We start from the raw sequence: 57,671 nt of genomic DNA on the forward strand, positions 1-57,671 counted from the left end.
TAAATTTACAGGCGAAAAAAACAAAGCAGTTGCCAACAATTTTTTTCAACAATATATAAAATAACTGTTCAATTGTTAAATTGTTAACTTTGTTAATATTTTAACAATTTAACTATTTAGCAATTAAACAATTTAGCTATGTTAAAAGACCGAATCAATAAAGATTTAATTACTGCATTAAAAGCAAAAGATCAGGAAAAATCTTCAATTTTAAGATTAATTAATTCTGAAATCAAAAACGAAGAAATCGCCAAGAAAAAAAGAGAGCAAGGCTTAAATGACGAAGAAACTCAAGCTGTAATTGCTCGCCAAATCAAACAAATCAATGATTCTATTGAATCTTTTAAGGCTGGAAAAAGAGAAGATCTAGTCAAGGAAGAAGAACAAAAATTAGCAATCTTAAAAGTCTATTTGCCAAAACAAATAGAAAAAGCAGAAGTTGAAAAAATCGTTGATGAAGTCATTGCTCAAGTAAAGCCATCGAGTCCATCAGATTTTGGCAAGGTTATGGGGCAAGTTATGGCAAAAGTCAAAGGCAAAACTGATGGAAAAGTTGTGAATGAACTTGTTAGAAAAAAATTGAATGAGAATTAAGAATTATGAATCAAGAATTATGATTTGAATAATGAATAAAACAAAAATAAAATCTTTTACAGATTTAAATGCTTGGAAAGAAGCGCATGTCTTAGTTATAATGATTTATAAAATTACTAAAACATTTCCCAAAGATGAATTGTTTGGATTAATTAATCAGCTTAGAAGATGCGCTGTTTCTATAACCTCAAACATTGCAGAGGGATTTAGCAGACCAACTTACAAAGAAAAAATAAAATTTTATTATACTTCTTTAGGTTCTGTAACTGAACTTCAAAATCAAATTTTAGTTGCGAGAGATATTGAATATTTATCAAACAAAGATTTTCAAAAAATTGCCAATCAAAGCATAACTGTCCATAAACTTATAAATGGATTGATTAAAAAATCAAAAACATTTAAAAAATCATGATTCATAATTCTAAATTCAAATCATAATTCTTAATTCATGATTCATAATTCTCGTAAAAAAAGTGTAGTCAATATCCCAAATGCCTTATCTCTTTTTCGATCTATTGTAATTTTTGTTGTCTTTTTTGCCCTTTTTGCTGATATTAATTTTCTGCTTCTTCAGATTTTAGTTGTTTTAGCAATTGTTAGTGACAAAATTGATGGCAGCTGGGCAAGACATTTCAAAGAAACATCGAGATTTGGCATGCTCTTTGATTCATATGCTGATGCTGGATTTATTGCTATTTGTCTTATTTATGCAATCTTAAAATTAGATTTTCCAATTTACATTTTGTATTTTGGTTTGCCATTTGTTTTTATAATTTTACTTTTCTATTTAATATTTTCAATATTTGGCAAAAAAATTATTTCTTTTTGGGATTTTGGCAAAAGGTTAGAATCAAAATCTACAGCCGTTGTATTATTCACTCTAATTATTTTTTATTTTTTCGATCTTCCGCTTAAAGTATATGTTGCTTGGTTCATGTTCGTTTATATTTATCTTTATTTATTTTATTATTTATATATAGCTATAAAACATGCAAAGAAAAAGTGAAAAACCAAAAATAAAAGACATTATAAAAATTCCTAACATTTTAACAAGCATTAGAATAATAATTGCTTTGACAATTATTGCCTTATTTTTTACTAACAACCATATTTGGTTAGTAAAATGGCTTTTTGTAATCGGAATTTTAACCGACACATTAGATGGCAACATTGCTCGTCTTTTTAATCAAAAATCAAGATTAGGAGTCATGCTAGAACCAATAGCTGACACTTTATTAGTAGCAGGTACAGTTTTGTTTGTTACTTTCAGACTCGATCTTCCAAAGTTAATATTCTTAATTTATGTTGCAGTAGTCTTTGTTGGATTTCTTGGAATAGTTTTTGTCTATTTAATCAGAAGAGAATGGTTCGCTGACAAACTGGTAGTTTCTGAAATTGCAATTGTTTTTGTTTATGGAACAGGTATTTTTTATCTTTTTGGATTGCCATACAAAAATTATCTAGCGCTATTTACAATTGGCTTTGGGATTGCTGCTTTAATAGATCTAATCATAAAATTAAAAAGGTTTAAAGGCCGAGCGAAATTTAAATTAGAAAAACTTCAGAATAGCAAAGATTTCAAAATGCTGAAATAATACGAATATACGAATTTATGCAAATCAACGAATTTACGAATGAGCGAATTCGCGTATATTTGCATATTTGTAGATTTGCATAGATTCGTAGATTTGTATTATATTTTATGAATAAGTCACCAAGTAAAATAATTTTAATCGGCATTATCTTAATTCTTGCCGCAACTGTTGGGATTATTTTTTTTACAAAAGATAATAAAAAATCAGTAACTGGTGAAACAATAATTGATTTAACTTCGTCAAAAAAAGATTCCGCCTCCGCTCCAAAAGATTCAGCAGACAAAGCAGAAAATTCAAATTCGGAAATTAATTTAACTGCAGTTGGCGATATTATTATGTCTCGCCATGTTGGCGTAAAAATCAAAGAATCTGGTGACAATGCTTTGCCGTTTCGAAAAGTTAGCGATATCTTGTCAGCAGGCGATATCACATTTGGTGATCTAGAAGCTCCTTTTTTAAATCAAGGCGATTTAATTACTGAAGGTATGAGCTTTAAAGCTGAGCCAGAATTTATTGAAGGCATAAAATTAGCAGGTTTTGATGTTATGGCTATGGCAAATAATCATACTAAAAATCAAGGCCCAGAAGGTTTGCTTTTCACTTTCGATCTATTAAATCAAAATAATATTAAGTTTTGCGGAGCAGGAAAAAATTTCGCTGAAGCACATCAGCCAGCGATTTTAGAAAGCAAAGGCAAAAAATTTGCTTTTCTAGCTTATACTTATTCTGACGGTATTGACTTCCAAACTCATTTGAGCGAAAATGAACCAGACGTTGCTTTTTGGGATGCTAATCAAGCAAAAATAGATATCGACCAAGCTAAAACTCAGGCAGATAGCGTTATAGTCTATATGCACGCTGGACAAGAATATTCTCCAAAGCCAATTCAAGATCAAATCAATTTTGCACATAGTGCAATTGATAATGGCGCAGATCTAGTCTTAGGCTCTCATCCGCATTGGGTTGAGACAACAGAAAAATATAAAGATAAATACATAATTTATTCAATGGGTAATTTTGTTTTTGATCAAGATTGGTCGCAAGAAACAAAAGAAGGTGTTATAGTTAAATTAAAATATAAAGACAACAGATTTAATCAAGCCGAATTTATTCCAGTTATTATTGAAGATTTTAATCAGCCAAGGGTAGCTAATGATGCGGAAAAGTCGAAAATATTTAATCAAATGGAATTGAAAAGTTCTGTAATTAATTTCTAATGATCAAGATACAAGAAACAAACAAATCAAAATATTCAAATTACAATGACCAAACTCGTCGAGTTTGATTTTTGGTTATTTTAATTTGAAATTTGTTTGTATCTTGTTTCTTGGTTATTTGCAAATAAAAAAGCCATCACTTCGATGACTTATGAAAAGGTTCAAAAAAATCAGGATGTTCAAGTAAAAACCACAAAATTTCAGGATCTCCATAATCAATCATTCGTAAATTACCTTTAGTATCATAACAGAAATTATTTTGTTCCCAATGATGTGCAAGCTGAGCTGATCCAAGATTGAACGATTTACAATCAGGATCAAATGGATGAATTCTATATAAATCTAAATACATTGCTTTTGCCGCTTGAAAATCAAAATCAGCTTGATATCCTCTTTTTTGAATATTGACCAATCCTATTGAAAAATAAGTTGGCATCATATTCTTCCGTTTGTAACGAGCAGAATAAACAAATTCTAGCCAATTATGCTTAATAGCTAATGGCCAACGTTTTCTGATTGCATAGAAGATATCTCTGATACATCTATCCCAAAAACTAATTTTTCTAATGGGTGATCTGCAGTCATTAAGTCCAGCAAAATTAAACCAATTACGCCATATTTCATCAAAAATATAAGTTTTGGCAACCTTTATCGCAAATGGTCCTACTAAAAATACAATTCTGTTATTGCCTAAATGCATTTTTTGTCCTCCTGGTTTGTGAAAGTGCTAACTTCTAATCTTATTAAAAAATTATCTTAAAGTCAATTATCATGCAAAATATTTTTGAAATTAGAATTCATGCTCGAGCCCAACAAGGCGCAAATACAGTTGCGCATTTTTTCGCTGAAAGCGTTATTAATTATGGCAAATATGCTCAAGCCTTTCCATATTTTGGACCAGAAAGATCAGGCTCGCCATTAATGTCTTTTGTCAGGATTTCTGATGAGCCAATTAGAATTTATTCTCAAGTTTATAATCCAAATATTTCAGTTGTCATTGATCAAACTTTGCTAAATACTGAAAATGTTGCTAAAGATTTTACAGAAAAACAAATGGTTTTAGTTAATTCTCCTAAATCAAGCGAACAAATTAATCAAATTCTAAAAAGCAAAGCCAAAATTTATTCAGTTGATGCCAATAAAATTTCAGAAGAAATTTTTGGCAAAACAATTCCAAACACAGTTTTGCTCGGCGCTTTGATTAAAGTTTTAGAAATAGATAATCAAAAATTTATTACTCTTGATCATGTTGTAAAAACAATTAATCAAGAATTTCCAGCGAGATATGGACAATTGTTGACTGATCAAAACGTTAAAGCTGTAAAAACCGGATATGACTCAGTCATATAGTTTTAATTTATAATTTTAAATTTCTAATTTCTATTAAATTTTTAATGCTTTAATTTTTAAATCTATTTTTGATCGTCGATGTTTAGAAATTAATTCATTAGGAATTTAATAAAAATTAGAAATTAGAAATTGAAAATTAAATAAAATTTATGTCAGATTTACATATCGGTGCAAAAATTATTGAGCCAGGTTCATCAATTAGTAATAAAACTGGTTCTTGGAAATTACAGATTCCAATTGTTGATCGAAAAAAATGTCAAAATTGTTTGCAATGCGTCCAATATTGTCCAGAAAATTGCATTAAGGCAAAAGATGACAAACTAGATTATATTGATTTGAATTACTGCAAAGGTTGTGGAATCTGTGCGCATGAATGTCCAAACAAATCGATAATCATGAAGTAGGAGTTAAATTTCCGAATATCATAATATCCGAATATTTTTTTTAATCAAAGCACGATATTCGGATATTGAGATATTAAGATATTAAAAATCTAAACATGAATAATAAATTTAAAGCCATTACTGGTTCTCAATCAGCAGTTGAATCAATGCGCCAGATAAATCCTGACGTTGTTTCAATTTATCCAATTTGCCCGCAGACATTCATTATTGAATTTTTTTCGCAATTAGTTGCTGATGGCAAAGTTGATACTAAAGTTATTACTGCTGAATCAGAACATTCTGTTATGTCAGCTTGTGTTGGAGCATCTGCATCAGGTGCCAGAGTCATCACTTCGACAGCATCATTAGGTTTGGCCTTGATGTGGGAAGTATTAGGTGTTGCTTCAGGATTGCGCTTGCCAATTGTTATGCATCTTGTAATGCGTGCTTTGTCAGCTCCAATTAATATCCATAGCGATCATTCAGATGCTATGGGAGCAAGAGAACAAGGTTGGATTCAATTATTTTGCGGCAATAATCAAGAAGTTTATGATTTTTCAATCATTGCCCAAAGATTAGGAGAAAAATTATTTTTGCCAATAATGGTTTGCCAAGATGGTTTTACAACTTCGCATAGTGTTGAAAAAACATTTGTTTTAGAAGATAATGATGTTAAAAATTTTGTTGGCGAATTCAAACCAGATCGTCCGCTTTTGGATATTAAAAATCCAACAACTTACGGTCCATTGTCATTGCCAAACACTTTTACAGAAATAAAAAAACAGCAATTTGATGTCTACAATAATGTTGGCCAAGAATTTTTAAATATTAGTTCAGAATTATCAAAATTAACAAATCGAAATTATAATTTAATTGAAGAATATAAAACAGAAGATGCTGATACAATTATAATCATTTTAGCTTCAACAGCTTCAACTTCAAAAGTTGTTATTGATGAATTAAGAGCCAAAGGACAAAAAGTTGGTTTAATTAGACCAATATTATTCCGTCCGTTTCCATATCAAGAAATTTCCAAAGCTTTAGCTAATGCAAAAAAAGTCGCAGTTTTAGATCGATCAATTGCATTTGGCGCTATGCCTCCATTATATTCTGATGTTATGCTGTCTCTAAGTTCTTTAGAATCAAAACCACAAGTTGCATCATATATTTACGGTTTAGGCGGTCATGATACGGTTTTGGCTGATATTAGAAAGGTTTTTCAAGACTTAGAAAAAGGAGAATTTATAGGTAAGGCAAAATTTTTGCACTAAACATTGTTTAATTGCTCAATTGTTAAATTGCTAACAATTTAACAAATAAAAATTTTGGAATGCAAAATTTTTATCAATGTAACAATTTTGTAATAATGTTAAATACTAATAATCCGTTAATCATTGCACACAGAGGAGCTTCTTCGTATGCTTTTGAAAATACCTTAGATTCATTCAGGAAAGCATGTACTTTTGGCGCGGATATGATTGAACTAGATATCAGAGTTACAAAAGACAATGAATTAATTGTCTTTCATGATTCAGCAATTGATCGCATGACCGATGGTTCTGGTTTAGTCCAATATTTTACTCTTGCTGATTTAAAAAAAATTAAAATTCATGGAGAAGCAATTCCAACTTTGGAAGAGGTTATAAAAGTAACTTTAGGAAAAACAAATTATAACTTTGAAGTAAAAAATATTCCTTTAGCAAGCATCGATAAATTAATCGCGCTTTTGGATAAATATAATCTTCGCTATAAAGTAATAATTTCTTCATTTAATAGAAAAATTATTTTAAGAATAATAGAAATTGACCGCCAAATAAAAATTGCTTTATTGTGTTGGCAACTCAGAAAAAATAATCTCAAATTTATCCAGAAAAATGATCTGAATTATGTGCATCCATATTATGGATTTTTAACTAGAAAAAAAATCAAGCAAGTCCATAATTTAGGCATTAAAATTAATACCTGGACTGTCAATTGGTCACTAGATTTGAAATGGGTAATGGAATTAGGTGTTGATGGCGTGATTACGAATCGACCTGATTTAGCAAAAGCAGTCTTAGGCAAAATGAACAGACAAAAAACAACGCTCCATAGTTAAAAAGTTCCTAAAGTTATAAAGTTTATAAAGTAAATGAAAATTAAAAAATTTGAAGAAATTATTTCTTGGCAGAAAGCCGGAACTTTAAGTCTAAATATATATAAACTTTTTAAGCATTCAAGAGATTTCAGTTTTAGAGATCAGATTCAAAGAGCCTCGATATCAATGATGAATAATATTGCTGAAGGATTTGAAAGAAAAACTAATAAAGAATTTAAAAATTTTCTTTATATCGCTAAAGGCTCTTGCGCTGAAGTCAGATCAATGTTATATATTGCTTTCAAACTAGAATACATAAATCAAAAACAGTTTAATGAAAATTATAAATTATGTTTAGAAATATCAAAAACAATTTCAGGTCTAATCAAGACTTTATGAACTTTATAACTTTAAAAACTTTATAACTATATGATAACCCTTAAAGAATTAGTAAAAAAACCAAATTATTTAGAATCCGGTCACGGCACTTGTCGCGGTTGTACTGCTATTCCTCAAATCGTTAGAACAATTCTCAAAGCATCAGACAAGCCAGTCATCGTTGCTAATGCTACAGGTTGCATGGAAGTCACAACAACAATCTATCCGACAACTTCTTGGAAAGTTCCTTGGATTCATTCTACTTTTGAGGCAGTTGGCGCATTGGTCTCTGGTGTTGAAACTGCTCACAGAGCTTTAGCCAATAAAACAATTCAAGATGCAAATGGCAAAGAAATAAAAATTGAGGATTGCAATTTTGTCGCTTTTGCTGGAGACGGAGGTTCATATGATATCGGTTTGCAAGCTTTATCTGGTATGTTAGAAAGAGGCCATAATTGTCTTTTTGTTTGTTATGATAATGAAGCTTATATGAACACTGGAATTCAAAGATCTGGAGCTACTCCTTTTGGCGCTGAAACTTCAACAACACCAGACGGAAAAAAACATCATGGCAAAGAAGAAAAAAGAAAAAATTTAACAAAAATTGCTATTGCTCATGATATTCCATATGTTGCCCAATCATCTGTTTCTCATTGGCAAGATTTATACGAAAAAGCGCATAAAGCTTTCGAAATAAAAGGTCCAAAATTTATGAATGTCATTGCTCCTTGCACAGTTGGCTGGAAATTTAATGAAAATTTAGGCATTGAAATTTCTCGTCTTGCAGTTGAAACAAATTTTTGGCCTCTTTACGAAGTTGAAAATGGAAAATACAAAATTAATTACAAACCAGAAAAAAGAAAATCAATTGAAGAATTTTTAAAACCGCAAAAACGTTTCGCACACTTGTTCGAAGCAGGCAATCGTAATCTAATTGTTAAAATACAGAAAGATGTTGATCAGGAGTGGGAAAAGCTGGTAAAAAACACCAAAACACTCTAACACTCCAACACTTTTTTAAAAACACTAAAACATTAAATTTTTGTGTGTTCAAGTGTTCGAGTGTTTAAGTGTTCATCTCAACGTCATGACAAAATTCCAAGAAAAACTGAAATTAAAAATGGATGAGTATGTGCATTTCGTTTATCTTGTAACAAAAAAGTTTCCAAGAGATGAATTATATGGAGTTACATCACAAATTCGTCGAGCTAGCCTTTCTGTAATACTCAACTATCTCGAAGGCTATGCTAGAAGAAGACCGGCTGTTCAGTTGAATTTTTTTGAAACCTCATATGGTTCATTGAAAGAATCAAAATATTTGTTGCATTTTTCGATGAAAGAAAAATATTTATCAATAGAGGATTATAAGCATGCTATCAAATTAGCAGAAGAAATTGGTGCAATGCTTTGGTCTGAAATAAAATCATTAGACAATAAGACGCAAAAACACCCTAAAACTTTAACAAAGAAACACTCGAATACTAAAACACTCAAATAGGTCACTACATATGTATTTTTTTTCGAGTGTTTAAGTGTTCTAGTGTTTCAGTGTTTAATAACACATCCATGCAAAACAAAACAAAAAATTTAGAAAAGCAGAATAAGCAACATAATACTACGCTAATCATCAGCCTCAGTATTTTTGTTGGGCTTTTGATTTTCATTTTAATTATTTCAAGTGCTTCATTCTTATTTATAAAATATTTTAACAATCAAAAATCAAAATCATTTTCTAATGCCAAAAAATGGCAATTGGCTTTAGATGGCTTAGAAGAAGAACCAATAGTTACAGTTCCAACCGAAGATCAAGATGAAAGAAAGCAAAATACTGGAACGATCGGTCAAACTATTTCAAACGAAATTTTAGATTTGCAAATTAATTCAAATAAAAAAATAAATCTAAAATCTAGCCAGCCAGCAAAAGATAATGATTTTTATAAAATAGATTTTTCTCTAAAAAATAATACTGCTGATGATCAAAAAATATCAATTTTATATTTTAGCTCCGAAGATCCAGATGATGGCGAATTTTCTTTAGTCATTCCAAGTCAAAATGATAATCAGTCAGTATTTGAAGAAGAAATCTCGCTTTCTCCTGGCCAAAAGAAGAGTGGCAGTCTAATTTTCGAAGTCAATAAAAATGTCCCCAACATTGATTTTATTTATGATGATAATACAAATACAAAAATCTTAATAAAATTAGAAAAATAGAAAGTGTTTATAACTTATTGCTTTTACCTTGAATCTTGTACTTCAATATAAAAGAAAATTGTGTTATAATAAAATAGTCAAATTTAGATATAACAAAAACAACAATATGAAAAGAATAACTGCCTTTTTGGTAATTGTCGGCTTATTTTTTAGCATTTCAAATTGTTTTGCAACAAAAATAAATTATCAAGATTCTGGTCTAGGAATCTCAATTTTGCTTCCCTCAACTTGGACTCTCACTTCCAGCAAGGGAAGCCGTTTTTTTTATGGTAAGAACATAATTCTATTTAGCATTCAAAAAGCTGGTGTTTCAACTTCTGAGATAAATAGTTGGAAGAAAAATCATCTGGGATTAGCAAACAGTTTTGCAATTGAGTATGCAAAAGGTTTTTCTCAAGGTGTTACATCTATACATCCAACTAGAGTAAAGAACTATACAAAATTACCTTACAAAGCAGCAAAAGTTATCTACAAAGGACATTCAGGCAATACAAAAATTAAAACAGCCCAAATAATTATAATAAAAAATAAAAAACTTTATCTATTAACAGGTTTTGCAAAATTAAAGAAATTCGATGAATCAAATACAAAATATTTTGCACCGGTTTTTCAATCATTCAGATTGTTATAAAAATAAAAAAATAGCATGAACAATATTTCATTTCAATCCCAATATATTTTTAGTAAAAAAAGATTCTTTTATTTTTTGGCAATTATTGGAATGTTGATCTTTTCAGCCTACGCTTTCATTAATCTTTATCTAAAAGATTTTAGCACTGCAATCTTAGAATTCGTCTTTGTTGTGATGCTTTTAGCAGCAATAATCTTAATTAATTTTCCAAAATATTGGAATACTGCATTATTTTTAGGCTCTTTAACTATTACATTCATTTCAATTCATAATTACTCAACAGGCGGATTTGATTCTACAGGCTTGTACTGGGTTTATATGTTTCCACCAATTATCTTTATGGTTCAAGGTTATAAAAAAGGACTATATTGGTCAATCATCTTTTATGCAATTCTTTTAATTATCTTTTTCCTTCATCTTTCAAATGTTAGCTTGCCAAAATATTTTAGTTTCCCTTATTCAACATATACTTTGATAATTTTTTTAATTTCTTTAGCAATTATTCTTATCCTATTCTGCATTTATCAGCGTGAGCAAGAACGTTTCCAAAAATTATTAAATGTTCAAATAGAACAAAACAAAAAAGTAAGTGAAAACCTTAGAAAATCTCTTTTTGCGAGAGACGAAAGTTTTAAAAAAACTGAAGAAAAAACCAATGAACTAGAAACATTAAACAGTCTAATGATTGGCAGAGAGCTAAAAATAATAGAATTGAAAAACAAAATAAAAGAATTAGAAGAAAATAAATAAAATAAGTTTTATATTTTCTAGAAAAAAATATGAGCATAATACATAATGATACAATTTACCATCAAGCTTTTAACGCCAGTACTGATATTCTGGTTATCTTAGATTTAAAAGGAAATATCACTGATATAAATAATAGAATATTAAGTGTTGATGGCTATACAAAAGAAGAATTAATTGGAAAAAATATTGGATCTCTGGCAGGAATTTTTACTGTCAAAAGCGTTTCCATGATGCTTAAAAATTTTGCTTTAAGAATGTCTGGAGCTGAAGTTAAACCTTATCAAGTAGAAGCAATAACAAAAAAAGATAAACATATATTCTATGAAATTTGTGCATCATCTATTATTGATGAAAACAAAAAAAGAGTTGGTGAAATTGTATCCCTTCATGAAATCACTGATCTCATAAAAAAAGAAAAGGAAATTAATATTTCCAAAGAATACTACAAGACATTAATTGATACTGCACCTGATGGAGTGATTATCACTGATTCGAAAGGCAAAATTCAGGAAACTAACAAAAGGATTCTAGAGCAATTTGGTTATTTGAAAGAAGAATTAATTAATAATAATATTTGTTCTTTGATTTGTGAGTCAAACAGAAATACAAATATTTGTAATTATATTTTCGAAGATAAAATTACGAGTCGAATCAAAATCAAATTTAATAGAAAAGACAATACAACTTTTATCGGCCAAGTAAGCTCCTCAAAAATCAGCTATTTGCGCGACGTTATCATAATTACTATTCGCGATGTTACAAAAGAAGAAAATATGGAGGTTTCGCTTTATTCATTGAATCGCGCCTTAAAAGCTATTTCAAGTTGTAATCTGGCTTTATTAAAAGAAAAAGATGAACGGAAATTACTTAAAACCATCTGCAAAATAATTTGCGAACAAGCAGGCTATCGTCTCGCATGGGTAGGATATGCCGAAAATGATAAGGAAAAAACTATACGTCCAGTAGCTTGGGCAGGGTTTGAAAGCGAATATATTGAAAATGCTAAACTCAGCTGGTCGGAAAAAGCAGAACGTGGTCGCGGACCTGCTGGCATTGCTATCCGCAGTGGAGAAACTGTCTATGTCCAAGATTTTGAAATTGACAAGCTTATGACTCCATGGCGAAAAGCTGCATTACAACGCGGATATCGATCTGGTATTGCTATTCCATTAAAGAACGGAAAAGAAAAAGTATTTGGCGCTCTTTTAATATATTCAACGAAAGCATATGCTATTAATCCCGAAGAAATTAAATTAATGGAAGAGCTATCTCGTGATATGTCATTTGGCATAAGTGTCCTTCGTATTCGCGCAGAGCGCGAAAAGAATATCTTGTCCGTTATTGAAAGCCGAAAAAGATATTCAAAACTTTTCGAGAGTATTAAAAACGCTGTTGCAATTTATACTGTAAAAAATAATGGACAAGATGTAATAATCAAAAGTTTAAATCCAGCAGCTGAAAAAATTGAAAAAATTAAAAAAGAAGAAGCTATTGGCAAAGATGTAACAAATGTTTTTCCAGGCGTTGAAAAATTTGGCATACTTGAAGTTTTTAAAAGAGTATGGAAAACAGGTAAGCCCGAACATTTTCCATTAGGTCAGTATAAGGATAAGAGAATTATTGGTTGGCGAGATAATTATATCTACAAAATAAGTAATGATGAAATTGTTGCCGTCTATGAAGACAAAACAAAAGAAAAACAAGATGAAGAAAAATTGAAGAATCAATCCAAATTTCTTCAAGAATTAATAAATCAATCTCCGTTACCAACTTTTATTCTCGATTCTTTGGGAAAATATGTTATGGCAAATAAAGCAATGCTGCAACTTTATCAAATTCCTTCCAAAGCAACAATTTATAGGACAGATTTTTTCAAGAATCCTACTAATATCAAACAAGGCACAATAAAATATGTCAAAGAAGCATTGCAAGGAAAAATTGTCGAGACTCCGCCAATCGAATTTATTTCTGCTGATAAAGTAAAAACTATTACCAAAAGCAAAATTTTTCCAATTTTCAATACGGAAGGCAAGGTTACAAATATTGTAATTATTCAACAAGATGTTAGCAGTTTTGTAAAAAAAGAAGAAAAATTAGGAAAAATTAATGATCTTTTTGCGCAAATTTTAAGAACAGAAAAAATGCAACAGGTTTATGATCTAATTCAAAATTTTGCTGTAAGTTATTTGCAATCAGAATTCGGTTTTATTGGTATTAAGACAGAAGAAGATTGGATGCAAATCGTATCAATTAGTCGTCCAGGTTGGGAAAAATGCAATATGAAAGTCAAAGATATGATTTTCAAAGATTTAAAAAATACTTTTGGTGCAATTATTACGGAAGGCAAACCGATTCTATCAAACAATCCGCTTAAACATCCAAAAAGCAAAGGCAAATTACCACAAGGTCATCCGCCTATATCAAGCTTTTTAGGAGTGCCAATCAATATTGCAGGTAAAACAATTGGAAATATCTGTGTCGCCAACAAAAAAGGTGGTTACAAAGATTATGATTTGCAATTGCTTGAAAATTTAAGCTTCAATATCGGTGGCCTTTTGGAGTTATACAAAACTCGAGACAGTCTCGATACACGAAACAAAGAACTGGAAAGATTCAATAACCTTATGATAGGTAGAGAATTAAAAATGATTGAACTAAAAGAAAAAATAAAAAAAATGGAAAAAGAACAGCAAGGAAGAATAATCTGAGGGCAATAGCAATATTATAATTAATCTAAAAAAATGAATAAAGTGATGCTAGATCGAGAAGTAAAAATGGCGGAATTAAAGGAAGAAATAAAAGAATTAGAACAAGAAAATGAAAAAAAGTAACATTATCATAATTATCATCGTCGCAATTTTAGTAATCGCAATAGCAGTTGCCAGTTATTTTATTTTTCTAAAACCGAAAGAATCAAAAACAGCCAAAATAGCTTTTGATAACTTCGTTGGTCATGCTCAAATCTATGTCGCTTTGGAAAAAGGATACTTCAAAGAAAACGGTGTAAATGTTGAGCCAGTTTTAACAAAAAGTTATCAAGAGGCTCAAAATCTTTTTATTGATAACAAGGTTGATGGAGTTTTTGAAGTTTTTTCTGATACAGTTCTAAACAGCATTAAAAACTATATTCCTTCAGAAGTTGTCTTCGTTAATGACGCTTCGATTTCTGCAGATGTCATTATCGCAAAGCCTGATATAAATTCTCTTTCTGATTTAAAAGGCAAGACAATTGGCGTCGATGGCATAAATACTTTTTCTCACATTTTTGTGTTATCAGCATTAGAAAAAAATGGATTGCTCGAGAAAGATATTTTCCTGAAAAATATTTCTGCTCCAAACGTATTATCAGCTCTCGAAAGCGGAGAGGTTGATGCTGTTCATACCTGGGATCCTATAAAATCTCAAGCTGTAACAAAAGGATATAAAGTAATTGCTCAAGCCGGAGATACGCCAAATTTAATTACTGATGTGCTTTCTTTTAATGATCAATTTGTAAAAAATAATCCTAAGACAGTACAGGCAATTGTTAAAGCAATGCTACAAGCCGAAGAATATACATCACAAAACAAAGAAGAAGCAGCAAAGATCATGGCCAAAGCCGAAGGTACAACAGAACAGGAAATGTTTCAAGGACTTTCTGGTCTCAATCAATTTAATAAACAAGAAAACATACGACTAATGACTGACAATAATCAAGCTGATTCGCTTTTTACAATTGGTAGAGAAATAATCAACTTTTATCAAAATCGCGGAGAAACAGGTCATGTTCCTGATCTCACTCAGATTATTAATCCAAGTTTTTTAAAATAATCAAAAATGAAAATTAGATCAAAAATTATTTTAGCTGTCGGTATTGTAACAGTTTCAATTGTATTAACATACTCAATTTTTTCGATTTTGATAACTAATTCAAGAGTAAGTCGAGAAGTAAAAAGACAGTTGACTGAAATTGCTGTGGAAAAAATTGATACCTTAGATCGTTTTATGTCAGAAAGGCTATCGGATATTAATATTATTGTTAACGATCCAATGATGAGGTCAGAGTTGACTTCTTTAGAAGAAAGAATGTTTTACCTGCGCGATTATGAAAAGTACAGCAAGCGTTACGTGTCTATGTCGATTTATGATAATTCCGGTATTAAAATTGGTGATACCAGAAGTGTTGGAATCGGTGACAATGAATCGCAAAAAGATTTCGTAAAAAAAGCACTCAATGGGGAGGTTTATTTTGATCCATATCCAATTTATTCTGAATACATAAATACCTACACATTCCATTTCTCTGGACCGTTAGTTGATTCATCCGGAAATATTTTTGGTGCTGTTGTCACTCGTTTTCCTACAACTAAAATCAATGATTTGCTTGCTGTAAACAGCCAGAATCCAGAAACAAATTTTTCCGCAGATTTAATTACTAAAGATGGAATTATAATTTATTCTAATTACAAACGTGAATCAATCAATAAGCAATTTAGCGATAATTTAAAAGCATTAGATCAATTAAAAAATGATTCAAGCCTCGAAATAGCTACATCAACTGAAAAAAAGTATGAAGATAAAAATCAAATTTTTGTAGCAGTCAAAGAAAAAGGTTTTTTAGATTATCCTGGTCAAGGTTGGATATTGCTATTGCATTGGGACACTTCTGAATTATTGGGCTCTTTATTGAGGAGCATTATTTTAGAGTATGCTTCAATTTCACTTTTTTTCATAATTATTTTATATCCTATCGTCAGATTTTATGCTAACAGCTTTTCAAAACCTATCCTTGAACTAAATGAAGCAACTAAATATGTTCAAAAAAGAGATTTTGACCATCCAGTAAATATTAAAACAAAAGACGAAATCGGAATTTTTGGTCAAACTTTTAATTCAATGTTAAGGCAATTAAAGCCATTATATTCAGAAATGGAAAACATGATCAAATCAAAAACAAAAGAATTATCTGGAAAAGTAGCGCTAATTGAAGAGAAGAATACAGATTTAGTAAATACTAAAAAAGCTACGCTTAATCTTCTAGAGGATATTCAAAATGAGAAAAACAGCAGCGAGGCAGAAAAAAATAAGATCGAAATTATCTTGAAAAGCATTGGCGATGGAGTATTTGTCATTGATGAGCAAGAAAAAATAATACTTTTTAATAAAACAGCCGAAGAAATTTCTGGCTTTACTGAACAAGAAGCTTTGGGCAAGCCATACAAAGAAATTTTAAAATTTATCAACGAAAAGAATGGTCATATTAATGATGATTTTGTTAAGAACGCATTAAAAAGTGGCTATCTTCAATCTATGTCAAATCACACTATTCTTTATAAAAAGAAAGGCAAAAAAATTCCCGTTGCTGATAGTTCTGCTCCATTAAAATCAAAAGAAGGAAAAATTATTGGTTGCGTTGTTGTATTCAGAGATGTTACAAGAGAAAGAGAAATAGATAGAATGAAATCAGAATTTGTTTCTGTTGCTTCTCATCAGCTTAGGACGCCATTGACTTCAATCAAGTGGCTGTTAGAAATGATGCTTGAAGGCGATGTCGGCAAAATAACTAAAAAGCAAGAAAAACATCTCAAAGATGTTTTCGCTTCTAACGAAAGAATGATCACCTTAGTCAATGATTTATTGAATGTTTCACGTATTGAAGCTGGTAAAATAAAAATTGAACCTAAAGAAGTCCAAATTGAAGATGTTTTGTCTCAAATCGTTGAATCATTAAAACCGATGTCACAAAAAAAGAATATAACAATGCTCTGCCATCATCCAGAACCAAAATTACCGAAACTTTTTATTGATCCTACAAGAATTGGTGAGGCATTCAAAAATTTAATTAGTAATGCCATAAAATATACTAATGATGGCGGGAAAATAGAATTATCATGCAAAAAAATGGATCATATGGTAGAATTTGCTATTAAAGATAATGGAGTTGGAATTCCAAAAGATCAGCAAAAAAGAGTCTTTGAAAAATTCTTTAGAGCTGATAATATAATAAGGATGCAGACTGAAGGTACTGGTTTGGGTTTGTATATCACGAAATCAATTATTGAATCATCAGGTGGAAAAATTAGATTTGAATCGCAAGAAGGAAAGGGAACTACTTTTTATTTTACATTGCCAATCAAAAAAACTTAAAATTTCAAACTAAAAAGTAAAACAACAATTTAAAACCCAAATAACTTTCGTTGATTATTTTTAATTTTAAATACATGGAAAAAAGCAAAATTTTAATTGTGGAGGACGATCAATTTTTAGTAAAAATTTATCAAACAAAATTAGAAAGTGAAGGATTTGATATTGAACTAGCATTAGATGGAGAAGAAGGAATTAAAAAAGCAGCAAAATTTATGCCTGAATTAATTCTTCTTGATTTAATTTTGCCGAAAATGAATGGCTTCGAAGTTTTGAAAAAATTAAAATCAGAAGAAAAAACTAAGAATATTCCAGTTATAATTTTATCCAATCTCGGCCAAGAGAGCGATGTCAAGCAAGGCAAAGAATTAGGAGCAGCTGATTATCTTGTTAAGTCAGATCATTCAATAAATGAGATAATTGATAAAATTAAAAAAGAACTCGAAAAGAAATAATTATTTTTTATGCAACCAGAAAAATTAAAAGAACTGCTTGTAGATAGTAAACTTATTAAGGAGGATGATTTCAATAACGCTTTAAAAGAAGCGCAACAAAGCAACCAATCTCTTGAAAATATGCTTGTTGAAAAAAATTTAATTTCCGATGAAAATCTTGGCCAGCTTATTGCAAATGACCTAGGTTTTAAATTTGTTAATTTAAAACGTGAAGGTATAGACCAAAATATTTTTTCTATAATTCCTCAAATTGTTGCCAAAAATCAGAATGCAATTGCATTTGGAAAAGATAACAATGGTATTAAGATTGCCATGAATGATCCAAAGAATTTAGATTTTATTAGCCTGATGGAGAAAAAAACTGGTGAAAAAGTAATACCTTATTATGCATCCAAAAGAGATATTTCAATGGCTTTAGATCTATACAATAAAGGTTTGGAACAGAAATATGAAGAATTAATAAAAAAAGATATTGCTCAAATAAAAAAACCAGAAGCTGAAGAAGTGCCAATTGTAAAATTAATTGATACCTTGATTGAATATGCTTATCAAAATCGGGCTTCAGATATTCACATTGAGCCTTTGAAAGAAAGTATCATTGTTAGATTTAGAATTGATGGAGTCTTGCATAAAGTTTTAGAATTGCCTAAAAATCTTTTAGAAGCTTTGATTTCTCGTCTAAAAATATTGGCTAAGCTTCGAACTGATGATCATTTTTCTGCACAAGACGGAAAAATCGTTCAAAAGATTAATGGCAATGATATTGATATTAGAATTTCTATTATTCCAATCACTAATGGTGAAAACGCTGTTTTGAGAATTCTATCAGAACGCGCTCGACAATACACATTAGAAAATTTAGGTTTGCAGGGAAATGATTTAGATAAAATCCAAAATGCCATCAAAAAACCTTGGGGCATGATTCTGGCAACTGGTCCAACAGGTTGTGGAAAAACGACAACTCTTTATTCAATCTTAAAAATTTTGAATACCACAAAAGTCAATATCGCCACAATTGAAGATCCAGTTGAATATGATATTGAAGGCGTTAATCAAATTCAAGTAAATCCGCGTACTAATCTGACTTTTGCCAAAGGTCTCAAATCAATAGTCCGCCAAGATCCAGATATTATTATGGTTGGAGAAATTAGAGATGAAGAGACAGCCGGTATTGCTATCAATTCTGCCATGACTGGCCATTTAGTTTTATCAACTTTGCATACTAATGATGCAGCTACAACCTTGCCTAGATTGATTGATATGAAAGTTGAGCCTTTCTTAGTTTCTTCAACAATCAACATCATAATTGCTCAACGTTTAGTTCGCAAAATTTGTGAAAAATGTCGTGCAAGTGAAATAATTCCTCAAGAAAAAATTGATATTCTTAAAAAACAGTTAGATCCAAGAATTCAGCAACTTATTGACAAATACGTTGTTGATCATGAATTAACAGTTTACAAAAGCAAAGGTTGCACTGCTTGTCAAAATACTGGCTATTCTGGTCGTATTGGAATTTTCGAAGTTATGGAAATCAAAGAAAATATCAAAGAGCTAATCATGAAAAAAGCCAATGCTCAAGAAATCGAAGATCAAGCAATCAAAAATGGCATGACTACAATGGTTGAAGATGGTTTAAAAAAAGTTTCCTCTGGAGTTACTACGCTAGATGAAGTCTTGAGAGTTACAAAAGAATAAAAAGTCGCTTTGACTTTTTTACTAAATATAGATATGTTAAAAAAAATTTTAATTGCCGAAGATGAATCAACAATGCAAAATGTTTTAAAAAGCAAAGTTGAAGAATTAGGGTACGAAGTTATCCAAGCATATGACGGAGAAGAAACTTTGGAAAAAGTAAAAACAGAAAAGCCAGATTTAATATTGTTAGATATTATCATGCCAAAAAAATCAGGTTTTGATGTTTTAAAAGAATTAAAAATAAAACAAAGATCAGAAATTCCAGTCATTATTTTAACTAATCTCGGACAAGAAAGCGATATTAAAACTGGCAAAGAATTAGGTGCGCTTGACTACATTTTGAAAGCTAATGTTTCTTTGCAAGATTTAATGTCAAAAATTAGCAATTATTTAGAAAAAAACAAAAATGGCAAGAAAATTTAACATTTCAATCGGCAGAATAACAATAACTGATAAAGCTCTGTTTACAAAGCATATGGCAGTCATGCTTAAAGCTGGGCTTACAATTAACGATGCTTTAGACGTTGCTTTTGAAGAATCAACTGGTCGATTCTCAAATATTTTAAGAGACGTAAAAGAAAAAGTTTTGGCAGGCTCAACTCTGGCTGATGCATTATCAAAGTATGAAAAAGTCTTCTCAAATCTTTACGTTAATATAATTAGAGTTGGCGAAAAAAGCGGTACTTTGGTTGAAAGTTTAGAGCAATTAGCAATTCAGCTAGAAAAAGAAAATGAGCTTCGCAGCAAAATTTCTCAAGCCATGCTCTATCCAATTATTGTTTTAGCTGCTGTAATTTTAGTTGGTGGCGGTATTTCAATTTTTGTTTTGCCAAAATTAACGAGCCTTTTTCAAGTTTTTCAAGGTCAATTGCCATTGTCTACCCAAATCTTACTTTATATTGTGAATATCTTAGTAAAATACGGCATTTATATTTTTCCTGGATTAATAGTTTTAACATTTTTTTTAATCTGGCTTACTCGCACAAAATTAATTAAGCCAATTTGGCATGCTATTTTATTAAAAATGCCTATTGTCAGCCCAATTGTAAAAAATTTAAGCCTCGCTCAATTCAATCGAAATTTTGGCACATTATTAAAAAGCGGTTTGCCAGCAACAGAAAGTTTGGAGATTGTCGCTGACAGTATGCAAAATGAAGTTTATAGAAGAAAAATAAAATACATTTCCAAAGAAATACAAAGCGGCAAAAATATTTCTGATGTCATTTCCAAAATGGACAAAATATTTCCTAAGGTCACTTCAAAAATGATTAATGTCGGCGAAAAATCTGGAACTTTAGATACAGTCTTAATTTTTCTTGCCAAATTTTATGAATCCGAAGTCGACAAAGCCTCAAAAAATTTGTCAGTAACTTTAGAGCCAGTATTGTTAGTCATAATTGGTTTTGTTGTCGGTTTTGTTGTTATGGCAATCATCACTCCAATTTACTCGTTAACAAGTACAATCGGCAGTCAAACTCCGTAACTACGGATAATTCGGATTACATGCGGATATTAACGGATTTATTTTCGTTCCGCGTGCAATCCGTATAATTCGCACGTATTTAAAAAAATATGAGAGGATTTACATTGATTGAATTAATTTTGGTCATTGCTATTTCCGCGACATTAGCAGCCTTGGCAGTTCCAACTATTGGTCAGTTTTCAAATCGTACCCAAATCGATGCTACTGAAACAGAAATTATCAGTGCTTTAAGACTTGCTCAAGCAAAAGCAATGGCAGTTGAACAAGACTCCAAATTTGGAGTTTATTTTGATAATGTTAATCAAAAATTTTATATTTTTAGAGGACTAAATTTTGGCGATAATCCATCAGAAAATATTGAATATAATTATCCAAATGTAATCAATGTTGCTCAAAGTTTTACAGGCAACCAAGCTGATTTTGAAAAACTTTTCGGCACAACCACTGACACAGGAAATATCGTTATTACAAATAATATTGGGCAAACCAGAACCATTAATGTTAGTTCTGTTGGCAAAATTGAATACGCGGAATAAACGGATTACACGCGGACACTTTTATTTTTTATTAAATTTATTTAATGGTTATAATAACAAAATCAGGCCAACCATTATTATATGAAAAAGAATCTTATGTATTAAGAGGAATATGGATGGATATTTATAATTCTTTGGGTCCAGGACATAAAGAAATTGTTTATGGAAATGCATTTGAACATACATTAAGAAATAATAAAATTCCATTTATTAGAGAACCAATTATTTCATTGATTTATGACGGAAAAAAGGTTGGTACTTATCGTCCTGATTTTATAACTTTTAACGAAATTATCGTTGAGTTTAAGTCTTTGAATATAATTCCCCAAGTTTTTTATAAAAAGATCTATCAGTATTTAAAAAGTTCTCAATATAAATTAGCTTTTATCGTTAATTTTGGAACAACCGAATTACAAATTATCAGACGTATTTATGACATCAAACGTCAAAAAAAATCAGTGGCATCCGCGTGCAATCCGTACAAATTCGTATTGTAAAGGCCAAAGTCTAGTTGAAATTGTCATTGCTTTAGGAATTTTCGTTATAATCACAAGTGGCATAATAACGCTGTCTTTAGGTTCTCTAATTTCCGAACGCCAAGGCGGAGAAATTACTCAAGCCACTTTTTTTATGCAACAAGGCGCTGAAGCAACGAGATCAATTCAAGATTTAGCATACAATAAATTAGCATATTATTCAGATGGCTTAACTCATGGCCTTGATAATTCTTCAGGCGTCTGGGAGTGGTCAGGATTAAATAACATTAAAGATCAATTTACCAGAACGATAAAAATAGAAGACGTAACGCGTGATACCTCTGGCAATATTGGAGCAGGAATAAATGACTTAGAAACAAAAAAAATAACCGTTTCATCAGATTGGGCATTTGCTTTAGGCCGTGCCAATCAGGTTCAATCAATTTTTTATCTTACAAATTGGAATCGAGGATTATGGGTTGAAGATACAGTTGCTGATTTTAGCGATGGCATTTTTAATGATACTTATGTATCCAATGATTTTGGCGGAGAAATAAAACTTGCAAAAAATTCAAATACAACTTGGCAATGCGGTACTCAATCAGGAACTTTAAATCTTCCTTCCGTCGTCAATGCTACAGATGTTGTTACAGTTGGCAATATTTCTTACGTTACGACTCTTAATAATACAAGTGGTGCGGAATTTTATATTATAGATGTTTTCAATCCAGCTAGTCTTTCAATACTAGGATCATTGAATATTGGCACTGCTGCAAATGGAGTTTTTGTTAGTGGCAATTACGCCTATGTCGCTACCAACAGCGATTCTCAAGAACTAATGGTTATTGACATTACTAATCCTGGCAGTTTATCAATTAATGGATCATATGATGCTGATTTCGCCAGCAATGCCAATAATGTTTTTGTTGATTCAGGCTATGCTTATCTTGTTACTAACATTAATAATTCTGGCGGACCAAACCCAGAATTCTATGTATTAGATGTTTCTACTCCAACCTCGCCTAGCTTGGAAGGTTCTTTAGATATCGGCGCAAATATTTTTTCTGCTTTTTATGATAATAATAAAGTTTATGTAAGTTCTTCTAATAATAGTGCTGAAATGAACATTGTCGATGTCTCAACAAAAAATAATCCTAACATTATTGGTTCGTACGATGCTCCATCGAGCTTTGATGGAACTGACACTTTTGCTTCTGGCAACACCGCTTATTTAACAACTAACGATAATGGCATTGGAGATGAATTTTATGTTCTAAATGTTACTAATCCTGGAAGCATAACAGTTATTGGCTCTTATAATGTTAACGGCAATGCCCTTTCTGTTTTTGTTGATCCAGGTGCTACAACAGCATTTATTGGAAACTCTCAGAGCCTTCAGCAATTTAAAGTAATAGACATCACAACTCCATCATCACCGACTTTGCTCAAATCTTTTAATGCTAATGGTAATGTTCGCAGTGTTTATTTTGCTAACAATAAAGTCTATTTAACTTCAGACAGCGGTACTCAAGAATTTCAAATTTTTCAACCAAACACTGGTAATTCCTGGGATTGTATCAAGCAAACTGGTATTTATGATAGTACTGGCCTGCAAGATGCAACTGACGTTAATGTGGTTGCAGTTAGCAACCGAGCCTATATTACTACAGTTAATAATGCTGCAGGAAATGAATTCTATATTCTTGATATTTCAACACCGTCAACGCCAACTCTGCTTGGTTCTCTTGACTTGAACGCTGATGCTAACGCTCTGTATATCAATGGCAATTACGCCTATATTGCTACGTCTAGCGATAATCAGGAATTAATGGTTGTAAACATTACGAATCCAGGATCTTTGTCTATCAATGGTTCATATGATGCCGACTCCAATGTTGATGCCACTGATGTTTTTGTCTCTGGAAATTATGCTTACTTAACTACTAAAGTAAACTCAACTGTTGGCATTAATCCAGAATTCTATATTCTTGATATTACAACTCCTACCAACCCCGCGCTAACTGGATATTTGGAGCCTGATACCAATGTAAATTCTGTTTTTTATTCCAACGATAAAGCATATCTTGCCACAATTAAAGACATTCAAGAATTAATTATTGTTGATGTAACAAACAAAGCTATTCCTGCAGTTGCTGGAATCTATGATGCGCCAACTGGGATTGATGCTTCAGCTGTCTGGGTTAATGGCAATACTGCCTATTTTGTTAGAAAAAATATGATCGGTAGCAATCCAGAATTTCAAGTTCTTGATGTTACAAATCCTGCTTCAGTTTTTGAAATTGGCAGCTTAGACCTTCAAGCAGCCGGTCTATGCATATATGTTGACAACAATCATGCCTTTGTAGGCACCTCTGCCACAGATCAAGAAGCGCAAATTATTGATATCTCTAATCCCGCAAGTCCATCTCGCATTAATTCCATTGATGCCAATGGCGATGTTAATGGAATATCCTCTGCCGTCAACGCTATTTATCTTGCGACCGCAAATAATTCTGAAGAATTTCAAATCTGGAGTCAAGTTGCAACATACCAGACATTTGGCACTTATGAATCATCAGAGTTCGGTCCAGTTTCTAATTTTAATTTAATAAAATGGACTGAAAATATTCCTTCAGTTAATGAAGATTTGCTAGTTCAAATCAAGACCGCTCCTGATAATGCTGGCGTTCCAGGAGTTTGGTATTCAAATTGGTGTGGACCGTTAGGCAAGATCGGCAATGATACCAACTTTTTTACTGATTCAAATGGCCAGATAATTAATCCAAATATGATTGGAGATAATTGGATAAAATATAAATTGACTTTAACCGGTAATGGTACTGATACTCCAGCCTTGCGAAGCCATACAGTTAATTATAAACCATAAAAACTAGTAACTAGTAATTTGTAACAGGATCCGATTTACTTATGAAACAAAAAGGCTTTACATTGATAGAGCTGATGCTCTCAATAGCAATCATTTCCATTTTTATAACTGGCTTGGCTTATTTTAGTATTGATATTTTTAAATCAAAAGCTAAGGCTTCATCTGTTGCCGAAGTTCAAGAAAATGTTCGTTTTGCTATGCAAAAAATGTCATTATATATTTTAAATTCACAAGAAGGAATTAATAATGCAGATTCGCAATTTTACCCAACCAATCCAGGAAGATTGCATGTTAATATGGGACCAGGAGCAGGGGACGATGTAATTTTTACAGTTAGCTCTAATCAAATCCAAATAACAATTGGCGCTGCATCTGCCGTACCAATTACAACTAATGAAGTAAAAATAAATACTTTAACTTTCAAGAATAATTCTAGTAATAATACTCCTGGAAATTACACCATCAATATCACAGGCCAATACAATAATTTAGGAACAAAAAAAGAATTTGATTATACTTATGATACGGAAACATCAGTGACTTTAAGGAGACCTTAAATTAATTATAAAGTTAATATTTTATGACAAGAAATATTGAATATTTAATATTAAATATTAACTATAAAAAAATATAATATTCAATATTTAATATTCAATTTATGTCAGAAAAAGGACAAATAGCTCTCATCGCAGTCTTAATTATTTCTGCCGCAGTTTTAATCGTATCGTTGGCGATCAGTTCAATTGGCGTTAATGAAACTTTAATGAGCTTTGATGATCAGCAAGGCGAGCAGTCTTTTTTGATTGCCGATTCTTGTGTTAATGAAGCATTGATGCGTTTGAAAAGAGTTAAAGCAGGAGAAGAAGCAGCTTATGTTGGAGGTACTTTGAATTTTGGTACAGATTCATGTATAATTACAGTAACTCCTCAAGTCAACAATCAAATTATTGATGTTACTTCAACTGTTAATTCAAAAATAAATCGAAAAATCCAAGTCGTTTTGCAATGGAATCCAACTTATGCTTTAACTTCTTGGCAAGAAATACAATAAAAATATGATACAACAAAAAACAACAGCTCAAGATATACAGGACAATATTTTTAAAAAAATGACTGCTGATCAAAAAATTAAATTAGGCAGTCAATTATGGAGGCTAGCAAAAGATTTAGTTGGTAATAAAATTGATTATGGAACAAACAGATCCAAGACAACTTTTAATAAACATCGTTAAAATTCTTGAAAAATTAAAAATTCCTTATTTTGTAACTGGTGGCATGGCTGTTTTAATTTGGGGAAGACCGCGATTTACCGCTGATATTGATCTCATTATTGTTTTAAAGGCAGATGACATCAACAAACTTGAAAAAGCTTTATTAGCATTTAGTAAAGCTGGTTATGTTGATAAAGAAGCCATCAAAGATGCTTTTTTTAGGCACGGAGAATTTAACTTTATTGACGGAGAAACAGGCGTAAAAGTTGATTTTTGGATTTCCAAAAATGATCAATTTGATTCATCTAGATTAAAAAGAAAAATTACTAAAAATATCTTAAACAAAAATATATATTTTTCTTCGCCAGAAGATCTGATTCTAATAAAACTTTTATGGTACAAAGAATCACCACTAAGTCGTCAGCTAGAAGATGTTGAATCTGTATTCAAGATTTCTGGTGATAAACTTGATAAAAAATATTTAAAGCAATGGGCAAGTAAATTAGGAGTCTCAGAAATATTAAAAAAAATTAAATATTAATTACAAATCTTTCATGTCATTTTTTTCCAAAAAATATTTCGGCATTGATATTTATGATAATTCAATAAAAATAATGGAATTATCAGGAAATTCTATCTCAGCAAATTTAGCAACTTACAGTAGTCTTGATTTACAGCCAGACATTGTAAAAAATGGCCAAGTTATAAATCAAAATTTATTAACGCAAGCAATTAAGCAAGCTCTTTCAAATGCAAAACCAAAAAAAATTTCGAATGTTAATTGCATTTTTGCTCTTCCGGAATCAAAATTGATTTTAACTCATATTAGAATACCAAAAAGTACAGACCCTAAAAATTTTTCGAAAACAATTTTAGAAAAAGTTCAAGAAACAATTCCTTTTCAAGCAAAAGATCTTTATTTTGATTATAAAATTGTCCTAACTTATAAAGATTATTATGAAATTCTATTTACTGGTGTTCAGAAAGGAATTCTTGATGAATTTATAACATCTTTGCAGCAAGCTGGACTAAAAGTTTCAATCGTTGATTTTGAATCAGCCTGCCTTATTAGATCATTAATTGCAAATTGCAACATGAATGATGCGTATGCTATAATTGATATAGGTGGCAGAACAACAATTGCCACTATTTATGATTTTTGCAATATTAGATTTTCCGATAATATGCCAATTGCTGGCAATGAATTTACTCAAGCCATAATTTCTAAATGGAATTTATCATTTCAAGAAGCAGAAGAATTCAAAAAAACTTATGGATTAGATCCCATGGTCGAAGAAGGCAAAGTCATGCTTGTTTTGCAAGAACCAATGCAAGAATTAATTAATTCGATTAAAAAGGATATTAATTTTTATCAAGGAAAAACTGGCCGAAAAATATCTAAAATCATTCTTTGCGGTGGATCTTCTGACATGCCAAAAATTGTTGATTATTTCTATAAAAATTTAAATATTAAAACAGAATTAGGAAATCCATTTTTAAAAATAAAAACGAATGAACAAATTAGTAGCAAAATAGATTACACAACAGTTGCTGGTTTAGCTTTACGAGGCTTAGAAAAAAAGCCAATTGAATCAGGCATTAATTTATTAAAAAATATAAAATAAAAAAATGAAAAAACCAACACAAAAAAGCCGTGTCCATCGGCAAGCAGGATTCACTCTTATCGAGTTAATCTTGGTAATTGCAATCATCATTATTATTGCAGCTGCAATTTTTGTTGCTCTTAATCCAGCAAAAAGATTAGGCGATGCTAATGATTCAAGAAGATGGAGTGATGTTAATCAAACTTTAAGCGCTGTACATCAATACGTTGTTGACAATAAAGGCGCATTTCCAAATTCAGGAACATGGACATCAGGTGTGAATTTTGTATTAGGAACAGCTGGTTCAGGTTGCAATACAACTTGCACTGCTGTTGCAACTCAGGCAGCTTGTTTGAATCTTTCTGATCTAGTCACAAATAATTATATCGGTGCTATTCCAGCTGATCCAGTTACTGGCACAGCTGCAAATACGGATTATTATGTTTCTAGAAATCCTGGAGGAATTGTTACGATTGGCGCTTGTGACCCATATAGCGCTTCTCCAATTAAGGTAATGAGATAATTATTTAATTTTAAAAAAAATGGACAAAATATCAAAAAAAGAAAAATTTCCGTTTAGCAAAATAATTATTGTTGCTTTTGTATTTGCAATTCTTGGACAAATTATTCACACAATTGGTGCAATAATTACAATGCCATATTATATTGATCCTAAATACTTCAAAATTTGGTCAATCTTAATGATGCCTCATGAAGGACCGCCACCAATCAGTTTTACGATCATCTCTTTGGCATTTGGCCTTATAAATGGATTAATTTTTGCTTCAATCTATTCCATTTTGAAAAAATGTCTACCAGGTAGTACCTTGGCAAAGAAAGGAATGTTTTTTGGACTATTAGTTTTTCTTTTGGCAGGAATTAGCATGTTTTTTACTTTAGCATTATTAATAAATTTGCCATTCGCGCTTTTAATCTATTGGGTCTTTGAATCTTTAATTTTCTACTTGGTCCTAGGATTAATAACAGCAAATATAATTAAATAGTCTTTAAGAAGTTTCAAATATAAGCTATACTTAAGTTGAAAATAAATTTATTAATAATTAAAAATCAAGTCTGTTATAAATAATTTATTTTAACAGACGAGAGGAGGTGTACTATGGAAGAAAACAAATCAAATGCTCCTATGGGAGATAGCAAAGACATTGAAGAAAACAAAATATTCGCTGTCTTGTCTTATTTAGGAGTTTTAGTAATCGTGCCATTATTGGCAAAAAAAGAAAGCAAATTTGCGATGTTTCATGCAAAGCAAGGTTTAATTTTGTTGATCGGTTGGGTAATCTCATGGCTTTTATCATTCGTTTTTATCGGTTTCATTCTCGATGTCATAATGATTGTCTTCAGTATTTGGGGAATCGTAAATGCTGCAACTGGAAAATATGCAAAATTGCCAGTGATTGGTGATTTGGCTGAAAAATTCAAATTCTAACCGTACTCGAATACTTTTTCGAATAACATCGAATTATTTTTCGAATTACATTTAAATCTGGGCGAGGTGCTAAAGCCTCGCCCTATTTAAAATCAAACAAAACTAGTTTAAATAACTTCTGCGTTTTCTGCGTTCGATTCTGCGTTATTTTGCGAAATAAACAGAATGGAATGCGCAAAACATATAAAATATACTTAACTATAAATTTATGATAAAACGTACTAAAATAGTTTGTACTATTGGTCCAGCAAGCGAGGATCAAAATATATTAGAAAAAATGGTAATTTCAGGTTTGGATGTTGCCAGGCTTAACTTTTCTCATGGAACTCATGGAAATCATTTGCAATTAATTAGTAAAATCAGAACTTTATCAAAAAAACATAATAAGCCAATTGCAATTATTCAAGATTTGCAAGGTCCAAGAGTCCGAATTGGTTTATTGAAAGAAGAAGGCATTAAATTATGTCATAGCAAAGAAATAATTTTATCATGCCAAAAAGATGCGAAATTTGTAGAAGGCGAGATAAATATAATTCCAGTTACGCATCAAAATTTATGCTCTGATGTTAAAGTTGGTCAAACTATTTTACTTGATGATGGTCAAATAATTTTAAAAGTAAAAAAAATCGAAAATCAAAATATCCATTGCTTAATTGAAAGTAATGACTGCAAACTTGTTTCGCACAAAGGCATTAATGTGCCGGAAAGCAAGCTTTCTGTGCCAACTTTGACAGAAAAAGACAAACAAGATTTGCAATTTGGGATAGAAAATAATGTTGATTTTGTTGCCTTATCTTTTGTTAGAGAATCATCTGATGTTTTAGGAGCCAAAAAAATAATTGGCGATCATAATATCAAAATAATTTCTAAAATAGAAAAAAGAGAAGCTATCAAAAATTTTGACGAGATTTTAGAAGCAAGCGATGCCATCATGGTTGCCAGAGGCGATTTAGGTATTGAAATGCCAGCTGAAGAAGTTCCAATTTTACAGAAAAAAATAATTGATAAATGTCTAAAAGCAGCTAAGCCTGTAATTGTCGCAACTCAGATGCTAGATTCAATGATTAGAAATCCAAGACCAACCAGAGCCGAAGTTTCTGATGTTGCTAATGCAGTAATTGATCATGCTGATGCAGTTATGCTTTCTGGAGAGTCAGCTTCTGGAAAATATCCTATTCAGGCAGTTGAAACAATGAACAAAATAATTTTGGAAACAGAAAAATCACATTATGATGATTTGGTTTTCAAAGATTCAATCAAAAAAATTCCGATAGATTCCGCAATTTCCGAAGTCGCCAATATTCTAGCAAAAAGCGTTGATGCCAAATTAATTTTAGCTGCGTCATTATCTGGCGATACTGGCAGAATAATTTCTCGCTATCGTCCAGAATTGCCAATTTTTGTTGCAACAGATTCAGAAAAAGTTCAGCGTCAAGTCAACCTTTCTTGGGGCACTTTTCCATTTATAATTAAGACTTGCAAAACTGTTGAAGAATTAATTGAAGTTTCAATTAATCATATCAAAGAAAATAAGATTGTCATTGTAAAAGACAAAATAATAATCATCGCTGGCGAGCCTGTTGGCAAGTCAGGCGTGAACTTAGTTGAGATTAAAGAGATTGAATAAGTCTAAAGTCTAAAATCTTAAATTAAAAATAAAGTCAAAAATTAGAAATAAAATCTAAAATAAAAAATATGACCGAAGAAAATAAATCTTTTGGCGAGAAAATGAAAGTAAGGATTTATAATCTTATTCTAAAAATTATTAAATTTACGGAATCTTTGCCCAAAAATGATGAAGTCTGTAGAGTAGCAATAAATCAATTGATCAGAAGTGGGACAAGCATTTGCGCTAATTATGTAGAAGCTACAGCCGGAACAAGTAAAAAAGATTTTTCCAATTTTTAAAGCTATTCATTAAAATCAGCAAATGAATCAAATTTTGGCTAGCTTTATTAAGAGATACGAAAAAAGGAAACAAAAAAACAATTGAAGAATTACTAAAAGAATTAATTGAAATTTCTAATATCTTAGGAGCGAGTATTGGCACAATGAAAATGAAAAAGAAATAATTATTTTTAACTTTTAACTTTACTTTTAATTTTTAATTCTATTTTAGACTTTAGACTTTAGACTAAAAACTTATGCAACATATTCTTTGGTTCAACGAAATTAATATCAAAAATGTCAACGAGGTTGGCGGTAAAAACGCATCATTGGGCGAAATGTACCAAAATTTAACTAAGCAAGGAGTCAGAATTCCAAATGGCTTTGCAATCACAGCTGATGCTTATTGGTATTTTTTAGAGTCTGCCAAAATCAAAGACAAAATTAAAGAAATATTAAAAAATTTTTCCAAAAAAGATTTAGTTGCAAAAGGCACTTTAATTCGAGGCACGATTTTGAATGCTGATTTTCCAAAAGATTTAAAACAAGAAATAATTTCTGCTTACAAAAAATTAAGTTCCGAATCAAAAAAAGAAAATGTTGATGTTGCAGTTAGATCAAGCGCAACTGCTGAAGACGCGCCAGATGCTTCTTTTGCTGGACAGCAAGAATCATATCTCAATATTAAAGGTGAAAAAGAATTATTATTAGCCTGCAAAAGATGTATTTCATCTTTATTTACCGACCGCTCAATTTCATATCGCTTAGATAAAAAAATCAGTTTATTTAATGTTGCCTTGTCAGTTGGCGTTCAAAAAATGGTTCGTTCTGACAAAGCAAGTGCTGGCGTTATGTTTACTTTAGATCCAGAATCAGGTTTTAAAAATGTTATTGTAATAAATGGAGCTTTTGGATTAGGTGAAAACGTAGTTAAAGGCCGAGTCATTCCAGATGAATTTTGCGTCCACAAAGAATTATTGAAAAAAGGTTTCAAGCCAATCGTTGGAAAAACTTTAGGCAAAAAAGAAAAAACTTTAATTTATACCGACAATCCAAATTCACCAACAATAAACATTAAACTTAGCGATGAAAAAAGAAACATTTTTGTTTTAAATGACAAAGAAATTTTGGAATTAGCAAAATTCGGTTTGGCAATTGATGAGCATTACAAAAGACCAATGGATATCGAATGGGCAAAAGATGGCAATAATAATAAATTATATATCGTTCAAGCTCGTCCAGAAACAATTCACAAAAAAGAAAATGAAAAAGTTTTTAACGAATATTATTTAGCTAAAAAAGGCAAAGTCTTATTAGAAGGCGCTGCCATTGGTTCAAAGATAGGTCAAGGAAAAGTCCAATTAATTTTAGATGTCAAAAATATTGAAGAATTTAAAGAGGGCGAAATTTTAGTTACAACAAGCACTGATCCTGATTGGGAGCCAGTAATGCGCAAAGCCAAAGCAATTATTACAGATACTGGTGGCAGGACATGTCATGCAGCAATCGTTTCACGCGAATTAGGAATTCCATGTATTGTTGGTACTAACAAAGCCACAGAAATCTTGAAAGATAATCAAGAAATCACAGTCAGTTGTGCTGAAGGGGAGATTGGAAAGATTTATCAAGGATTATTAGAAATAAAAACTCGTAAAATAGATTTAACAAATTTAAAAAAACCAAAGACAAAAATAATGATGAATGTCGGCGTGCCATTAGAGGCATTTGCGCTAACTTCAATTCCAAATGATGGCATTGGTTTGGCTCGAGAAGAATTTATAATCGCTAATTCTATAAAAATTCATCCTAAAGCATTATTAAATTTTTCAACTTTGAAAGATAAAGATGCGAAAGAAAAAATAGCCGAAATTACAAAAAATTATAAAAATAAGTCAAAATTTTTTATTGATCATTTAGCTTGGGATATGGGCAGAATTGCTGCAGCATTTTATCCAAATGATGTTATTGTTCGAACTTCAGATTTTAAGACTAATGAATACGCACAACTTTTAGGCGGAAAAGAATTTGAACCAAAAGAATCAAATCCAATGATTGGCTGGCGTGGAGCATCTCGCTATTATGATGAAAAATATAAAGATGCATTTGTTATGGAATGCGAGGCTTTAAAAAAATTGCGTGAAGAAATGGGATTTAGTAATGTAAAAATAATGATTCCTTTTTGCCGGACAGTAGATGAAGGCAAAAAAGTTTTAGCAATAATGAAAGAACATGGACTAGAACGAGGTAAAAATAAATTAGAAGTTTACGTTATGGTTGAGATTCCATCTAACGTAATTCTAGCAGATCAATTTGCCAAAATTTTTGATGGTTTTTCAATTGGCACCAATGATTTAACTCAATTAACTTTAGGAGTTGATCGCGATTCTTCACTAGTTGCCCATGTTTATGACGAAAGAAATGAGGCTGTCAAAACTTTAGTTAAACAAGTGATCAAAGTTGCTCATGAAAATAAAATAAAAATTGGCATCTGTGGTGATGCGCCATCTACATTTCCAGATTTTGCTCAATTTTTAATTGATAATAAAATTGATTCAATATCATTGTCGCCAGATGCAGTTTTTAAAACTACTTTAGAAATCCAGAAAAAAGAAAAATAATATAAATATAATATATTGTTTTGATTAAGTCAGGTTTAATACTTGACTTAATTTAATTAATATATTAATATATTTTTATTGGTTTGCACCTTTCCCGGAGCCAGCAAGAGGCTCCATCACCAGGAGGAAAAGCAGAATGGCAGCTGAGACCAAGACCCCGTCCTACGACTTCGTTCCCGCAACCTCCGCCAACGGTGGTCGGATCTTCGCAGTGGTCGAGACCACCAAGATCGCTACCCCCCATGAAGGAGGTTCGGACAAGCCGGAGAACGTGAGGCCCTGCAAGAGCAGGACGATTCACGGGCGGGGCAAGAAGCAGTAAGCTTCAGCTCTAGATTAATTGTTTTTTGTAAAATACACGTTCTTTTTTTAACCATATAGTCCGATTCGTCGGGCTCTTTTTTTGGCCTCACTCGAATGCTTTTTCGAATATTTCGAATGCCATAGTATTGTAATTTATCATTTTTCATTTATAATTTAGTTATTCGCAATGGAGAGGTCGCATAGTGGCCTAGTGCGCAGGCTTGGAAAGCTTGTATATCGAAAGATATCGAGGGTTCGACTCCCTCCCTCTCCGTCTTCGCCCGCCGAAGCTTTAGCAAAAGCGAAGGCGGGAAAGATGAGTATTTAAATTAATATCTGTTTTTTTATAATTCTTGGGCGGGCTTCGACGGACAAAGTCCGCTTCTACTGATGCTTTAGCGAAGGTGGATTCAATAATAAAAATTATAGAATTTTAAAAGTTATGTTTAGCAATACAAAAACAAAGATTAAAGAATTATCGTCTTATAATTTTTTTGCTACATTAATTGTTGTTAATGTAGTTTTTATTTTTCTTGGACTAATTTTTTATAATGGCAATTTTAATTTTTGGTCATATCCGTTTAGTTATCTCAGCGATGTCAAAACAGTTGACGGAATACAAAATAATATATCATCAATTATTTACAGTTTTGAGATGTTTACTAGTGGAATGATAATGATCAGCTTATTTTACAAATTCTACAAAAATAATTATAGAAAAAAAGATCTTTTTATTCTAATATTTACATTTCTATGTTCTTCAGGTTTTTTGATTGCATGTTTTAGTCCAGATGATTCTCGGCAATATCTTCATATCTTTGGTTCAGCTCTAGTTGTAGCTTCACTTTGGCTAATTGCTACAAAATATTTATTTAATTTAAAAAAAGATTTAAAACAATTCAAGTATTATTTTTGGCAGACAATTTTGCAATTTTCCGTTTTTTCTTATGGTCTGACATATTTATTCAGAATCGAACCTCTTGCAACAATCTTGCAAAAATTTGCCTTTCTTGGGCTTGGCCTAGCTTTACTTTATGCTACTTATTTTGAAAAAAAGTTAAAAAATAAATAAACTCTTGAAAAATCGATTATACTAAGGTACCATTGACTTAGTCGAGAAGTTAATTTTGTTATTTTTCATTTAGTTATTTAAAATTATTCTGGAGAGGTGCCTGAGCGGCCGAAAGGACTAGTCTTGAAAACTAGCGCAGCCTCACGGTTGCCGTGGGTTCGAATCCCACCCTCTCCGTCTTCGCCCGCCGTAGCTTTAGCAAAAGCGAAGGCGGGATAGCTAAGTAAAAAAGTCAATATCTGTTTTTTTGTATTTCACAGGCGGGCTTCGACGGACAAAGTCCGTTTTTTGGAGGGTGAAATAATGCATTATGTTTATATTTTAGAAACGAAATTTAACAAATTGTATATTGGATGTACTTCAGATATTAAAAAAGATTAATCCGGCATCAAAATGGTCACGTAATAGCAACAAAGAATCTCAGACCAATAAAATTAATAAGTTATATTGTTTTAAAAAATAAATATACAGCCTTTAAGCTTGAAAAATATTTTAAATCTGGATCCGGTAGAGCATTTATAAGAAAACATTTTTTTTATGAAAATCATTAAAAAAGCATGGCCAGATTTATTTAAACAAGTCAAAGCTGGTAATAAAAATTTTGATCTTCGGCTTGCTGATTTTAAAATTAAAAAAGGCGATACCTTAATTTTAAAAGAATATAATCCAAAGACAAAAAAATATACTGGCAAAGAAATTTCCAAAAAAGTAAAATTCATTTTAAAAACAAAAGACATCAAATTTTGGACTCAAAAAGAAATTAAAAAACATGGTTTTCAAATAATTTCATTTTAAAAATAAAAATAATTAACAAAAAAATTATGTTAAAAAACAAAACCGCTATTGTAACTGGCGCTGGCCAAGGAATTGGCAAGGGAATAGCTTTGGCATTAGCAAAAGAAGGCTGTAATGTTGTCGTTTCAGACATTAATCAAGAAACTTGCGAACAAGTTGTTGCAGAAATCGTAAAATTAGGAGTCCAATCTATTGCCATAAAATGTGATGTTTCAAAAAAGGCAGAAGTTGATAATCTTGCAAAAGTTGCTTCTGAAAAATTTAATCAAATCAATATTTTAGTTAACAATGCTGGTATTTTTCCGTCTATACCATTTGCCAAAATGACTGAAGCTGATTGGGACAAAGTGATAGACATTAATTTAAAGAGCATGTTTTTAACTTCCCAAGCAATATCTTCAGAAATGCCAGAAGGTGGAAAAATAGTTGATATTTCGTCGATCGCATCAATTGTTGGTTTTGAAGGATTAGTCCATTATTGTGCTTCGAAAGGTGGAGTGAATGGTATGATTAGAGCCTTAGCTCTTGAACTAGCTCCAAAAAAAATCAATGTTAATGCTGTTGCGCCAGGTATGATTAAAACTCCAGGAGCGACACAAGTAATGGATGAAAAAGCCCTGGCGCAAATGATTGCCATGGTTCCTCAAAAAAGAATTGGAACACCTGAAGATATTGCTAATGCAGTTGTCTTTTTAGCTTCTGATAAATCAGATTATATCACTGGCCAAGTAATTGTTGTCGATGGTGGCTGGACATTAAGATAATTATTGTATTTCATGTCTCACAAAGAAAAAGTTTTAGATATCATAAAACAACTTAAAAATCTTAAATCGCAAAATCAGCCAATCTCTTTTTCAAAAAAAACAGTTTCTCATTTTGTTCCATTGGCTCATACAAAAAAAGAAAAGCTTCCAAAGATAAATTTAAAATCTTTGGATTCTTTAATTAAAATTGATCCTCAAAAAAATATTGGAGTTGCTGAACCAGGCCTAACATTTTCGGAATTACTTAAAGAATCTTTGAAGCATAATTTAATTCCGGCAGTTGTTCCAGAATTAAAAACAATTACATTAGGTGGCGCAATTTCTGGTTGTTCAATAGAATCAATGTCTTACAGATATGGCGGTTTTCATGATAGCTGTTTAGAATATGAAATAATTACAAGCAACGGTGAAATTGTCACTTGTTCAAAAGAAAAAAACCAAGATATTTTTGACATGATTCATGGATCTTATGGAACATTAGGAATAATTTCAAAAATAAAGTTTAAACTTTTACCTGCAAAACCATTCGTCCATTTAACTTATAAAAAATATAATAATTTTAAAAAGTTTTGGTCTGTTTTACAAAAATATTGCCAAGAAAAACAATATGATTTTATTGACGGCATAATTTATAACAAAAATTTATTTATTTTATGTTTAGGTAATATGGTAGATGAGGCGCCATATACTTCAAGGTACGATTGGTTAAAAATATTTTATAAATCAGTTGTCAAAAAAGAGGAAGATTATTTCAAAATTTACGATTATTTTTACCGTTACGATGCTGATTGCCATTGGTTATCAAAAAAAATTCCGTTAATGGAAACACTTTTTGGCAGATTGTTTTTTGGAAAATTTGTTCTAGGTTCAACAAATTTAATAAAATTATCTAAAAAATTTGGTCCAAAAATTAATAAAGGCAAAAATCCAGATGTTGTAGTTGATGTCTTTATTCCTCATAATAATTTTCCAAAATTTTACGATTGGTATAAAACAGATTTTGATTTTTTTCCATTATGGATTGTGCCATACAAAGCTCCAAAAATTTATCCTTGGATTTCAGATGATCTAGCTAGTAAAAATGATGATGCTTTTTTCATTGATGCTGCAATTTATGGCAAGGAAAATAATGAAAAAAATATTAATTATGCTAAAATATTAGAGGACAAAGTTTTTGAACTTAATGGCATCAAGACTTTAATTTCACAAAATTATTATTCCAAAGACAGATTTTGGGAAATCTATAATCAAGAAAATTTTAATAAAGTTAAACAAAAAACGGATCCAAATAATTTGTTTAATGGTCTATATTTAAAGATGGTGAAATAAATTTTATGACAAATCCTGAAATAATAAAAGAACAGCCTGAAGAAACAAAAGAATTTCATTTCGAGGATTTGGCTAAAATTGAAGTAGCTATGACATCTTTATCTTCACAGCTCAAAGAAAAAATTGATAATCAAGAATATGATACATTGATAAGTGATGAAGTTGGCGGCAGAATTCCAACTTTAGTGTTAAGAAAGATAATAAAAACAGTAAATCCTTATCAAGATCTAAAAACTTATTTTTTGGCCAGTGGACAGCTATATTTTCCTAGGCAAGGACAAATGAACTATTATGAACTACAAAAAAAATTACAAATAATTGCTGGTAAAACAAAAAGAACATTATTAGTTACACAGTTTGTTTTTCATGGAACAACAATTAAAAAAATGGTCACAGCTTTAAAAGATTCTGGAATTGAAAATCTAGATGTTGCTGCAGTTGAATCAACCGGTTTTGAATACCAGGATAAAATAAAAGAAGTTCTTGGTCCAAATAATCAATATGTTGTTGGCGAAGTAGGTGGCAGATCAAACCTTCATGAAAAACATGAAAGATTTGCTGGAGTCAGAAAAACAAAGAAATATTCCACATTTCCTAAAAAAGCAAACGATGTATTTCAAGAGGAGGGGAGAGAAATTTCAGAAGAAGAATTTAATGAAATTTTTGGCATAAAAAAAGATGACTCAGGAAAAATAATTATAGAAAAAACATCTAATACAGAGAAAATTAAAACATATGAAAGAAGAAAACATGAGCCACTTTCAGAAGAAGAAAAACAAAAAATTCAGCAAGATATTAATTTTGCCAGAGAAGATGTTGATTTGTTGGCTGGTAATATTGTAAAAAAAGTTTGGAAAAAATAATTAAGAAATAAAAAAATCTGTCAAATAATCGGCAGATTTTTTATTTAAAATAATTTTTTTAACAAACGGACTCGACCGGATTCGAACCGGCGATCTTCGCCGTGACAGGGCGACGTGTTGGGCCTCTACACCACGAGTCCATGTTTTATAATAGCAGGGGACGGATTCGAACCGTCGACCGCCACTTTATGAGTGTGGTGCTCTAACCAACTGAGCTACCCTGCCCAAAAAAATAACAAAATTATAAATTAAAAATAACAAAATTTAGAATCGTAAATTTTTCATTTATAATTTAGTTATTTCTAATTCAATATTGCGGGGGGCGGATTTGAACCGCCGACCTTCAGGTTATGAGCCTGACGAGCTTCCAAGCTGCTCTACCCCGCGCCGTGTCCGCCGATTTATCTGCCGAAGCTTTAGCATAGGCAGAAGCTTTAGCGAAGGCGGAATACATATATTATATATTAAACAAATAAAAAAGCAAGTTAAGTACTTGCTATAGGTGCGATCGCTTGATCATGGCGTATCTCTCCATTGCTTCAACCAAGATAACAGGCAACAACTCCAGATGATCCATCCAAATGTATTCAGAAGTTCCATGAATATTCTGTGCTCCATTCCACATGTTTGGTCCAGGCAAATCTGGCAAATCCATATTCGCTATGCCAACATCTGTACCACCTCGAGCATCAAATTCTTTCATGATCATATCAAACATTGCCATCGCTTCACGCAATGGCTCCAGTACCCAAGGATGAGCCTGAATTGCATACTTGATATTTCGGTAATACTTTTTCTTGTTAGTCAAAACTTCCAAAAGTCCAGAAAAATGATCATTTGTTTTCAGATCATCTGCCAGTTTACAGAGCAGTGCTACTAGCTGTTCAGCTTCCTCTTCATCAAATGTCCTTGGAATAGAATTCACCACAACCTTTTCCGGATTTTCCATCTTCACGCTATCAACCCAGCAAAATGACTGCTTATCCTTGCTCCTCCATGGCGGTACTGTATTATGGTGAACTGCCGACACGTAATAACACGCAGCAAGCAAAGCAGGCCAGACTTGAAATTCTTTCTCGCCAGAATATTCCGAAATAATATATTCAAGACCAACATTCAAAGCATCAGCTTCTCGCGTAAAGCTCTTCAACAAATTAACACTAATGCATGCTTTGTCAAAGAAAATATCAACTTCAGATTTCACAGTTGACAAACTCTTGATCTGAATATAGAAACCAAGCTTTTTTGTGTCCAATACTTTTCTGACAAAATGCGACGCTGCATACTTGGCATCAGCCAGATTACCGCCATCTAGTCCAGGATGAGCGCTTCTTCCAGTAAAGACCAAAGACATCTTTGTATTAACTCTGTCTTTGCTAACTTTAATGCCTTTGCTTTCAAAAGTTGCTGTTACCTTATTGCCGATGAAACAACCAACATCAACGATCGGTGGTTTTCCGCCATCAACTGTCAACAAAACATCGCGGTGGCGATCGGGCAACATGTTCGCATTGAATATGCCTTGCTCTTCATCAGGAAAGAAAAGAAGCTCAATTGGTCCATGCGGATGCTCTTCTTCATCGCTCAACAATCTGGCAACTGCTTCCATAATTCCAGCCAATCCAGCTTTACAGTCAGCACCAAGCAAAGAGTCTCCACTACTTGTGATGATTCGCTGACCAAAACGATGCTCTCGATTCTTGCCATCGTCAAACAATACAACCTTTTTGCCTGTCTCTGGATCTGCGAGTGGGAGCTCAATTGGCTTGCCATCAAATCGATGAATCAACGGCTTGACATCTCCAGAAGCATCTGGAGCAGTATCAAAGTGTGCTGACAAAGTTACAACAACAGCAGCATTAAAACCAGGTGTTGCTGGAATCAAACAATCCAAAATACAAGTATCACTCAAATGCGGCTTCAGACCCATTGCTTCCAATTCAGATTTGACGAGTCTTGCCAATGTCCATTGTCCTTCGCTTGATGGTGAAGTTTCTGATTCGCAAGATTGAGTATTAATTCGAACACAGTCCAAAAAACGATTTACAACCGGTGACCACATTCCAAACATCGGATCTCTTTCGTCAACTTCGATCATCTCTCTTCCTCCTCTCTCGTTGTGACAAAGAACAACGCTCCTACCTTAGGAGCGTTATATCAGAATATAATTAAATTATAATTTCGTCAACTTATTTCGGTCCCAAAAAATATTTCAGCAATGGCAAAAAAGCATAAAAAATAAATGCTATAATTGCGACCATAATTAAATAAACTCTTAAAATTTTTGCTTCTTCTAACATTTGACCCAAAGACTAATTACATAAATCAACGTAAACAACAAAATAATTGTTGAACAGGCAAAAGTTAATAATAATTTTTCAGTAATGTCCATAACTTTAGTGATTAGTAAATAAGTAATCAGTAACTAGTAGATATCTATATTATAAATAATATTTAAAAAGATGGCAACCTTTTAAAGATAGTTAATATTTGTTAAAATAAACGAGTAGCAAGTAGAAAGCAGTATGTAGCTGGCAACTTTCTACTTTCTACATTCTACTCGCTACTAATAACAAAAATCATGTTAACATTTTTAATCATTCTTACTTCCATCCTAACCTTAATTTGCTCAGGCCTTGCTTATTATCTTATTAAGATTAATAAAAAGCTAGCGGAGCCAGAAAGCAATGAAAATGACAAAATCTTGCATGAGCGAATTGATAATTTAAATCAATATGTTTCTCAAAATTTAAATCAAACTAACAAATCAATTTCCGAAAATTTAAATCAAGTCACAAAAACAATGCTTGCTCAAATTAGTTCTCAAACTAGTCAGCTAAATGCCAGGTTAAATGATCAGACAGGTCAGCTTAATGAAAGATTAAAAGAAAATAGCGAGCTAATCCAAAAATCTCAAGGCAATGTTGGCTCGCGTCTTGATAATGCTGCCAAAGTTGTAAGTTCTGTTCAATCAAAATTAGCCCAAATGGAAGAATCCAACAAAAAGATTTTTGAAGTTGGCAAAGATATTAGGGGATTGCAAGAAATTTTGAAAGCTCCAAAATTAAGAGGCTCTTTGGGAGAATTATTTTTGGGCGATTTATTATCTCAGACTTTTTCTAAAAATCATTATCAAGAACAATACATGTTTAAATCTGGTGAAAAAGTTGATGCTGTTATCAAATTAAAAGATAATATGCTTGTTCCAATTGATGCTAAATTTCCTTTAGAAAATTTTCACAAAATGATTAATTTAGCCAAGAATGATCAAGAGAGAAAACAATATAAAAAAATGTTTAAAGATGATGTCAAAAAACATATTACTGCAATTTCCAAAAAATATATTTTACCTGATGAAGGCACAATTGATTATGCTTTGATGTATATTCCAGCAGAAAATGTTTATTATGAAACAATAATCAGAGACGAAGATGAAAATAATTTAGTTAATTTTGCTTATACGAAAAAAGTTTTTCCAGTCTCACCAAATTCATTATATATTTATGTCCAAGCAATTTTGCTTGGCTTAAAAGGCATGCAAATTGAAGAAGGAGCTAAAGAAATTTTGCATAATTTAAAAAGACTGCAAGGCGATTTTTCAAGATTTGGCGAGGAATTCAAAGTCTTAGGCAGTCACTTAAATAATGCAACAAAAAAATATAATGAAAGTGATAAAAGATTAGGCAAGTTTAATGATAAATTAGCTGAGATAAATTATGATGTTACAAACAAACCAGAAAAATTAGTTGAAACAAAAGCTTTGCCAATCAAACCAGAAGTTGCAGTACCTGTCAGTACACAAGAAAGTATAAATTTATATAATTAAAATGATCACTGCAATAATTTTTGACATGAATGGGGTAATAATAAATGATGAAGCCATTCATGAATTAGCTTTTAAAGAAGTTTGTAAAAAATACAATATTATTTTAACGTCTCAAGGCTACAAGGATTTATGCATGGGCAAAACTGATGAGCAAGGTTTTATTGAAATAATTAAAAAATACAAATTAGATAATGTTAAAATAAGTAATTTAGTTGAACAAAAATCAACAAAATATTTAGAATTAATTCCAAAAAATATCAAAAGTTATCCAGGAGTTATTGATCTAATAAAAAAACTTCATAAAAAATTTATTTTAGCTTTAGCATCTAGTTCTAGTCGCCAAGAAATTGAAATGGTTTTGAATTATTTTAAAATTAAAAAATTATTTAAAATAATTATTAGCGCTGATGATATTTCAAAAAGCAAGCCAGACCCAGAACCTTATCTTTTAACTACCAAAAAAATTAACCAAAAACCAGAAAATTGTTTAGTTATTGAAGATTCAAAAAGTGGAATAATGTCAGCAAAAAGAGCTGGTATGAAATGTATTGCCATAACAACAACACATAATGAAAAAGAATTAGTCGGTGCTGATGTTATCATAAATAAATTTTCAGAAATTACCGAAAAAATGATTCAAAATGTTTAAAAAATAGCAATTTCTACCCAGCTTTAGCTGAGGGGTGTTGGAGCTTTAGCTCCAGCGAACGAATAGGGCTAAAGCCCTGCGACCCCTTGGCTAAAGCCAGGTAGAAAATAAATAAAATCTTATGCCCGAAAAACCACAAATAGAATTACAAGATATTCAACAAAATCCTGAACAAAAATCTGAAACAGGTTTAGAAATTGTAAAAACTCCAGAATCAGAACAATTTGTTGAACATGTCAATGAAATTCATGAAGCAGTACAACGTGATAGGAAAGTTACATATGGCCAAGTTGCAGATTTAAGAAAAGATTTAGAAGGATTTAAATTAGATGTTTGTGGCGAGCAAATGACTTTGGCAGAAATCAGAGAAATTCCAGATTTCGGATATAATTATGAAATTTGGAAATCTATAATGGAAGGAAATATTTTTTTACATAACCAAGTTACTGGTCTTATTCCTAACGTAACTCGAAAGTTAGTTGATGAAAATAATAAAAAAAACGAAAAGATCAGTAATCAGGATGATTGGAAAGCTTTATATTTTGATTCTTTAAAAAAAATTTCACCTAAGATAGCAAAGGAATTTAGAAGTCTTAAGTCAGGAATCTATTTGAGTACATTTACAGAACTTTCCGATGAAGTTATATTCGAGTTGTCCCATTCAGCTAGTTTATTTATTTCTTTAAGTCATCTAGTATCATTATCTGATCAGCAAGCAGAATATTTGTCTCAATTTCAAGGTAGGCTCAATTTAAACGGTGTCAATTCTTTATCGGACAATGCTGCGCGATTTATCGGGCAACGTGGTTCTTATACTTGGTTAGATAGTCTAGTCCATATCTCTGATAATGGATTGAAATTTTTAGGTAAAGGGAGAATCGATCTATCTCCAGAGTTGGGAAAAAGATTAAAGAAATTAAAAGCTGAACAAAATGCTTAAAGATTTTAACTTACAATAACGCCAAGCCGTCATAAAAAATAAATTAAAATTATGTCCGAAAAACCACCAATAGAATTAAAAGATATCGCCCAAGAATCAGAACCAAAATCTGAAACAGGTTTAGAAATTGTTGAAACTCCAGCATCAAAACAATTTGTTGAACATGCCAATGAAATTCATGAAGCAATAGAACATGATAAAAAAATTACATATGGCCAAGTTGCAGATTTAAGAAAAGATTTAGAGCAATTTAAATTTGATGTATGTGGTGAGCAAATGACTATTGCAGAAATAAAACAAATACCAGATTTTCAACATAATTATGAAATTTGGAAAAAAATAATGTCTGGAGAATTAATTAGTCGATGGAGCCAAAATGAAGAAGATCTTACTTATCTTTTGCCAAAGGTGGCACAAGTTCTAGTTGAAGAATATAATAAAAAAAATGAAGAAACTTTCAAAATACATGATTATGGCGTTGAAGATCTTATGGACTTAAAGCTAAGCAACATCAAAAGAATCACTCCTGATACAATAAAAAATTTTAAAGATTTTAAAGCTAATATTTTTTTAGATGGTTTGACCGAAATATCTGACGAATCAATGCTCGAATTATCAAAATCTTCAAGTTACCTTATTTCATTATCAAGCTTAACGTCTTTATCGGACAAACAAGCAGAATATTTATCTCAATTCAATGGCGGTAGATTATACTTAAATAGTATAAAATCACTTTCAGATTATGCTGCAAATAAATTTGCGCACAGCAAAGTTACGTACGTATTATTAAGAGGTGTAGAAACTATTTCCGATTCTGCTCTTTTGCAGTTAGAAGGAACAAAAGTTGTTCTATCTGATACACAAAAAGAAAGGCTAAAAAGTTTAAAAGCCAAACAAAATGCTTCAAGATCTTAATCTAGAACAAACGCCAAGCCGTCATAAAAAATAAATTAAAACTATGCCAGAACAACCATCGCAAGTAGAATTAAAAGATATTCAACAAACGAAAGAAACAGAATCTGAAACAGGTTTAGAAATTGTTAAAACTCCTGAATCAGAACAATTTGTTGAACATGCCAATGAAATTCATGAAGCAATGCAAGCTGATGGGAAAATAACTGCTGGCCAAGTTGCAGATTTAAGAAAAGATTTAGAAGGATTAAAATATGATTTTTACGGAGAACAATTATCAATTGCCGAAATCAGGCAAATCCCAGATCTTCAACATAATTTAAAAATTTGGCAAGAAATTTCTAATGGAAAATTTCGTAATTATAAGGAATTAACTTATTTAACTCCAGAAATTGCTCAGAAAATTGTTTATCCCGCCTCAATCAAAAGAGTCGGTCACGCACCTATTCCACTTATCGATTTTCCACCCAGAGATTTATATTTAAACAACTTAAAAACATTATCTGTCGAATCGGCAAGGATATTGTTGAGGAGATTGTCAACAGGTGATCGAATACTTTCTCTTCAAGGTTTAGTAGATTTCCCTGAAGAAGAATTAGGATTATTAGATGATCCAAATATTCATTTGTCCCGAGAGCTTACATTAAAGTTGATTGAAAAAAAAGAAGAGATGGGTTTAATTTAAAATATGTTAAAAGATCTTAATACAGAACAACTCCAAGCCGTCAAACACGAAACAGGTCCACTACTTATCGTTGCCGGCGCTGGCACAGGAAAAACAACAGCCATTACTAAAAAATTGGCTTATTTAATTTTGGAAAAAAAAGTAAAGCCAGAAAATATTTTAGCGTTAACTTTTACTGAAAAAGCAGCTGCTGAAATGGAGGAGCGAGTAGACAAATTAATGCCTTATGGTTATACAGATTTATGGATTGAAACCTTTCATGGTTTTTGTGATCGAATTTTAAAAGATAACGCCTTAGATGTTGGCTTAGACCCAAATTACAAATTATTAACTTCTGCAGAACAATGGATGTTCATCAAATCCAAAATTTTTGATTTTGATTTGAAATATTATAGACCATTAGGCAATCCTAATTCATTTATTTCAGAATTAATCAAACATTTTTCTCGCGCTAAAGATGAAAATATCTTGCCAGAAGATTATTTGAAATTCGTCAAAAAACTATCCGCCTCCGCTCCTGCGGGAGCTTCGGCGGACAAAGAAACCATAGACAAAATGTCAGAAGTTGCCAAATCTTACAAAAAATATCAAGAATTAATGGTCGCCGAAAGTCAGATGGATTTTGGTGATTTAATTATTGAAACATTAAAATTATTTAAAAAAAGAAAAAATATTCTAAAAAAATATCAAAAACAATTCCAATATATTCTAGTTGATGAATTTCAAGATACTAATTTTGCCCAATATCAATTATTGCAACTTTTAGCACCGCCACAAAATAATTTAACTGTTGTCGGCGATGATGACCAATGCCTGCCTCCTGATTCCAAAATTGAAACAAAAACTGGAATAAAGAAAATAAATAAAATAAAAAAAGGAGAATTAGTTTTATCAGCAGTGGGCAAGGGACATACCTCTTATTATCAAGTTAATAAAGTTATCAAAAATAAAAAAAATGCTCGTTTCCTAAATATTTCAACAAAAAATGGAAATAAAATTACAATTACTGATAATCACAAAATGTTTTGCTTTGTACCTTTAAAATCAGATAAAAAATATTACTATGTTTATTTAATGGAAAAAAGAAATTTAGGATATAGGCTTGGCATAACTAACGATTTAGCGACGCGATTAAGATTAGAACGAGGGGCTGATCGAATTATTGGTATTAAGTCCTTTAAATCAGAAATTGAAGCAAGATATTATGAAACATTGCTTTCATTAAAATATCAAATTCCTTTAACCTGTTTTTGTTTCCGTCCTGGAGTTTTTATGAATAAGGAACTGTTAGAAAAACTTTACCAAGAATTTGATACTTATAAAAATGCGGAAAGATTAGCCAAAGATTTAAAAATTGATTTATCAGCTCATCATTTTGCGTTAGATGCAGTTAATCGCGGTAGCAGTTTAAGAATAAAAATCATAATTGAACAGTGTTACCGTAAACATGTTAGCAAAGTCAGAAGAGGCATCCTTTTTGGACCCAAAATCAGTCATTCTGTAATAGTAGAAACATCGGACAAGAAAACTATTGAAACACTAAAGAAAAATGGTTTTAATTTAAGAAAAGCAAGAAAAAATGGTTTTAGGTTTAAATATACAGATCAAGATTTTCAAAAAGTTGGACAAATCGCTTTAAAATTAGAAAAAATTACAGGCGGTATTTTAGAAACCAGATTTGAAGTTGGCGCATTAAATATTAAACACCGAAAAGCCTTGATGATGCCAGCCAAAAATTTGCTTGTTGGACATTTTTTACCTGTATTAAAAAAAGACAATAAAGAAATTATTTATGATGAAATAATTGATATCAAAGAAAAAAATAAGACTAGCAATGTCTATGATTTAGAAATCGAAAAAACACATAATTTCATTGCTGATAATATTGTTGTGCATAATTCTATCTATAAATTTCGCGGCGCTTCTGTTAGCAATATTTTGCAATTCCAAAAAGATTTTCCCAAAAGCAAAAAAATAGTTTTGACAGAAAATTATCGATCAGTTCAGCCAATTCTCGATTTAGCATATAATTCAATTCAATTAAATAATCCAGATCGGTTAGAAGCAAAATATAAAATCAATAAAAAATTAAAATCACAAATTAAATCTAAAAGCGATTTAGCAATCAATCATATCCATAAGGCAACATATGAGCAAGAAGCAGTTGATGTCATCAAAAATATTATTAATCTAAAACAAAAAGATAAATCAACTTGGTCAGATTTTGCAATTCTAGTGCGCGCAAATTCTTCTGCTGAAATATTCATCAATCTTTTATCTTCAAAAAAAATTCCATATCAATTCATTGCATCTCGCGGACTTTATTCTCGCCCAGAAATTATGGATTTAATTTCGTATTTGCGTGTTGTTGCAAATTTTTATGATAATATTAATTTTTATCGCGTTTTAAGTTTGCCAATTTTTAAATTAAATTCAGAAGATATAATTAGACTTGTTGCCTATAGCCGTCGTAAAAATTTAAGCATTTTTGATTTAGCTTGCACACCAAGTCGAATTGTCGGACTGAATAAAGATAGTGTTGAAAAATTTAAAGTTGTTGTTGAACTAGTTAAAAAACATGCAAAACTTAGTTTGGAAAAAAATGCCGCTGAAGTTTTGTTAGACTTTTTAAAAACATCCGGTTATTTAAAATATTTGCAAACCAATAAAGATTTAGAAGCAGAAAAAAAGATTTTGAATATCTCATTATTTTTCAAAAGAATCCAAGAATTGCAGGAAAATAAAAAATTAACTGTTCCAGAATTTATTGATCAATTAGATTTGATGATTGAAGCAGGCGAGGATCCATCGCCAATCCAATTAGATGAAGGCCCAGATTCAATCAAAATTTTGACTATCCATTCTTCAAAAGGATTAGAATTTGATAATGTTTTTGTCGTCAATATGGTTGAAGGAAAATTTCCATCTCGAAACAGAAAAGATTTAATTGAATTGCCAGAAAAATTAATTAAAGAGCAATTGCCAGATTCAAATTCCAATATTCAAGAAGAAAGAAGACTATTTTATGTAGCAATGACTCGTGCAAAGAAAAGGTTATTTTTTACATCTGCCAATGATTATGGCGGAAAAAGAAAAAAGAAAATTTCTAGATTTTTAGTTGAAATTAAAAAACATTTTGATAAAAATTCCGCGTTTTCTGCGTTAGATTCTGCGTGTTTCCGCGATAACAATATTTTAACGCAGAATAACGCTGAACCTAACGCAGAAAACGCGAAAAAGAAAATAAGATATTCTTTACCAAGTAAATTTTCATACACTCAGCTTAAAGCATTTGAAACTTGTCCGCATCAATACCGTTTCCGCCATATTATTGGTTTGCCAAGTTCAGGCGCTTCTTCTCAAAGTTATGGAAAAACAATGCATGCAGTTTTGCAAAACTTTTTCGCTGATTTGCAAAAAGGAAAAAGTCCGACAGAAAAAGATTTATTAAGTTATTATGACAGTTTTTGGATCGATGATTTTTATCAAGACAAAAAGCACGAACAAAAAAGATTTGAAGAAGGCAAGAAAGCTTTGCAAGAATTTTACAAAATAAATAATAAAAATTTAAAAGCGCCGTTATTTTTAGAAAAAGGCTTTAACCTAAGAATTAAAGACACATGTCTAAAAGGCCAGATTGATCGCATTGATAAATTAGATGATGGCACAGTTGAGATCGTTGATTATAAAACAGGCAAATTGCCAAAGAATGAAAAGGAAGTAGAGAAAAATGAGCAATTATTGATTTATTCTTATGCCTGCCAAAAAGTATTAAATTTAAAACCATCAAAACTAAGCCTTTATTTTATTGACCAAAACAAAAAATATTCTGCTAAACAAAATTCAATTAAAGAAGAAAAGATAATTCAAAAAGTCCAAGAACTAATTGCTAAAATTAAAGAATCAGAATTTATTGCCAAGCCAGGCTTTGCATGCAAATTTTGTGACTATAAGGATATCTGTGAACATGCTAAACATTGATTTTCGTCAGTAGACAATTCCAATTTTTTTCGTTATAATAGCAATAGATATTCGGATATTATGATATTCGGAAATTGTTTTGATATCGACAATATCCGCAATATCTCAATTTCCGAATATCTTAAATATTAAATAATGACACTTCGTTCTTATCTCCTCGGCATGTTTCTATCCACAATCGTCTGCTGGCTTGCTTTCGGTCTGATTTTGTATTATGTTAATCCATTCAATACTGGAGCATTAGGATTGATTGCTTTTTATATCAGCTTGTTTTTTGCAAGTATTGGAACTTTAACTATTGCAGGTTTTTATTTGCGTGTCTGGTTTTCCAAAAACGAAATTTTATTCGCTCATGTCAATCCATCTTTTCGTCAAGCAATTTTATTGTCAATCATTTTAGTCGGCTCATTAGTTTTGCAAGCGTTTAGATTATTAACTTGGTGGGATGGTGCATTATTTGTTTTAAGTATTGTGCTAATAGAATTTTATTTTATATCGCGCAATACTGCTTAAGTTTATTTTTAAAAATATGGACAATGAATATGGTCAATCTATAGAGGAAACAGTATTGGAAAAAGAAAAACCAACTGAAAAAGAATGGGAAGATTATAAAACAGAAATTGAAAATTTTAGAGGACAGATTTATCAAAAAGCTGAAGAAGTTTTAGGAAATGACGATGGTGGTGATTGGGTTTTTCGCAAAGTGCAGGATTTTACATATGATGTTTCAGCAAATATCCCAAACTATCGTTTCTTTATTGCTTTTCATGGGTTGATTGGTAGTGGCGTCAGTATTGAAAAAGTTCCGTTTTTAGATTTGCCATCGCCATACAATGTTAAAGATTTTTGCAACAAACTTTTACTTGAGCTTGATGACAAAGAAAGTTGCCAAAAATATTTGCGTGAAAGAAAAGAAAAATAAAGAATTATATATATTAGCATTAAGTTAAAATTCATTAATTAGTAATACATAAAAATTATGTCATTTGACGAAAAAGGACCTAGCGCACAAGAAGTAGAACCAAAGAAAAAATTTATGGTTAGAGCTGAAATGGAGGCTTGGGGAAAAGATGGTTCCGCAATTGACGATTTATGGCGAGAAGTTAATATAGAGGTTGAAGCAGAAGATGACGATGATATTGATGACGAAATCGTAGACAAGCTTTTTGACATGGATTTTGGAAACGCAAAACCGACAGGACGTTTTGAAAAAACTGAAATTTAATTAAAACTTATTTGTGAAAATATATGAACATAACAGAATTAAAACAGCAAGCCTTAACTGAAATCCAAAACGCAAATTCAACACAACTGGTTGAGCAAATTAGAATTAAATTTTTAGGCCGAAAATCTGGTTTGCTTACAAAAATAATTCAAACCTTGCCAACATTAAATGTTGATCAAAGAAAAAAACTTGGTTCGCAAAGCAATCAAGTTAAGCATGAAATAAATCAGGCTTTGAATAATAAAATTATTGCTTTGAAATCAAAAAGCCATCAAACTGGCGAATTTTTTGACACAACCTTGCCAGGCATCAGACCAGAGATCGGACATTTGCATCCTATTACATTAGTTTCGCGCGAAGTTGAAGAAATTTTTAAATCAATGGGCTTCGAAGTCCATGAAGGTGCTGAACTAGTTACTGATTATTATAATTTTGAATCATTAAATATTCCCAAAGATCATCCAGCACGAGATTCACAAGATACTTTTTTTGTCAATTTTAAACCTGAAGAAAAATATGTCATGCGTACCCAAACATCTGCAATGCAAGTGAAGATTATGGAAAATAGAAAACCTCCTCTCAAAATAGTAGTCCCAGGACGCTGTTTTCGAAATGAATCAACTGATGCATCTCATGAACATACTTTTTATCAATGCGAAGGTTTTATCGTTTCTGAAAAAATTTCTGTCGCTAATTTAATTTGTACTCTAAAAGAATTTCTAAAAGCCTATTTCAAAAAAAATGATGTTAAAGTAAGACTCCGTCCAGGATATTTTCCTTTTGTTGAACCAGGCTTTGAGCTTGATTTTCAATGTGCAATTTGTGGTGGTAAAGGCTGTCCTGTCTGCAAACAAACTGGCTGGGTAGAATTAATTCCTTGTGGCATGATTCATCAGAAAGTTTTTCAATTTGCAGGTTATCCAAAAAACAAATATACAGGTTTTGCTTTTTGTATAGGTTTAACAAGATTAGCGATGATGAAATATGGAATTAATGATATCAGATTATTTATGGCTGGTGATTTAAGATTTATAAATCAATTTTAAAATGCAAAAATATAATGGGAAAATTTTTACAGGAATTGGTGATTTTTCAAAAAAAATGTCTGGCATACCAGGATTAATGCAGGCGTATGAAAAAAAATTAGGAATTAAACTCTATCCTGGTACCTTGAACGTTAAAATTGAAAAGCCTTTTTCCTTCCCCAAAAAAAGAATGAGGTTGGAAAAAGAAGAATATAAAGGTAAAGTATCAATAAATATTTTACCTTGCAAAATAAATGGCGTAAAAGCCTTTATTTTAAGAACTGATAAAAACGAAGAAGAAAAAGGAATTTATCCTAAAACAGTTTTAGAAATTGCTAGTGGTTTTCGATTACGGGATAAATTAAATATTAAAGATGGCGATGAAGTAATAATAGAAATATAATTTTATAACGATTATGAAAATATCTGTTAATTGGCTAAAAGACTATGTTAAGATTTCTGATCCACAAAAAACTGGAGATGATTTAACTATGTCCATTGCTGAAGTAGAAGAAATCGAAGATCTTTCTCAAAAATTTTATGGCATAATCATTGGCGAAGTTATTGAAAAAAAGAAGCATCCAAATGCAGATCGTTTGAATTTAGCAAAAGTAAATATAGGCAAAGAAATTTTAGACATTGTTTGTGGCGCTCCAAATTTGGAAGAAGGCCAAAAAGTTCCAGTTGCTGTCATTGGCACAAAATTACAAAATGGCATGGTTATCAAACCAGTTGCCATCAGAGGCCAAAAATCTTTTGGCATGATTTGCTCTGAAGAAGAATTGGGCTTAGCCAAAAAATCAGAAGGCATTTTAGCTTTGGACAAAGGCGCAAAAGTCGGTGAGGAATTCAGCAAATACCAGAATTTAGACGATATTATTTTTAATATTGATAACAAATCATTAACTCATCGATCTGACTTATTTTGCCATATTGGTATTGCCAGAGAAATTGCAGCAGCAGAATCGAAAAAATTATCTTTGCCAAAATTACCAAAAATAAAAAAAGTTAACAAAAAAATTGCAGTTGAAATCAAAGACAAAAATCTTTGTTTTCGCTACATGGCAATTAAATTAGACGATATTAAAATAGGGGAATCGCCATTGTGGATGCAATCAAGACTAACTTCAGCAGGCATGCGACCAATTAACAATATTGTTGATATTACTAATTATGTCATGTTGGAATTCGGCCAGCCATTACATGCTTTTGATGCTGATAAAATTGGCGATAAAATTGTAGTTCGCAAAGCCAAGAAAGGCGAGAGCTTAAAAACAATTGATGCCAAAGTTAGACAGTTAGATTCTGAAATGTTAATTATCGCAGATTCCAAAAAACCAATTGCAGTTGCTGGTGTAATGGGAGGATTTGATTCTGAAGTTTCCAAAAATACTAAATCAATAATTTTAGAATCAGCTAATTTTTATGCTTATTCAATAAGACAAACAGCCAGAAAATTAGGTTTGCATTCTGAAGCTGCAACAAGATTTGAAAAAAATATTGCCCCAGAATTAGCTTCTTATGCAATGCTTCGAGCTGTCCAATTATTCCAAGAAATTTGTAAAGCTAAAATCGCAAGTTCAGTCAGCGATGTTTATTCCTCAAAACACAAAGCAATCAAAATTAAATTGGATCCAGAAAAAGCAGATGAATTTTTAGGCGAGAAGATTCCTTTATCAAAAATCAAATCAATTTTAAAATCATTGGAATTCAAAATTACTGGCACAAAGAATTTAATTGTTGAAGTGCCATATTTCAGAATGGATATTCATAATCAAGAAGATCTATTTGAAGAAATCGCCAGAATTTATGGTTATGACAATATCAAGCCTCAAGCTTTAATCCAAATATTAGAACCAGTTGCCAATTTAGCAGATTTGAAATTAGGAAATAATGCCCGAGATATTTTAGCTGGTTTTGGTTTTTCTGAAACTTACAATTATTCTTTTGTCTCGCAGAATTTATTGCAAAAATCAGGATTTAATTTTACGCAAAATATAAAAGTCTTGAATCCGCAATCAAAAGATCTGCAATATTTGCGTACTTCGCTTTTACCAGGTTTATTAGAAAATGTTCGCTTAAATTCCAAAAGATTTGAAAGCATTAAAATTTTTGAAATCGGCCATGTTTATCAAGATATCGAAAAAAAATATTTATCTGGAATAATTAGCGGTAAAAAAGAAAAAATATTTTATAATCTAAAAGGTGTTTTAGAAGGCTTGTTAATAAAATTAAATATTACTTGCCAATTTGCCCAATTAGAAGAAACACCAAAATATTTAATTAACGGCAAATCAATCGAAATAAAGCAAGGACAAAAAATAATTGGCAAAATGGGATTAATTAATCAAAACAATCTTGATCAAATGGGAATCAAAAAAATAAAAGTTGCTTTCTTTGAATTAGATATTAATGAATTAGTTGATGCATCAAAAAAAGACAAGAAATTTCAGGCTATTCCAAAATTTCCAGAAGTTACGTTAGATCTTGCATTTATCTTAGATAAAACAATTCCTGCAGCAACAATTGAAAGAGAAATTTTAAAAGCTGGTCATCCATTATTGATAAAAGCAAAATTATTCGATGTCTATACTGGCAAGCCATTACAGTCAAATGAAAGAAATTTAGCCTATCATCTAATTTATCAAGATCCAAACAAAACTTTGCAGGATCAAGAAGTCAAAATAATTCAACAAAAAATTATCAATCAGCTTAGCCAGAAATTCCAAGCCAAGGTCAGAAAACAATAAAACCCGCCTTCGCTCCTCGTCATTTGGAGCTACGGCGGGCAGGCAAAAAAAACAAGACCTAAAAAGTCTTGTTTTGTATTAGAAAAAGTATTCGCTGTATTCGAAAATTTATTAGAGTGAGACCAAAAAAAAGACCGACGTAAATCGGTCAAAAAAGGTGCAACTTATTCTGTCACTGCAATTGATGGAATTTCATCAGATCCGCGATCTGAAGTCATCTGGAAAAAGATCATCATTGCGAGCGATTGCTTGTCAGAGGTCAGGCTGTGGTAGAATTCACGCCAAGCCTTGCCTTGCTGTGAAGCATTTCGCATCTCAATGATTTCTTCAATCTGTGTTTGCAATTCTTGCTTTCCGGAAAGCATCTGATTGATGAACGTATCACGACGCTCTTCAATCAAATCTTCGACTACAGAAGCAAGATAATCAAAATCCACAACATTCGAATCAACATGAAGACAAAAATCTCGATCGTCAGTATAGACCTCGAGCTCAATCTCGGGATAATGAGCTCTGATCCTAGCGACGATTTCTGCAGTATCCAAAAGGTCAACGCTCTGGAAGCCGGTGTTATAGATCACGAGCTGATTACGCTCTTTGTGACCAGTAACAACGAAATCCACGCGCTTTTTTCCAATTGGATACAAATCATTTGGTTCAATGTAAGGAGGCTTGCTGAAAAAGAATCTTGCAGTCTGTCCATTTACTCTGGACTGACTGAAATCTCCAACAAAATAGCTGATGCCATAACGGTTTACATAGCGACCCTTCTGCGATTCATTCAAGTTATAGCCAAACATTTCTCGAACTGAAAAGAAAGCTTCGATGCAGTAAAAAGCAGCTTGAACAGATTCTGCATAGAAGGCATGATCTCTTGAGCCGCCTGGTGTTACGCGATAATTCATCCCTCGCATCAGGTTAGTGATGCCATAGAGATTATTCATCTCGTAATGAGGCCTGCCATCAAAAGGTCTGCCGTTGTCTTTTGCATCAATGAAATCAGTCATGATTTGGATATGCTCGAAATTCGGAAGCTTAGTCAAGCGATCATTGTGAGCTCTGAATACCAGTCCAGTTGCAGACCAAGGCTGGTAGTAGAAAACTCTTCTGCCCTTCTGAAATTCTTCAGTACTGTAAGGGATATATTCATCTCCAATGCCCTTGCAGATAACAAGAGTCTGATCATCATATTCAGGGAAATGTCCATCATCATCTACGAATTCAACAAATACTTTGTCACGATCGAAAGAGAAAAGTTTGAAACTTTCGATCATTTTGTTCTTTACTGCAGACAGTCGCTTTGTTCTCAATGAGTTATCATTCAAAACAAAAACAACTCTCTTTGCATCTTCATTTGTTACTGTCTTAAGATTGGCATGATGATCATAATGAAACACTCTTTGTCCAGCCTTGAACTTTTCAGCAGTCCATGGGTCGAACTTGCATCCTGTATCAAGGTTAATGATCATTACGCGCGATCTTTTGACCGTGTTTCGAGCTACTGAAATTTCTGACTTTCCATCTGATTCTTCTTCATCATCAACATATGAAAGAAAACGTCCGAGTCCTGCATGGAAAAATCCATATTCAGTGTATGTCTCTCCGTTTTTCACAAACAACAAAATAATTCTAGCATCCATATTCGACAAACCAAAAGCTCGGCAAAACATGTCAAATGCACCTGCAACATCTCGATCTGGTGAGACATGTCCAACGAGAAGAATGAAATCCAAATGCAAATAATAAAACAAGTCTTTCAGTGCCATCTCGTCCTCCTTTGGATTCAAAAATTGAGGGTACGGTCCTGTCCCTTCGAACGTATTATATTAGCATATCTTTTTTATTTTGTCAATGAAATGCTGATGATTTGTCTCAAATAAGCCAAAATGAGAATTTAATATTAATAATATTTATGCACAATTTGAGAGACCATTCTTGCAGAATTTATATATATTTGCTATACTTAAATTGTTTAGAAAACACATATTTTTTGTATTAAATTTATGGCTATAAAGAAAGACACCAAAAAAAACGCTCCTAAAAATCCATCAGAAAGCTATGGAGCTTCTTCAATTACAGTTTTAAAAGGCCTTGATCCTGTCCGCAAACGTCCAGGTATGTATATTGGCGGTACTGGCATTGAAGGCCTTCATCATTTAATTTGGGAAGTTGTAGATAACTCAATTGATGAAGCTATGGCTGGATATTGTAAAAATATTAAAGTTACTTTATTCGAAGGTAACAAAGTTACAGTTTATGATGATGGCCGTGGTATTCCAGTCGAAATTCACAAAGCTACCAAGAAATCAACACTTGAAACTGTCTTGACTGTTTTGCACGCTGGTGGAAAATTCGGTGGTGGCGGTTATAAAGTTTCTGGTGGCTTGCATGGTGTTGGTGTTTCTGTTGTTAATGCATTATCACAATATTTGAAAGCTGAAGTTACAAGAGATGGTTATCTTTGGGAGCAAGAATATAAACGAGGCAAGGCACAAGGAAAAATTAAAAAAGTAAAAAAAGCTTCTGGCACTGGCACAGCAATTACTTTTGATCCAGATCCAGAAATTTTTCCAAAGATAGAATTTGATTGGAAAACAATTGTTACTCATTTGCGCCAACAAGCTTATTTAACAAAAGGCGTCAAAATTTCCATCACTGATGAAAGAAAAGGACATGAATTAGCGCCAAATATTCCACGCGCTCTGACTTTTTATTTTGAAGGTGGAATTTTATCATATGTAAAATTTTTAAATCGCACTGAAAAAGTAGTTCATCCAAATCCTTTTTATATTGAAAAAGCAAAAGGCGATTGTTTGGTAGAAGTAGCGTTGCAATATACTGAAGAGATCAAAGGTATTGAAATGACTTTCGCCAATAATATTTATACTCCAGAAGGTGGTACTCATCTGATGGGTTTCAGAACTGCTCTAACTCGTGTTATTAA

The 57,671-nt window shown here is 31.6% G+C and carries 58 protein-coding genes and 5 tRNA genes (2 of these 63 only partly in view); 57 read left to right on the plus strand and 6 right to left on the minus strand.

The features are described from left to right. From WC663_01210 to WC663_01235, 6 genes are all read left to right on the plus strand, one after another. A protein-coding gene (locus WC663_01210) for a hypothetical protein (GenBank protein ID MFA6295950.1) crosses the window boundary here: on the plus strand, positions 1 to 64 show its 3' portion. The gene continues 128 nt to the left of window position 1, outside the view; only the last 64 of its 192 coding nucleotides appear in the window; its start codon lies beyond the left edge, outside the window; its stop codon occupies positions 62 to 64. Positions 65 to 138: 74 nt separating this feature from the next. Beyond that, positions 139 to 594, plus strand: a complete 456-nt coding sequence (locus WC663_01215) for a GatB/YqeY domain-containing protein (protein MFA6295951.1) — start codon at positions 139 to 141, stop codon at positions 592 to 594. 31 nt (positions 595 to 625) lie between these two features. Continuing rightward, a complete protein-coding gene (locus WC663_01220) occupies positions 626 to 1,006 on the plus strand; it encodes a four helix bundle protein (protein ID MFA6295952.1) in 381 nt (126 codons plus the stop codon). Positions 1,007 to 1,042: 36 nt separating this feature from the next. Then, the gene (locus WC663_01225) at positions 1,043 to 1,600 is read left to right on the plus strand and encodes a CDP-alcohol phosphatidyltransferase family protein (protein MFA6295953.1); all 558 of its coding nucleotides are present in this window, start codon (positions 1,043 to 1,045) and stop codon (positions 1,598 to 1,600) included. Beyond that, on the plus strand, positions 1,584 to 2,189 hold the full coding sequence (locus WC663_01230; GenBank protein ID MFA6295954.1) for a CDP-alcohol phosphatidyltransferase family protein: 606 nt from the start codon (positions 1,584 to 1,586) through the stop codon (positions 2,187 to 2,189). Before WC663_01225 ends, WC663_01230 begins: the two co-directional genes overlap by 17 nt. A gap of 107 nt (positions 2,190 to 2,296) precedes the next feature. After that, entirely contained in the window at positions 2,297 to 3,406 is a 1,110-nt protein-coding gene (locus WC663_01235) for a CapA family protein (GenBank protein MFA6295955.1), read from the plus strand. Positions 3,407 to 3,542: 136 nt separating this feature from the next. Here the strand turns inward: WC663_01235 and WC663_01240 are convergent, their stop codons facing one another. Further along, positions 3,543 to 4,106, minus strand: a complete 564-nt coding sequence (locus WC663_01240; GenBank protein MFA6295956.1) for a hypothetical protein — start codon at positions 4,104 to 4,106, stop codon at positions 3,543 to 3,545. Positions 4,107 to 4,177: 71 nt separating this feature from the next. On the opposite strand from WC663_01240, the gene WC663_01245 reads away from it, so the two are divergent. From WC663_01245 to WC663_01430, 38 genes are all read left to right on the plus strand, one after another. Further along, positions 4,178 to 4,756 (plus strand): 2-oxoacid:acceptor oxidoreductase family protein, encoded by a 579-nt coding sequence (locus WC663_01245; protein MFA6295957.1) that lies wholly within the window; start codon positions 4,178 to 4,180, stop codon positions 4,754 to 4,756. Between the two features lie 149 nt (positions 4,757 to 4,905). Next, entirely contained in the window at positions 4,906 to 5,160 is a 255-nt protein-coding gene (locus WC663_01250) for a 4Fe-4S binding protein (protein MFA6295958.1), read from the plus strand. A 95-nt stretch (positions 5,161 to 5,255) separates the two neighbouring features. Next, positions 5,256 to 6,410 (plus strand): pyruvate ferredoxin oxidoreductase, encoded by a 1,155-nt coding sequence (porA, locus tag WC663_01255; GenBank protein ID MFA6295959.1) that lies wholly within the window; start codon positions 5,256 to 5,258, stop codon positions 6,408 to 6,410. Between the two features lie 59 nt (positions 6,411 to 6,469). Beyond that, the gene (locus WC663_01260; GenBank protein MFA6295960.1) at positions 6,470 to 7,237 is read left to right on the plus strand and encodes a glycerophosphodiester phosphodiesterase family protein; all 768 of its coding nucleotides are present in this window, start codon (positions 6,470 to 6,472) and stop codon (positions 7,235 to 7,237) included. Positions 7,238 to 7,270: 33 nt separating this feature from the next. Beyond that, complete coding sequence (locus WC663_01265) at positions 7,271 to 7,615, plus strand: four helix bundle protein (protein MFA6295961.1); 345 nt, start codon at positions 7,271 to 7,273, stop codon at positions 7,613 to 7,615. Positions 7,616 to 7,645: 30 nt separating this feature from the next. Next, positions 7,646 to 8,596 (plus strand): thiamine pyrophosphate-dependent enzyme, encoded by a 951-nt coding sequence (locus tag WC663_01270; GenBank protein MFA6295962.1) that lies wholly within the window; start codon positions 7,646 to 7,648, stop codon positions 8,594 to 8,596. Positions 8,597 to 8,681: 85 nt separating this feature from the next. Next, complete coding sequence (locus tag WC663_01275; GenBank protein MFA6295963.1) at positions 8,682 to 9,092, plus strand: four helix bundle protein; 411 nt, start codon at positions 8,682 to 8,684, stop codon at positions 9,090 to 9,092. 68 nt (positions 9,093 to 9,160) lie between these two features. Beyond that, on the plus strand, positions 9,161 to 9,805 hold the full coding sequence (locus WC663_01280) for a DUF4352 domain-containing protein (protein ID MFA6295964.1): 645 nt from the start codon (positions 9,161 to 9,163) through the stop codon (positions 9,803 to 9,805). Positions 9,806 to 9,911: 106 nt separating this feature from the next. Next, complete coding sequence (locus WC663_01285; protein MFA6295965.1) at positions 9,912 to 10,436, plus strand: hypothetical protein; 525 nt, start codon at positions 9,912 to 9,914, stop codon at positions 10,434 to 10,436. Positions 10,437 to 10,451: 15 nt separating this feature from the next. After that, entirely contained in the window at positions 10,452 to 11,186 is a 735-nt protein-coding gene (locus tag WC663_01290) for a hypothetical protein (GenBank protein MFA6295966.1), read from the plus strand. 29 nt (positions 11,187 to 11,215) lie between these two features. Next, complete coding sequence (locus WC663_01295; GenBank protein MFA6295967.1) at positions 11,216 to 13,894, plus strand: PAS domain S-box protein; 2,679 nt, start codon at positions 11,216 to 11,218, stop codon at positions 13,892 to 13,894. 109 nt (positions 13,895 to 14,003) lie between these two features. Further along, entirely contained in the window at positions 14,004 to 14,996 is a 993-nt protein-coding gene (locus WC663_01300) for an ABC transporter substrate-binding protein (GenBank protein ID MFA6295968.1), read from the plus strand. 6 nt (positions 14,997 to 15,002) lie between these two features. Beyond that, positions 15,003 to 17,312, plus strand: a complete 2,310-nt coding sequence (locus tag WC663_01305) for an ATP-binding protein (GenBank protein ID MFA6295969.1) — start codon at positions 15,003 to 15,005, stop codon at positions 17,310 to 17,312. A 74-nt stretch (positions 17,313 to 17,386) separates the two neighbouring features. Then, on the plus strand, positions 17,387 to 17,764 hold the full coding sequence (locus WC663_01310; protein MFA6295970.1) for a response regulator: 378 nt from the start codon (positions 17,387 to 17,389) through the stop codon (positions 17,762 to 17,764). A 9-nt stretch (positions 17,765 to 17,773) separates the two neighbouring features. Continuing rightward, positions 17,774 to 19,459 carry a GspE/PulE family protein gene (locus WC663_01315; protein ID MFA6295971.1) on the plus strand — a complete coding sequence of 562 codons (1,686 nt, stop codon included), beginning with the start codon at positions 17,774 to 17,776 and terminating at the stop codon, positions 19,457 to 19,459. Between the two features lie 33 nt (positions 19,460 to 19,492). Further along, positions 19,493 to 19,882 (plus strand): response regulator, encoded by a 390-nt coding sequence (locus tag WC663_01320; protein MFA6295972.1) that lies wholly within the window; start codon positions 19,493 to 19,495, stop codon positions 19,880 to 19,882. Next, positions 19,866 to 20,942, plus strand: a complete 1,077-nt coding sequence (locus WC663_01325; GenBank protein MFA6295973.1) for a type II secretion system F family protein — start codon at positions 19,866 to 19,868, stop codon at positions 20,940 to 20,942. Before WC663_01320 ends, WC663_01325 begins: the two co-directional genes overlap by 17 nt. An 89-nt stretch (positions 20,943 to 21,031) precedes the next feature. Next, the gene (locus tag WC663_01330; protein MFA6295974.1) at positions 21,032 to 21,478 is read left to right on the plus strand and encodes a prepilin-type N-terminal cleavage/methylation domain-containing protein; all 447 of its coding nucleotides are present in this window, start codon (positions 21,032 to 21,034) and stop codon (positions 21,476 to 21,478) included. Positions 21,479 to 21,522: 44 nt separating this feature from the next. After that, positions 21,523 to 21,975 carry a GxxExxY protein gene (locus tag WC663_01335; GenBank protein ID MFA6295975.1) on the plus strand — a complete coding sequence of 151 codons (453 nt, stop codon included), beginning with the start codon at positions 21,523 to 21,525 and terminating at the stop codon, positions 21,973 to 21,975. Continuing rightward, positions 21,911 to 24,841 carry a hypothetical protein gene (locus WC663_01340; GenBank protein ID MFA6295976.1) on the plus strand — a complete coding sequence of 977 codons (2,931 nt, stop codon included), beginning with the start codon at positions 21,911 to 21,913 and terminating at the stop codon, positions 24,839 to 24,841. Before WC663_01335 ends, WC663_01340 begins: the two co-directional genes overlap by 65 nt. Positions 24,842 to 24,882: 41 nt before the next feature. Next, positions 24,883 to 25,398, plus strand: coding sequence for a type II secretion system protein (locus tag WC663_01345; protein MFA6295977.1), 516 nt, complete (start codon positions 24,883 to 24,885; stop codon positions 25,396 to 25,398). Between the two features lie 101 nt (positions 25,399 to 25,499). Then, on the plus strand, positions 25,500 to 25,892 hold the full coding sequence (locus WC663_01350) for a hypothetical protein (GenBank protein MFA6295978.1): 393 nt from the start codon (positions 25,500 to 25,502) through the stop codon (positions 25,890 to 25,892). Between the two features lie 4 nt (positions 25,893 to 25,896). Next, on the plus strand, positions 25,897 to 26,073 hold the full coding sequence (locus tag WC663_01355) for a hypothetical protein (GenBank protein MFA6295979.1): 177 nt from the start codon (positions 25,897 to 25,899) through the stop codon (positions 26,071 to 26,073). Further along, the gene (locus tag WC663_01360) at positions 26,030 to 26,593 is read left to right on the plus strand and encodes a nucleotidyl transferase AbiEii/AbiGii toxin family protein (protein ID MFA6295980.1); all 564 of its coding nucleotides are present in this window, start codon (positions 26,030 to 26,032) and stop codon (positions 26,591 to 26,593) included. Before WC663_01355 ends, WC663_01360 begins: the two co-directional genes overlap by 44 nt. Positions 26,594 to 26,606: 13 nt before the next feature. Beyond that, positions 26,607 to 27,677: a type IV pilus assembly protein PilM gene (gene pilM / locus WC663_01365; protein ID MFA6295981.1), complete on the plus strand. Its 1,071-nt coding sequence runs from the start codon at positions 26,607 to 26,609 to the stop codon at positions 27,675 to 27,677. A gap of 4 nt (positions 27,678 to 27,681) precedes the next feature. After that, positions 27,682 to 28,179 carry a prepilin-type N-terminal cleavage/methylation domain-containing protein gene (locus tag WC663_01370; GenBank protein ID MFA6295982.1) on the plus strand — a complete coding sequence of 166 codons (498 nt, stop codon included), beginning with the start codon at positions 27,682 to 27,684 and terminating at the stop codon, positions 28,177 to 28,179. Between the two features lie 19 nt (positions 28,180 to 28,198). Continuing rightward, positions 28,199 to 28,660, plus strand: a complete 462-nt coding sequence (locus tag WC663_01375; GenBank protein ID MFA6295983.1) for a hypothetical protein — start codon at positions 28,199 to 28,201, stop codon at positions 28,658 to 28,660. Positions 28,661 to 28,773: 113 nt separating this feature from the next. Continuing rightward, a complete protein-coding gene (locus WC663_01380; protein ID MFA6295984.1) occupies positions 28,774 to 29,103 on the plus strand; it encodes a hypothetical protein in 330 nt (109 codons plus the stop codon). 208 nt (positions 29,104 to 29,311) lie between these two features. Continuing rightward, positions 29,312 to 30,730 carry a pyruvate kinase gene (gene pyk / locus WC663_01385; GenBank protein ID MFA6295985.1) on the plus strand — a complete coding sequence of 473 codons (1,419 nt, stop codon included), beginning with the start codon at positions 29,312 to 29,314 and terminating at the stop codon, positions 30,728 to 30,730. A 68-nt stretch (positions 30,731 to 30,798) separates the two neighbouring features. Continuing rightward, the gene (locus WC663_01390) at positions 30,799 to 31,011 is read left to right on the plus strand and encodes a four helix bundle protein (protein ID MFA6295986.1); all 213 of its coding nucleotides are present in this window, start codon (positions 30,799 to 30,801) and stop codon (positions 31,009 to 31,011) included. Positions 31,012 to 31,247: 236 nt separating this feature from the next. Next, the gene (gene ppsA / locus WC663_01395) at positions 31,248 to 33,608 is read left to right on the plus strand and encodes a phosphoenolpyruvate synthase (protein MFA6295987.1); all 2,361 of its coding nucleotides are present in this window, start codon (positions 31,248 to 31,250) and stop codon (positions 33,606 to 33,608) included. A 492-nt stretch (positions 33,609 to 34,100) separates the two neighbouring features. Beyond that, positions 34,101 to 34,185: transfer RNA gene (locus WC663_01400), tRNA-Ser, on the plus strand. Between the two features lie 168 nt (positions 34,186 to 34,353). After that, positions 34,354 to 34,983 carry a hypothetical protein gene (locus WC663_01405; protein ID MFA6295988.1) on the plus strand — a complete coding sequence of 210 codons (630 nt, stop codon included), beginning with the start codon at positions 34,354 to 34,356 and terminating at the stop codon, positions 34,981 to 34,983. Positions 34,984 to 35,073: 90 nt separating this feature from the next. Further along, positions 35,074 to 35,160, plus strand: a tRNA-Ser gene (locus tag WC663_01410). 360 nt (positions 35,161 to 35,520) lie between these two features. Next, positions 35,521 to 35,778: a DUF3850 domain-containing protein gene (locus WC663_01415; protein ID MFA6295989.1), complete on the plus strand. Its 258-nt coding sequence runs from the start codon at positions 35,521 to 35,523 to the stop codon at positions 35,776 to 35,778. 26 nt (positions 35,779 to 35,804) lie between these two features. After that, a complete protein-coding gene (locus tag WC663_01420) occupies positions 35,805 to 36,542 on the plus strand; it encodes an SDR family NAD(P)-dependent oxidoreductase (protein MFA6295990.1) in 738 nt (245 codons plus the stop codon). Positions 36,543 to 36,554: 12 nt separating this feature from the next. Then, positions 36,555 to 37,871 carry an FAD-binding oxidoreductase gene (locus WC663_01425; protein MFA6295991.1) on the plus strand — a complete coding sequence of 439 codons (1,317 nt, stop codon included), beginning with the start codon at positions 36,555 to 36,557 and terminating at the stop codon, positions 37,869 to 37,871. A gap of 5 nt (positions 37,872 to 37,876) precedes the next feature. Next, complete coding sequence (locus tag WC663_01430; protein ID MFA6295992.1) at positions 37,877 to 38,734, plus strand: hypothetical protein; 858 nt, start codon at positions 37,877 to 37,879, stop codon at positions 38,732 to 38,734. Positions 38,735 to 38,800: 66 nt separating this feature from the next. Here WC663_01430 and WC663_01435 read toward each other — a convergent pair. The 4 genes from WC663_01435 to WC663_01450 form a co-directional block, all read right to left on the minus strand. After that, a tRNA-Asp gene (locus WC663_01435) sits at positions 38,801 to 38,874 on the minus strand. An 11-nt stretch (positions 38,875 to 38,885) separates the two neighbouring features. Then, positions 38,886 to 38,959: transfer RNA gene (locus WC663_01440), tRNA-Met, on the minus strand. A gap of 88 nt (positions 38,960 to 39,047) precedes the next feature. Beyond that, positions 39,048 to 39,121: transfer RNA gene (locus tag WC663_01445), tRNA-Met, on the minus strand. Between the two features lie 109 nt (positions 39,122 to 39,230). Continuing rightward, on the minus strand, positions 39,231 to 40,832 hold the full coding sequence (locus tag WC663_01450) for a M20/M25/M40 family metallo-hydrolase (protein ID MFA6295993.1): 1,602 nt from the start codon (positions 40,830 to 40,832) through the stop codon (positions 39,231 to 39,233). Between the two features lie 483 nt (positions 40,833 to 41,315). On the opposite strand from WC663_01450, the gene WC663_01455 reads away from it, so the two are divergent. The 12 genes from WC663_01455 to pheT all read left to right on the plus strand — a co-directional run bounded on the left by WC663_01455 (position 41,316) and on the right by pheT (position 54,727). Next, complete coding sequence (locus WC663_01455; GenBank protein MFA6295994.1) at positions 41,316 to 42,560, plus strand: DNA recombination protein RmuC; 1,245 nt, start codon at positions 41,316 to 41,318, stop codon at positions 42,558 to 42,560. Position 42,561: 1 nt separating this feature from the next. Beyond that, positions 42,562 to 43,209, plus strand: a complete 648-nt coding sequence (locus WC663_01460) for an HAD family phosphatase (protein ID MFA6295995.1) — start codon at positions 42,562 to 42,564, stop codon at positions 43,207 to 43,209. Positions 43,210 to 43,330: 121 nt separating this feature from the next. Then, on the plus strand, positions 43,331 to 44,149 hold the full coding sequence (locus tag WC663_01465; protein ID MFA6295996.1) for a hypothetical protein: 819 nt from the start codon (positions 43,331 to 43,333) through the stop codon (positions 44,147 to 44,149). Positions 44,150 to 44,200: 51 nt separating this feature from the next. Continuing rightward, entirely contained in the window at positions 44,201 to 45,064 is an 864-nt protein-coding gene (locus WC663_01470; GenBank protein MFA6295997.1) for a hypothetical protein, read from the plus strand. 43 nt (positions 45,065 to 45,107) lie between these two features. Beyond that, positions 45,108 to 45,746 (plus strand): hypothetical protein, encoded by a 639-nt coding sequence (locus WC663_01475; protein ID MFA6295998.1) that lies wholly within the window; start codon positions 45,108 to 45,110, stop codon positions 45,744 to 45,746. A 3-nt stretch (positions 45,747 to 45,749) separates the two neighbouring features. Further along, a complete protein-coding gene (locus WC663_01480; GenBank protein MFA6295999.1) occupies positions 45,750 to 49,727 on the plus strand; it encodes a UvrD-helicase domain-containing protein in 3,978 nt (1,325 codons plus the stop codon). Positions 49,728 to 49,862: 135 nt separating this feature from the next. After that, positions 49,863 to 50,240 (plus strand): hypothetical protein, encoded by a 378-nt coding sequence (locus tag WC663_01485; GenBank protein MFA6296000.1) that lies wholly within the window; start codon positions 49,863 to 49,865, stop codon positions 50,238 to 50,240. 16 nt (positions 50,241 to 50,256) lie between these two features. Continuing rightward, entirely contained in the window at positions 50,257 to 50,649 is a 393-nt protein-coding gene (locus tag WC663_01490; GenBank protein ID MFA6296001.1) for a hypothetical protein, read from the plus strand. Between the two features lie 57 nt (positions 50,650 to 50,706). Continuing rightward, the gene (locus tag WC663_01495) at positions 50,707 to 50,952 is read left to right on the plus strand and encodes a hypothetical protein (protein ID MFA6296002.1); all 246 of its coding nucleotides are present in this window, start codon (positions 50,707 to 50,709) and stop codon (positions 50,950 to 50,952) included. Positions 50,953 to 50,975: 23 nt separating this feature from the next. Then, complete coding sequence (gene pheS / locus WC663_01500; protein ID MFA6296003.1) at positions 50,976 to 51,998, plus strand: phenylalanine--tRNA ligase subunit alpha; 1,023 nt, start codon at positions 50,976 to 50,978, stop codon at positions 51,996 to 51,998. 55 nt (positions 51,999 to 52,053) lie between these two features. Next, the gene (locus WC663_01505; protein MFA6296004.1) at positions 52,054 to 52,380 is read left to right on the plus strand and encodes a DUF120 domain-containing protein; all 327 of its coding nucleotides are present in this window, start codon (positions 52,054 to 52,056) and stop codon (positions 52,378 to 52,380) included. Between the two features lie 13 nt (positions 52,381 to 52,393). Beyond that, a complete protein-coding gene (gene pheT / locus WC663_01510) occupies positions 52,394 to 54,727 on the plus strand; it encodes a phenylalanine--tRNA ligase subunit beta (GenBank protein ID MFA6296005.1) in 2,334 nt (777 codons plus the stop codon). A gap of 164 nt (positions 54,728 to 54,891) precedes the next feature. Here pheT and WC663_01515 read toward each other — a convergent pair whose 3' ends face one another. After that, positions 54,892 to 56,493, minus strand: a complete 1,602-nt coding sequence (locus WC663_01515; GenBank protein ID MFA6296006.1) for a hypothetical protein — start codon at positions 56,491 to 56,493, stop codon at positions 54,892 to 54,894. Positions 56,494 to 56,730: 237 nt separating this feature from the next. On the opposite strand from WC663_01515, the gene gyrB reads away from it, so the two are divergent. Then, positions 56,731 to 57,671, plus strand: partial view of a DNA topoisomerase (ATP-hydrolyzing) subunit B gene (gyrB, locus tag WC663_01520; protein ID MFA6296007.1) — the 5' portion only. 1,120 nt of this gene lie beyond the right edge of the window; the window shows 941 of its 2,061 coding nt (coding positions 1–941); its start codon is at positions 56,731 to 56,733; the stop codon falls past the right edge of the window.

This window comes from Patescibacteria group bacterium, assembly GCA_041662665.1.
Lineage (GTDB): Bacteria > Patescibacteriota > JABMPQ01 > JABMPQ01 > JAQVVF01 > JAQVVF01.

Bases quoted from the DNA above. Each gene is read 5' to 3' on its own strand.
- WC663_01215 (MFA6295951.1), top strand. From the start codon at position 139: ATGTTAAAAGACCGAATCAATAAAGATTTAATTACTGCATTAAAAGCA.
- WC663_01220 (MFA6295952.1), top strand. From the start codon at position 626: ATGAATAAAACAAAAATAAAATCTTTTACAGATTTAAATGCTTGGAAA.
- WC663_01225 (MFA6295953.1), top strand. From the start codon at position 1,043: ATGATTCATAATTCTCGTAAAAAAAGTGTAGTCAATATCCCAAATGCC.
- WC663_01230 (MFA6295954.1), top strand. From the start codon at position 1,584: ATGCAAAGAAAAAGTGAAAAACCAAAAATAAAAGACATTATAAAAATT.
- WC663_01235 (MFA6295955.1), top strand. From the start codon at position 2,297: ATGAATAAGTCACCAAGTAAAATAATTTTAATCGGCATTATCTTAATT.
- WC663_01240 (MFA6295956.1), bottom strand. From the start codon at position 4,106: ATGCATTTAGGCAATAACAGAATTGTATTTTTAGTAGGACCATTTGCG.
- WC663_01245 (MFA6295957.1), top strand. From the start codon at position 4,178: ATGCAAAATATTTTTGAAATTAGAATTCATGCTCGAGCCCAACAAGGC.
- WC663_01250 (MFA6295958.1), top strand. From the start codon at position 4,906: ATGTCAGATTTACATATCGGTGCAAAAATTATTGAGCCAGGTTCATCA.
- porA (MFA6295959.1), top strand. From the start codon at position 5,256: ATGAATAATAAATTTAAAGCCATTACTGGTTCTCAATCAGCAGTTGAA.
- WC663_01260 (MFA6295960.1), top strand. From the start codon at position 6,470: ATGCAAAATTTTTATCAATGTAACAATTTTGTAATAATGTTAAATACT.
- WC663_01265 (MFA6295961.1), top strand. From the start codon at position 7,271: ATGAAAATTAAAAAATTTGAAGAAATTATTTCTTGGCAGAAAGCCGGA.
- WC663_01270 (MFA6295962.1), top strand. From the start codon at position 7,646: ATGATAACCCTTAAAGAATTAGTAAAAAAACCAAATTATTTAGAATCC.
- WC663_01275 (MFA6295963.1), top strand. From the start codon at position 8,682: ATGACAAAATTCCAAGAAAAACTGAAATTAAAAATGGATGAGTATGTG.
- WC663_01280 (MFA6295964.1), top strand. From the start codon at position 9,161: ATGCAAAACAAAACAAAAAATTTAGAAAAGCAGAATAAGCAACATAAT.
- WC663_01285 (MFA6295965.1), top strand. From the start codon at position 9,912: ATGAAAAGAATAACTGCCTTTTTGGTAATTGTCGGCTTATTTTTTAGC.
- WC663_01290 (MFA6295966.1), top strand. From the start codon at position 10,452: ATGAACAATATTTCATTTCAATCCCAATATATTTTTAGTAAAAAAAGA.
- WC663_01295 (MFA6295967.1), top strand. From the start codon at position 11,216: ATGAGCATAATACATAATGATACAATTTACCATCAAGCTTTTAACGCC.
- WC663_01300 (MFA6295968.1), top strand. From the start codon at position 14,004: ATGAAAAAAAGTAACATTATCATAATTATCATCGTCGCAATTTTAGTA.
- WC663_01305 (MFA6295969.1), top strand. From the start codon at position 15,003: ATGAAAATTAGATCAAAAATTATTTTAGCTGTCGGTATTGTAACAGTT.
- WC663_01310 (MFA6295970.1), top strand. From the start codon at position 17,387: ATGGAAAAAAGCAAAATTTTAATTGTGGAGGACGATCAATTTTTAGTA.
- WC663_01315 (MFA6295971.1), top strand. From the start codon at position 17,774: ATGCAACCAGAAAAATTAAAAGAACTGCTTGTAGATAGTAAACTTATT.
- WC663_01320 (MFA6295972.1), top strand. From the start codon at position 19,493: ATGTTAAAAAAAATTTTAATTGCCGAAGATGAATCAACAATGCAAAAT.
- WC663_01325 (MFA6295973.1), top strand. From the start codon at position 19,866: ATGGCAAGAAAATTTAACATTTCAATCGGCAGAATAACAATAACTGAT.
- WC663_01330 (MFA6295974.1), top strand. From the start codon at position 21,032: ATGAGAGGATTTACATTGATTGAATTAATTTTGGTCATTGCTATTTCC.
- WC663_01335 (MFA6295975.1), top strand. From the start codon at position 21,523: ATGGTTATAATAACAAAATCAGGCCAACCATTATTATATGAAAAAGAA.
- WC663_01340 (MFA6295976.1), top strand. From the start codon at position 21,911: ATGACATCAAACGTCAAAAAAAATCAGTGGCATCCGCGTGCAATCCGT.
- WC663_01345 (MFA6295977.1), top strand. From the start codon at position 24,883: ATGAAACAAAAAGGCTTTACATTGATAGAGCTGATGCTCTCAATAGCA.
- WC663_01350 (MFA6295978.1), top strand. From the start codon at position 25,500: ATGTCAGAAAAAGGACAAATAGCTCTCATCGCAGTCTTAATTATTTCT.
- WC663_01355 (MFA6295979.1), top strand. From the start codon at position 25,897: ATGATACAACAAAAAACAACAGCTCAAGATATACAGGACAATATTTTT.
- WC663_01360 (MFA6295980.1), top strand. From the start codon at position 26,030: ATGGAACAAACAGATCCAAGACAACTTTTAATAAACATCGTTAAAATT.
- pilM (MFA6295981.1), top strand. From the start codon at position 26,607: ATGTCATTTTTTTCCAAAAAATATTTCGGCATTGATATTTATGATAAT.
- WC663_01370 (MFA6295982.1), top strand. From the start codon at position 27,682: ATGAAAAAACCAACACAAAAAAGCCGTGTCCATCGGCAAGCAGGATTC.
- WC663_01375 (MFA6295983.1), top strand. From the start codon at position 28,199: ATGGACAAAATATCAAAAAAAGAAAAATTTCCGTTTAGCAAAATAATT.
- WC663_01380 (MFA6295984.1), top strand. From the start codon at position 28,774: ATGGAAGAAAACAAATCAAATGCTCCTATGGGAGATAGCAAAGACATT.
- pyk (MFA6295985.1), top strand. From the start codon at position 29,312: ATGATAAAACGTACTAAAATAGTTTGTACTATTGGTCCAGCAAGCGAG.
- WC663_01390 (MFA6295986.1), top strand. From the start codon at position 30,799: ATGACCGAAGAAAATAAATCTTTTGGCGAGAAAATGAAAGTAAGGATT.
- ppsA (MFA6295987.1), top strand. From the start codon at position 31,248: ATGCAACATATTCTTTGGTTCAACGAAATTAATATCAAAAATGTCAAC.
- WC663_01405 (MFA6295988.1), top strand. From the start codon at position 34,354: ATGTTTAGCAATACAAAAACAAAGATTAAAGAATTATCGTCTTATAAT.
- WC663_01415 (MFA6295989.1), top strand. From the start codon at position 35,521: ATGAAAATCATTAAAAAAGCATGGCCAGATTTATTTAAACAAGTCAAA.
- WC663_01420 (MFA6295990.1), top strand. From the start codon at position 35,805: ATGTTAAAAAACAAAACCGCTATTGTAACTGGCGCTGGCCAAGGAATT.
- WC663_01425 (MFA6295991.1), top strand. From the start codon at position 36,555: ATGTCTCACAAAGAAAAAGTTTTAGATATCATAAAACAACTTAAAAAT.
- WC663_01430 (MFA6295992.1), top strand. From the start codon at position 37,877: ATGACAAATCCTGAAATAATAAAAGAACAGCCTGAAGAAACAAAAGAA.
- WC663_01450 (MFA6295993.1), bottom strand. From the start codon at position 40,832: ATGATCGAAGTTGACGAAAGAGATCCGATGTTTGGAATGTGGTCACCG.
- WC663_01455 (MFA6295994.1), top strand. From the start codon at position 41,316: ATGTTAACATTTTTAATCATTCTTACTTCCATCCTAACCTTAATTTGC.
- WC663_01460 (MFA6295995.1), top strand. From the start codon at position 42,562: ATGATCACTGCAATAATTTTTGACATGAATGGGGTAATAATAAATGAT.
- WC663_01465 (MFA6295996.1), top strand. From the start codon at position 43,331: ATGCCCGAAAAACCACAAATAGAATTACAAGATATTCAACAAAATCCT.
- WC663_01470 (MFA6295997.1), top strand. From the start codon at position 44,201: ATGTCCGAAAAACCACCAATAGAATTAAAAGATATCGCCCAAGAATCA.
- WC663_01475 (MFA6295998.1), top strand. From the start codon at position 45,108: ATGCCAGAACAACCATCGCAAGTAGAATTAAAAGATATTCAACAAACG.
- WC663_01480 (MFA6295999.1), top strand. From the start codon at position 45,750: ATGTTAAAAGATCTTAATACAGAACAACTCCAAGCCGTCAAACACGAA.
- WC663_01485 (MFA6296000.1), top strand. From the start codon at position 49,863: ATGACACTTCGTTCTTATCTCCTCGGCATGTTTCTATCCACAATCGTC.
- WC663_01490 (MFA6296001.1), top strand. From the start codon at position 50,257: ATGGACAATGAATATGGTCAATCTATAGAGGAAACAGTATTGGAAAAA.
- WC663_01495 (MFA6296002.1), top strand. From the start codon at position 50,707: ATGTCATTTGACGAAAAAGGACCTAGCGCACAAGAAGTAGAACCAAAG.
- pheS (MFA6296003.1), top strand. From the start codon at position 50,976: ATGAACATAACAGAATTAAAACAGCAAGCCTTAACTGAAATCCAAAAC.
- WC663_01505 (MFA6296004.1), top strand. From the start codon at position 52,054: ATGTCTGGCATACCAGGATTAATGCAGGCGTATGAAAAAAAATTAGGA.
- pheT (MFA6296005.1), top strand. From the start codon at position 52,394: ATGAAAATATCTGTTAATTGGCTAAAAGACTATGTTAAGATTTCTGAT.
- WC663_01515 (MFA6296006.1), bottom strand. From the start codon at position 56,493: ATGGCACTGAAAGACTTGTTTTATTATTTGCATTTGGATTTCATTCTT.